The sequence below is a fragment of the Stenotrophomonas sp. STEN022 genome (genome assembly GCF_056760155.1).
Genome location: NZ_JBRREG010000024.1, coordinates 1 through 51,092 on the forward strand (window position 1 = coordinate 1; position 51,092 = coordinate 51,092).

A 51,092-nucleotide genomic window follows, 5' to 3' on the forward strand; every position below is an offset into this window, starting at 1 on the left:
CCCCGCGGGGCGCGCGGGGGGTGGGGGTGTGGCGCCCCCCCCCGCCCCCCCCCTCGCCCCCCCCCCCCCGCCCCGCCGCCGCGCCCCCCCCCCCACTACAGGACGCGCAAAAAAAGCCCGGCATTGCCGGGCTTCTTCTTCAATCCTCGCTCATCCTTATTTGAACAGCGTGTCCGGGTATTCCGGCTTCTGCTCACGGGCCAGCAGCTGCTGCAGGCCTTCGGATGGGCTGAGTTCGCCGTGCAGTACTGACTGCACTGCCTTGGAGATCGGCAGATCAATGCCGTGACGGTCGGCCTGACGCATGACTTCATCGGCAGTCTGCACCGATTCCACCACCTGGCCGATTTCCTTCACCGCATCGGGCAGGCTCTGGCCGCGGCCAAGCGCCAAACCCAGCCGACGGTTACGCGACAGGTCGCCGGTACTGGTCAGCACCAGATCGCCGAGGCCGGCCAGACCCATCAGGGTTTCTGGCTTGCCACCGATGGCAGCCGCCAGCCGCAGCATTTCATTGAGGCCGCGGGTGATCAGGCCAGCGCGGGCGTTCAGGCCCAGCTGCATGCCATCGGCTACGCCGGTAGCTACCGCCAGCACGTTCTTCATCGCCCCGCCCAACTCGGCGCCGACCATGTCGTCGCCGGTATAGGCACGGAATGCCGGGCCATGCATGGCATCGGCCACTTGCTGGGAAAACGCATCGTCATCACCGTGGACGGTGATGGCGGTGGGCAGGCCCAAGGTAACTTCTTTGGCAAAGGACGGGCCGGTGACGACGGCCAACGGCACGTCCGGGCCCAGCACCTCACGCGCTACTTCATGCAGGAAACGGCCTGAGCCGGGCTCGAAGCCCTTGGTCGCCCAAGCCACACCTGCCCCGGCCGGCCGCAACGGCGCCAGCGCGCGCACGGTTTCGGCAAAGGCATGCGAAGGCACCACCACCAGGATCCAGTCTGCCCCGGCAACGGTGGCAGCCAGGTCGGTGCTGGCGCGCAAAGATTCTGGCAAGGGAATCCCCGGCAGATACCGGGGATTCTCATGACGCTGATCAATCGCCTCGATTACAGCTGCATCACGTCCCCACAGCACGGTCGTATGACCGTGCCGGGCCAACAGTGTGGCCAGCGCGGTGCCCCAGGAGCCCGCGCCGACAACGGCGATCTTTTCTGCGTCGTTCGTACTCATACAGAAACGCAGACGCCGATCAGGCGTTGCCAGCCGGCTCGGAGTCGGCCAGCGACGGCTCGCCCTGCTGCTGACGCTGACGCAGGGTTTCGGCGTACAGGCCTTCAAAGTTGATCGGCTGCAGGTAGAACGGCGGGAAGCCGCCAGCCTGGATCAGGTCCGACACCATCGAACGCACGTAGGGGAACAGGATGTTCGGGCACTGGGTGCCGAGCAGCACGTCGATTGCCTGCGGCTCCAGGCCGATCAGGCCAAACACGCCAGCCTGCTCAACTTCGGCCACATAGGCGGTCTTGTCGCCGGCCTTGCAGGTCAGGGTCACGCCCAGCACCACTTCGAAAGCGGTGTCGGACAGGCGCTGCACCTTCTGGTTCAGGTTCAGCTGCAGATCCGGCTGCACGTTTTCGTTGAAGATGACCGGGGAGTTCGGCGACTCGAACGAAACGTCCTTGACGTAGATCTTCTCGATGGTGAAAGCCGGGCCGTTGGCGGATTCGTCGGCCGGGACTACGCCGTTGGTGTTCTCTTCGGACATTGCTCAAGACTCCAGAACAGATTGTTCATTGAATGGGATTAGTACAAGACCAGCGATGGGGGCGGTTGCCCACCTACACAAGCCCTAACTGAAAATTTGCTGACTCAGTTGCGGCCTTTGACCAACAGCAGATCTGCTGCCTGCCATGCCGGCAAACCACCGTCGAGCACATAAACCTGCTCGTAACCGGCCTTTTTCAGCGTTTTGGCTGCTGTTGCCGAGGCATTGCCGGTACGGCACAGCAGTACCACCGGGCTCTGCTTGGCGTTGGCCAGCAGCTTGTGTGCGGGGGTCAACTGCGCCGGCTGCACATTGCGGCTACCGGCAATATGGCCCTTCTCGAAGTCGGCAGCAGCCGACAGATCGATCACGGTCGCGCCGCCGGCATTGATCATATGGGTCAATTCGGACGGCTTGAGCGACTTGTAGCCACGGAACAGGCGGGCGATCTCGGTGGCAATGATGACCACCGTCAGGCCGACCAGGGCCAGCGACAGCATCGGATTTCGGCCGGCGAAGGCCAGCAACTCTTCGTAATTCACTCAGGTCACGGGTCGATAAGCGGGCAGGGATTGTCGCACAGCCGGTGAAAATGCAGCCAATGCCTCATTGGCCCTGCCAGAAGTCCGGCAAACCGGCCGCCTGCCACCAGCGCTTGGCCTCCGGATCCCAGCGCCAGCGCTCGTTCACGATGACCTTGCGCTCGGCTTGGGTATTGCGGTTGATCACGCCCATTTCGACGCGTCGCTCGATGCTGCCATCGGCGCCGGCGCCGCCCGAACGCTCGCGGTAGCTGGACACCTGCACCTGCCGGTAGCGCTCGCGCTGCAGGTCGGTGATCGGATGCTGCTGCAGGTACAGCGGGTCGATGAACTCTTCCGCCTTGTCGAAATCGCCCCAACGCACGGCCGCAACATAGGCATCCTGGGTAGGCAGCAGCTTGCTGCGCTGTGAGCGACTCGGGCCCTCGGCCTGCGCTGTACCAACGACCAGCAACAGGGCGATGACAACGGACTGGAACAGGTTTCGGTACATGCAGACCCCCTCGGTGATGGCCGATATTAGCCTTTGCCGAGGGCAACGAAACGCCCTTCAAACTCGGCCGCTCCACCTTCGATCGCCGCCCGTACCGTCACCCGCGCACGACCGCGCTTACTGAACGTGGTCAGGAATTCATCCCAGTCCTGGTCCGGCGCCAATCGCGCGGTTGCCAGCAGGTCGCCATACACCGGCGCTCGGTAGCGGATGTTGCTGTCGGCCACATAGACCTCGGCCTGCTTGCCGGCCAAGCCCAGGCGCATGCTGACCAGCGCCCAGCCCGACAGGGTCATCACCGACGCCAGACTGCCGCCGAAGGCATTGCCCTTGTCGTTGATGTTGACGTCCAGCGGCGCCTGCATGCGCAGCACGCCATTGTCATAGCCGGCAATGTGGATGCCCATCGCCGCAACCGGCGGCATTGCCGTGAGAGTGCGCTGAAGGTTTTCCAGCAACACGGGGTCATCAAAATGTTCGGACATGGACGCGCACGCAAAACGGAAAGCGCCCGCATAATGCATGGAATGAATCGCCCCGCCTATGTGCCAGCCGACACGGTCTGGCATCTCATCTCGATGCGCCCGCAAGGGCAACACGACACCTTGCGCAGCGCAGCTGCGCGTTTGGGTGCACGTACGCTGGCGTTGTCACCCTGGCGGCTGCAGATGCGCACCGACGAAGAAACACGCGAGCAGCTGAACGCGGCGCGCGAATACGACCGGCTGGTATTCACCAGCCCTGCCGCCGCCGAAGCTGCCGCGCGTTTACTGCCATTGGCCGAGCTTCGCGCAGGCAGCCTGATCGCCGTTGGTGAAGGCACCGCGCGCGCCTTGCGCCGCCGCGGTGCGACCAGCGTGCAGGCGCCGACCCGGATGGACAGCGAGGGCTTGCTGGCCTTGCCCGCCATGCAGCACCTGCACGGCCTGCGTGTAGCCTTGGTCACCGCGCCCGGCGGCCGCGGGGTGATTGCCGCACAGGTGCGCGAACGTGGCGCCAAGCTGCAACGCATCCATGTCTACGAACGGGTGCCGTTGCCGGTCAGCAAGGCCACCATTGCCCGCCTGCAGGCGCTGCCCACACCTTACGTGGTGGCGATCAGCAGCGGCGAAGCGCTGCAGACGGTGCTGCCGTATCTGCCGCCAGACCTGTTGCAGCGCTGGCAGCAGGCCGCAGCGGTCGCCGCCAGCGCGCGGCTGGCTGAGCTTGCCACCGAACTTGGCTTCCACAACATCAGCGTTGCCGCCGGTCCCTTGCCAGGACAGCTCGCCAGCGCCGCCCACGCAGCGCTTTTCCAGGCCGCAGGCTGAGTACAAAACCAAAGGCGACTTGCAGGCATGCAGCGCGCGGGCGATGCTTTGCCTGCACCAACAGCGTGGTCACCCTTGTGTCGTGGCCATGCCCGCCAAGGATGTTGCCCCCCGATGAATGAAGACGTCGCACCCGCTCAACCGCGCCGGCCCCTGCGCTGGCTCCTGCCGCTGATCGCCATCGCCGTGCTGGTCGCTGCCGGCTGGTTTGGCTGGCACAGCTGGCAGAGCCGCCAACAGCAGGCCGACCAGGCTCGCGACAGCGCGACCCAGCAACTGACCGCCATGCAGCAGGGGCTGGAAGCCCTGCGCCGCGACCAGCGCGCCAATGCCCGCAGCATCCAGGACGCAGCCGCCACCAACCGCGTGCTGCGCGATGAAGTGCTGGGGCTGAGCCAGCGCAATGCGCTGCTGGAAGAAAACCTCGCTCAATTGGCCGACAGTTCGCGCCAGGGCGCGCAGGCCGTGCGCCGCGAGGAGGCAGAACTGCTGCTCAACCAGGCCCAGCAACGGCTGACCTTTGCGGGTGACCTGGACGGTGCGCGCCGTCTGTATGCACTGGCCGCCAGCGCGCTGGAAGGCATCGACAGCCCCGACTACCTCAACCTGCGCCAGGCGCTGATCCAGGAGCGCAATGCGCTGGACGCATTGGGCCCGGGCGTGCGCGCCCGCACCGCTGCCCAGCTTGAGCAGTGGTCCGCTGAACTGGAGCGCCTGCCCGAACACCTGCAATTGCCAGCCGACACCCAGCAGCCATGGTGGCAACAGATGCTGTCGCCGCTGGTGCAGATCCGTCCGGCCGACGGCAAGGTGCTGGTTGCCCGCTCTGAGCGGATCGCCGCCAATGACTCGCTGCAGATCGAGCTGAGCCTGGCCCGCGCCGCCCTCGAACGTGGTGATGACAAGGCCTGGCAGCAGGCACTGGATCGCGCTGACGGCTGGCTGCAGCGGTTGTGGCCGGATTCACCGCAACGCCAGCAGCGCCGCAGCGAACTGCGCGAGATGCGCGGCGTGGAACTCCGTCCCAACCTGCCCGAGCTCGGCAGCACCCTGCAGCAACTGCGCAGCACGCGCGCCGCCAAGGACGCACCATGAAGGCTTTCCGCTCCCTGTTGCTGGGCCTGCTGGTCGCTGCCCTGGGTATTTTTGGCGCGCAATGGCTGGGCCAGGATTCGGTGCGCGCCCTGGGCGAAGTGATCGTCCGTGCCGGCAACCACGACTACATCGCTACCTTGCCGCAGGCCGCGTTGGCGGTGCTGATCGCCGCCTTGCTGGTATGGCTGCTGTGGTCGCTGATCAGCACTCCGTTCCGGGCCTGGGCACGGCATCGCCGCAAGCAGGGCCGTGCGCGCCTGATCGATGGCCTGCAGGCACTGGATAACGGCCAATGGCAGCGCGCCGAAAAACTGCTGCAGAGCGCCGCAACGGAGAAGGCCGTACGCCCTATCGCACTGGTTGCGGCCATGCGCGCGGCCGAAGCACGCGAGGACAACAGCAGCGCCGGCCAACACCTGCAGCAGTTGGCGGAAGCCGATCCACACCTGCACGCCCTGCACAGCGCCGAGCGCTGGCTGCAGCTGGACAAGCCACTGGAAGCGATCAACGCGCTGGACATCCCGGCCCTGCAACCCTTGCCGCCACGCGGCCTGTGGCTGCGTACCGAGGCCTTGCAGCGCGCCGGTCGTGCTGAAGAGGCTTACGGCCAACTGGGTGCATTACGCCAGCAACAGGTGCTGCCGCCGAGCGCCGTTGCCGGACTGGAAACCGCGCTCGCGCTGCAGATGCTCGACGAAGCCAGCGACGTCAATACGCTGGCTGCTCGCTGGGAGGTGCTACCCAAGTCGCTCCGCGTCAGCCCGCAGGCGGTGGCGCGCTACGCACAGCGCGCGGTGGCACTGAACTGGACCGACGTCGCCCTGCGCAGCATCGAGCAGACCCTCGACAGCCACTGGGACGAAGCACTGGTCAGCCTGTACACGCAGCTGCCGGTGGAGAAATTCGATTCGCGCCGGGCAAGCGCCCAGCGTTGGCTGCAGTCGCATCCCAACAGCCCTGCCCTGCTGCTGGGCTTGGCGCGCCTGGCCGCTGGCCAAGGCCAATGGGCGCAAGCCGAAGAGTTCCTGCACCGGGCCATTGCCCAGGATGCCGGTGCCGACGCATGGGAAGCCTTGGGCGAGGTGTTTGCCGCACAGGATGAGCAGGCGCTGGCAAACCAATGCCTGCTCAATGCCGTGCGCCAGCGCCGCGGCGAAACGCCGCAGACGATCCAACGCCGCACCCTGCACCAACAGATCCAGGACCAGGCCGTGGCCGAAGAGCGCGATGCGCATGGCTTCCCGCGTTTGCCGGGCTGAGTCTCTAGAATTCAGCCCCCGCATTGCCAATCGACATGATGAAAATACCCCCGGATATCCACGAACGCGTAGCGGGCCTGGCCACAGATATCGTCAATGCCGGGCAGGCCGACGATCGTCGCTTGAGCTGGGCTCTGTACGAGGAGCTCAGCAGCTATTGTGAAGCGGTCGCCGCCGATGGGCGTGACCACCCCTTCCTATGGGAGACGCTGGCCGATTTCACCGCCGATGACCAGGCCGCCATCGCGCTCTACCAACGCGCCCTGCCACTGGCCGTTGCTGCTGGCGCAGACGAATACAGTGCTTCCATCCATCTTGCACTGGCCGAACGCTACTCCAATCTCGACGCAATGGAGGCAGCCCGTGACCACGCCCTGCAGGCGGATGCATGTGCGCGTGTCACTGACGACCTGCCGCTGCGCCAGGCCATCAGTCAGTTCTTGCTGGACCACTCACAGACACCCAGCGAAGACTGACCGATCCACGCCGGCACGCATGTGCAAGCCGGCGTGATTGCGGCAGTCGGCTAGTCGCGGCGATACGGATAGCGCGGAAGGCGCGCCAGGAACGCCGGAGATACCCCGCGATACACAGCCAAGGACACATCGATCTTCTTGGGCTTGAGTATCTGCATGCCGATCAGGCCCCAGAGCACCATCACCAGGAACGTCAGTATCCCCAGGCCGATCACCGCGCCACTGTCGAACAGGAAACAGCCAAACAGCGGCACCAGCGACGCCCACGCCATCAGGATGAAGTTCAACCGTCGCTTGCGATGTGCCGAACACAGGCCGACGTTGTGCACTGCCGTCTTGCGCACCGCCAGTGCGGCAATCAGATAGACCAGGAAGTGCAGCAGGATCAGCAGGTACACCCACGGCGAGTGCCAGTAGAACCTGCGCTGGCGATACTCCAGCGCCGGTTTCCCGCACTTGACGCAGTAACGCGGCAGATCGCTATGCGGCAAGGCCAACAACTGATCTCCATCACGCCAGCAGGTGCCGTTGTCCGGGCTGGTGTTGGCAGGCGGTGGCGGCAATGCCTCCGGCGCGGCATACGGGTTGAACTCATCCATTCGTTACGTCCCCTGTGAGATCCCAGCGGGCCGCCTCCCGAGCGAACCGCAGCTATGCCGCTGGCGTGGCAGCGCGGTGTGCGGCTGCACAATCCATCGGCGAACCGGCGCTCAGAACACAGCCCAACGAACACACCGCCAGCTACGCCGCTCAGCGCTGCCCTTGTTGTGGCTTGGCGTCGCTCGCCTCGTCGCTGGAAGCTGCATCTGCAGCCATTCCCGCCGCATAGGCGGCATCTGCGGCTGCGGCTGCGGCTGCGGCAGCAGCTGCCGCATCGGCGGCATCTGCTGCGACAATGGCTTGGCCTGCTGCGCCCTCGGCCACTGCCTCCGCGGCTATCTGCGCGGCCGATGCCAATGTTTCCGGCGCGATATCCGAGGCATTCGCATCCACCGCCATGGTGTTCATCGGGTTGTTGTCGGCGATCAGTTGCAGCTGCTGTGCGATCTCGGCGACGTATTGGCGACGCGCGCGTTCACGGTCCTGCCCAAGTACCAGACGCTCCGGCAATGGCTGCAAGCGCTCGAAACGCGCGCGCGCGGAATCGAAACGCGACAACCTGCGCTCCCATTCGCCCAGCAGCATCTGGCAGTACAACCAGGACTCGTCCTGATCGGCGACGGCGCGCGCATCCGGGCATTGCGGCGCGATCGCCGCCGATGCGGCTTGCACGTAACGTGGATATTGCTCGGGCGAAGCCTGCCAGGTCGCACTCTGCAACACCCCGGCACGATCCTTCAGCGGCGCATCCACTGCCTCAAACAAGCGTGCCAGCAACCAGTAGCTGGTTTCAGTGCCACGCATACGCTGGTACTCGTCGCTGTCGACCACGGCAGTCAGGCGTTTGATTTCCTCGGCGCTGTAGTCGTTTTTGTAGATGACGAAGCCGTTGCCCGGACAGGACACCAGCGGCCATGGCGATTGGATGGCGCCATGCAGACGCCCATCAAGGAAGTGACCGAACGCCATGCCAGAGCCCATTTCCTGCGCACTGAAGCGCTCGCCGCCGATAGGGCAGACATGCTCGGTTGTCATGAAGGTCATGGCAGCAGCCGGTGCTGCCCATCCTGCCAACAGCACAGCCAAACCAATCGCGATGCGCTTCATGCCCTACCCCCGTCCTTTGGTGAGCAGACAATAGGGGTGCCAGGCAGGGCCCTGCAAGGGCCCCGTAGTGCCGACCCTTTGTCGGCAAGGGGCATTACCAGGAACGCCGCTGCCGTGCTTGGCTCGGCACTACAACAACTGCAGCAGCGCTCAACAATGGCGATCACGCCGTAGTGCCGACCCATGGTCGGCAAGGGGCATTACCGGGAACGCCGCTGCCGAGCATGGCTCGGCACTACAGAACTACATCAACGCTCGACGATGGCGACCACGCCCATGCCACCGGCGGTGCAGATCGACACCAGTGCACGACCGCCTCCGCGAGCAGCGAGCTCCTTGGCCACGGTGCCGATGATGCGGGCGCCAGTGGCGGCGAACGGGTGGCCGGTGGCCAGCGACGAACCCAGCGGGTTGATCTTGGCCGGGTCGATCCGGCCCAGCGCTGCATCCAGGCCCAGGCGGTTGCGGCAGTAGTCCTCGCTTTCCCAGGCGCTCAGCGTGCACAGCACCTGTGCGGCGAAGGCTTCGTGGATTTCATAGATATCGAAATCCTGCAGGGTCAGGCCATTGCGCTTGAGCATTTCCGGCACGGCGGTGGTCGGCGCCATCAGCAGGCCTTCGCCATGCACGAAGTCCACCGCAGAAACCTGCGAATCACGCAGATAAGCCAGCGGCTCGTGGCCATGTGCGCGTGCCCACTCCTCGCTGGCCAGCAGCACCGCAGCGGCACCATCGGTCAGCGGGGTGGAATTGGCGGCGGTCAGCGTGCCGCGACCAGAGACCTTGTCGAAGGCCGGCTTCAAGGTGGCCAGCTTTTCAAGCGAGGTGTCCGGGCGCAGGATGTTGTCGCGCTCAACGCCGCGGAACGGCGCGATCAAGTCACTGAAGAAACCGCGCTCGTAAGCGGCCGCCAGCTTCTTGTGCGAGGACACCGCCCATTCGTCCTGCGCTTCACGCGAGATGTTCCATTCCTTGGCCATGTCCTCGCAGTGGTCGCCCATGCTCTTGCCGGTGCGCGGCTCGGCCACGCCGGGGAACTCAGGCTTGAGCTCGGAGAACTTGAAGCCCTTGAGCAGGGTGCGGATCTTGTCGCCGGTGCTCTTGGCACGGTTTGCGGCCAGCAGGCGCGCACGCAGCTTCTTGCCGTAGACGATCGGCACGTCGGAGGTGGTGTCCGAACCACCGCCGATGCCGGACTCGATCTGCCCCAGGGCGATCTTGTTGGCGACGGTGATGATGCTGTCCAGCGAGGTACCACAAGCACGTTGCAGGGTGATGCCCGGGGTCAGCGGCGACAAGCCGGACGACAGCGCGGCCTCGCGGCCGAGGTTCCAGTCGCTGGGATGCTTGATGACCGCGCCCATTGCTACTTCGCCCAACTGCTGGCCGTGCAGGCCGAACCGTTCAACAAGCGCCCCAAGCGTACGGACCGACATGCCGAGGTTGCCAACGTCCGAATAAGCGGTGTTCTGACGGCAGAACGGAATGCGGACACCACCGAGGATGGCGACGGGTCGAGCGCTGGGCATGCGGGTACCTGACATGGGAATGAGTGTTCAAAGTGGCCTGCACGCGATAGCAGGCATAATGGTGTTGAGTGTAGCTTCGAGGCCGTGATGGGCCAACCGCGAATCATGAGCAATTCAAACCCCGACGTGAACGCCCTTGGCGTAGTGGCATTGGAACTGGCTGGCGGCGAGCAGCCCGGCAAGGCGGCCTTGGGCTCCGAGCAGGCTGGCGAACTGGCGGCGCTGATCGGCCGTGACCTGACCAAACTGGTACCGCAGGTCAGCGAGCTGGACTTGGTTTTCGCCGCTGCGCATTTCGACCCGGCCGAAGTGCTGCGTCCCGGCCTGCCCATTCATCGGCGCCTGGAAGAACTGCAGATGCGTGCCCCCGGCCGCAATCATGGCGCGCGCCTGCTGGCGTTTGGTGCCGATGCCAATGGCGAGATCCCGTTGCCACTGCAGGCCGATCCCGCGCTGACCGGCGGTGCGCTGCGGCTGCTGCCGTTCGTGCTGGCTGGCGGTGAAGCGGCCGTGCGCCATGACGTGCGTGATGCGCTGGAAGAAGTGCTGCTGGCCAATGGCATGGCACAGCCGGACACCGCGCTGCTGGCACAGAACAGCTTCGCTGCACAGATCGAACACGCGCGCTATTTCACCGTCAACGACTTGGCCGCGATGATGGCGATGCAGTATGACAACCAGGGCCTGGCGGATTTGTGGCCAATACTGGAAACGGCGATGTTCGCGCCGAACGAAGAACAATGGCTGGACGCCGCACCCGAACCGCTGCTGCGTTACGTCGGCGGCGAAGTGCGGATGGCCTTGTTCGATCCGGCCGGTTGGTGCGCGCATTACGCGCAGGACAAGAACGACTGCGATCGCCTGCAGCGCGTGTACGAGCAGTACATGATGCGCCAGCGGCAGATGGCCGCGGTGTTGGAAGCGCATGGCATCGATGTGCTGTATGTGCACGTGAATGCCGGGCAGGATGCGAAGGCGCTGCTGGCGCATTGAGTGTGCATTGGTGATTGCTGGAAAGGCCGCGCAAGCGGCCTTTTCTGTTCCCGCAATGCTGCATGCACTGCCCCCTCCCTTTGCCGAAGGCAAGGGGAGGGTTGGGGAGGGGTGCAGTTGCTGTTGCCTGTTGCCTTTTGTCTGGCCTCGTCTTCCGACCGGAAAGCTCAGCAGCTGGTCAATTTGATAACTCTGAGTGGAGAACAGGTGCGAAGGTGAAGGCCAAAGCCACAGCCGAAGCCAAAGCCAAAAGCACCCCTCCCCAACCCTCCCCTTCGCTGCGCGAAAGGGAGGGAGACAAGCCTTGGCGTCGGCTAGGCCAGGAAGACCGTCACTGCACTTTGGCGATCACCGCACACGCCAGGCGTGCACCTGCATTACCGGTCGGCTGGGTCTTGTAGTCGTCCGGGTCGGCGTGGACGATCAGGCCGCGGCCGACGATGTCGAAACCATCGCCAACACCGACATTGACGTTGCTCGCCACCGGGCCGTCGATATGCGCATTGCCCTGCGCGTCGGCCTTGATGTTGGGCATGTCGCCACCGTGATGCATCGCGGTGCTGATGCCGCCGTGCTCGCTGCTGCCCGGGTTGAAGTGGCCGCCTGCGCTGGTGCCATCCGGTGCACTGCAATCGCCCTTCTCGTGGATGTGGAAGCCGTGCTCGCTGTCCGGCTTCAAGCCGGTGATGTCGCCGCTGGCGCGCAGTTGGCCGTCAACCAGGCTGAAGTTGATGGTGCCGGCGACCGTGCTGTCCTTGGTCGGCTGCAACTGTGCGGTGGCGATCGGTTTGGCCATTTCCGGCGGTGCGGCCGGGTCGGCAGCCGGCGTGGTTGCCGCCGGCGGTGCGACGGTATCGGCCGGTGCAGCATCGGGCTCTGCGCCTTTGTTGCAGGCGGTCAGGGCCATGGCGCTGGCGAGGAACAAGCTGGTATGGATCAGTCGCATCTGGGTAACTCCCTTGCTGGTCTGGATCAAATCGTTATCTGCGTGCTTGGGGGCACGCTCAGCGCACCACGCGGATTACCGCGCAGGCGACCCGCGCACCGGCATTGCCGGCCGGTTGGCTGCGGTAATCGTCGGCTGACGCATGTACCACCAGTGCGCGCCCAGCGACGTCGTTTGCAGCACCACCGCCGAGGGTAACGCCGCGAAGATGAACGTCCACGTGCGCCACACCTTTGGCATCGGCCTGCAGATTGTCCATGTCGCCGGCATGGTGCGCACCGGCAGCAGCGCGGCCGTGCTGTTGCATGGCGGGGTTGAAGTGGCCGCCGGCACTGCTGGCATCCACCGCACTGCAGTCGCCCTTTTCGTGCACATGGAAGGCGGCCTGCTGGCCACGCGGCAGGCCACCAATCACGCCGGTGATATGCACGCCGCCGGCTTCCGGCACCAAGGCCAGACGACCGCTGACCAGGCTGGCCGAGGCCGGTGCCAGATTGGCTTCAGCCATCTTGGCCGTGCTGACGGTGGACATCGGCGGCGGTGGCGGTACGGATTTGGTGCCCGGGCTGGTGCCGCAGGCACTGAGCAAGGCGGTTGCAGCCAGGGCGGTAAGAGGAAGCAGGATGCGCATCGATATCTCCTTGCAACAGAACGAACAGGCCGGTGCCGCGCTCAACTCCCGCGACGGCGACCAGGCCCAAGTTTGCGGGTAACGGTGTTACGGCCAAGTCCGAGCCGGGTGGCGGCATCGGCACGGTGGCCTTCGGTGAAATCCAGAGCCACGTCCAGCAGCACGTTGTCCAAACGCTCGCGTGCCTCGGCATGCAGGCCACTGGCGCCTTCGGCCAGGCGTTGCCGTGCCCACGCGGCCAAGGCGCGGTCCCAGTGCTCCGGCGTCACCGCGGCGGCACCGGCTGCAGCGCGGCCACCACGGTTCAACGCGGCCTGCACGTCGTCGGCCGATACGGTGTCGGCAACCGCCAGCGCGGCCAGACGCCAGCAGACATTTTCCAATTCGCGGACATTACCCGGCCAGTTGTGTTCGCGCAGTGCCTTTACCGCTGCAACGGACAGGCGCTTGGCTGGCATGTCGAGCCGGCGCGCGGCGTTCAGCAGGAAATTCTCGGCCAGTTGCGGCACATCGCCCAGACGCTCACGCAGTGGCGGCAGCAACAAGCGCACCATGTCCAGCCGGTGCAGCAGATCGGCACGGAAGCGCCCTTGTTCGACCAGCGTTTCCAGGTCCTGGTGTGTGGCTGCAACCACGCGCACGTCGACACGGATCAGCTCGCGGCCACCAACGCGGAAGAACTCGCCTTCGGCCAGCACGCGCAGCAAGCGCGTCTGCAAGGCCAGCGGCATGTCACCGATTTCATCGAGGAACAATGTGCCGCCATCGGCCTGTTCGAAGCGGCCGATGTGGCGCTTGGTCGCGCCGGTGAAGGCACCGGCTTCGTGGCCGAACAGCTCGCTCTCCAGCAGCTCGGCCGGGATCGCGGCAGTGTTCAACGCAACGAACGGGCCTTTTGCGCGTGGTGACTCGCGATGCAGGGCGTTGGCCACCAACTCCTTGCCGGTGCCGGTCTCGCCGTTGATCAATACTGACAAGGGCGCCTGCGCGAGGCGACCAATGGCTCGGAACAACGCGCGCATGGCGGGTGTGTCGCCGATCAGCTGTGGCGGGCCTTCTTCTTTATTGGCGGGCACAGGCACGGCTACCGGCGCGGGCAGCTCCTCGGCTTCTGGCAGCGCGCGCCGCGCCAGCTCCACCGCATCGTCCAGGTCGAAGGGCTTGGACAGGAATTCATGCGCGCCGCCACGGAATGCGCCGGCGGTGCTGGCCACATCGGTGTACGCCGACATCACGATCACCGGCAGTTGCGGATGCGCGGTCTTGAGCTTGTCCAGCAATACCAGTCCATCGTCACCTGGCATGCGTACATCGGTGAACAGCAGATCCGGTACCGGTTGCCGGGCCATCGCGCCAAGTGCGGCGGCAGCGCTGTCGAAACCTTCAACCGTGTAGCCGGCATCGCGCAAGGCGGTGGTCAGGACGAAACGCACCGAGCGATCGTCATCGACGACCCAGACGGTCGCGGCCTGTGTGGACTTATGCATTGCCCACCTCCGGCGCTTCTTCGGCAGCAGGCAACGGCAGCAGCACGGTGAACACGGTGTGGCCGGGGCGCGAGCGGTAACTCAAGGTGCCGCGGTGTTCGCGTGCGACCTGCTGGGCCAGTGCCAGTCCGAGCCCGGTGCCTTCGGCGCGGCCACTGACCAGCGGCAGGAACAGGTGCTCGGCCAGTTCTTCCGGCACGCCACGGCCGTCATCGGCCACTTCCAGCCGCAGGGCAAGCGCATAGGGCTGCTCGGCGATGCGCAGACCGTGCTCGACGCGGGTGCGCAGGGTGACGCTGGTGGCGCCGGCCTGGATCGCGTTGCGGACCAGGTTCAACAAAGCCTGGGTGAGGCGGTCGCCATCGCCGGGGAACTCGGGAATGCTGGGATCGTAATCACGCAGCAGGCGCACCGACCAGCCAGCTTCGTTCTCGACCAGGCGCAGCACGCGTTCCAGCGCGGCATGGATGTTCAGCGGCGCATGCGGGCGCTGTGGTGCCGGCGACAGCAGTTGCTCCAGCAGGGTATTGAGCCGTTCGATCTCGGCGCCGATCAATTCGATCAGTTCGCGCTCGTCGGCATCGCGCCCGCTCGCACGCCTCGCCAGCAGCTGCGCCGCGCCTTTCAGGCCGGCCAGCGGATTGCGCAGCTCATGGGCCAGGCCCTTCAAGGCCGCACTGAACGCGCCGGGCAAGACCTGCGCCGGGTCCGTGCCCTGGAACTCGTCCACCGGGTGCGCTTCCAGCAGCCAACCGCCCTGCTCCACGCCGCTCAGCCAGCCATCGGCGAAGCGCGGCGTCTCTCCCGGCAGGGCCAGGGTCAGCCGTGGCAGGCGGCTCATGTCAGTGGCTGGATTGGCCAGCCGCTGTGCCAGCACCTCGCCCTGCGCTTCCAGCGACACCAGCGGCTGGCCCAGCAGGCGCCGCACACTGACCCCCAGCCACCGGCAGAAGGCCGGATTGGCACCCTGGATGCGGCCGTCCGCACCACACCAGACCAGTGGCGTGGCCAGCAACTCCGGAGTGGGCGAGAAATCGGCGTCGGTCATTGCACCAATATAGTGCAAAGCGGGCCGATCACTGCTTCTGCTGCAGCAGGGAATACAGGATACGGGCGTCCTCGGCGTCCAGCTCGGCCGGCAGGCTGTCGCTGCCACGGAAACGACGGTGGAAGGCACGCGCAGCGGCAGCGCGGTCGTCCAGCGCGTAACCGAAGGCCTGCATCGCCATCCAGCTGTCAAAACCGGCCGGCGCCGGGCCGTGCTTCGGGTCTGGCCACAGGCCGAAACCGGCTTCGGCCAGCTGCTGCCACGGGAAGTAACGGCTGGGGTCAGCTTTGCGGGTCGGGGCCAGGTCGGCGTGGCCGATGATCTGGCTGCGCGGGATGTTGTAGCGCTTGCAGAGGTCCTCAAGCAGGCGCAGCAGGCTCGCAATCTGCGACTGGGTGAACGGGCTGTCGCCGTTGTTGTCGATCTCGATGCCGATCGAGGTCGAGTTGAGGTCGGTGAAGCCGCCCCAGCGGCCACCGCCGGCATGCCAGGCGCGTTCGCCATCGGCCACCAGCTGGTAGAGCTCACCATCGCTGCCGACCAGGTAGTGCGAGCTGACCTTGCCGCCGCTGTTGGCGCTGCGCAGCGTGTCCAGACTCTCCTGCACCGAGTCCTGCTCGGTGTGGTGCAGCACGATCAACACCGGCTGGCGGTCGTTGTAATTCGGCGACGGCACCCACTGCGCTAGCGGATTGCGCTCCGGTGTGGAGGTACAGGCAGTCAGCGTGGCCAACAGGGCGAGCGGCAGCAGCAGTTTGGTCTTCATGCGGGCCATTGCACGTTGCTGGGCGTGGCTTTGCAAGTGCATACAGGCATGGGACGGATGATGGACCGACAGCGGCGGTGATGGTGATTGCGTGCATTGAAGGGCCTGCTCAGGGAGTTGGGGAGTCCGGTATGACGCCGGTGCGGAACATGCACCGCATGTTCAAAACGCTTTCCGCTGGGGATGGCTGCCCGTTGTGCTTAGGCTATGCAGACTGGTTGTTCGGCGATCTGTTGGAGAGGCAATGCGTGATTCACTGAAACAGAAAATCGTTGCGGTCTGCGATGCAAAGATTGCGGCGAAGGGGCCGACGGTTGGAGTGTCGTTCTATGCGTTTTTTGCGAATCGGAATGATGATCCTGAACTGCTGATGGAAGCGGCTACGTGGTGGATCAAGATCCATCGCCTGGATCATTTTGAGAAAGCCGAGAAGGTGAAGACGTTGGTGTTGGCTGAGGGATGACGCACCTTGGATTTCTTCGGTTTCGTTCCGGTCGTACGGTGATGCTGCTTCGCCGTACCCTCTCCCCCACCCCCTCTCCCGGAGGGTGAGGGGCTCTGATTGTTTGCGGGATGGTGCCCTGTAGTGCCGAGCCATGCTCGGCAGGGGCTTTACAGGTAAAGCTTGAAAGCTGCCCTCACCCCAACCCCTCTCCCGCAGGCGGGAGAGGGGCTTTGGTTCTCTGCAAGATCGGGGTTAACGCGGTCAGGCCTCGTACGCCGATTCGCCGTGGGTGGTGACGTCCAGGCCGGTGCGCTCTGCTTCTTCGCTGACGCGCAGGCCAACCAGGGCACGGACCACCAGCAGGATGACGGCGGTGACGACGGCCGACCACAGCACGGTGAAGCCGACGCTGACCACCTGCACCCACACCTGGTGGGCGATATCCAGGTCAACCTTGGTGCCACCCAGCGACTGTGCGCTGAACACGCCGGTGAGGATGGCACCGACGATACCGCCCACACCATGCACGCCGAAGACGTCGGCGGTGTCGTCGGCCTTCAGCAGGCGCTTCAAGCCGGTCACGCCCCATACGCAGATGATGCCGGTGACAAAACCAATCACGATGGCGCCCATCGGACCGACGGTGCCGCAGGCCGGCGTTACACCAACCAGACCAGCCACCGCACCCGAAGCTGCACCAAGCGCAGACGGATGGCCCTTGGTGATGGCTTCCACCAGCGTCCAACCCAGCACCGCTGCAGCAGTCGCCAACACGGTGTTGATGAAGGCCAGCGAGGCGACAGTGTCAGCAGCGGCAGCGGAGCCGGCGTTGAAGCCGAACCAGCCCACCCACAGCAGCATCGCGCCGATCCAGGTCAGCGGCAGGTTGTGCGGCTTCAAGGCGGTCTGGCCGTAGCCCAGGCGCTTGCCGACGAACCATGCAGCGACCAGGCCGGCAACACCGGCATTGATGTGCACCACGGTGCCACCGGCAAAATCGATTGCGCCCATCTCACCGAGGTAGCCGCCGCCCCAGACGATGTGCGCCATCGGGATGTAGCTCAGGGTGAACCACAGCGCCGAGAACAGCAGCACCGCGCGGAACTTGATGCGCTCGGCGAAGGCGCCGACGATCAGCGCGGTGGTGATGCCGGCAAAGGTCGACTGGAAGGCAACGAACAGGAAGTCCGGCAGCCCGGCGATCGGCGTATTGCCGACCGAGTCCGGGGTGAAGCCCTTGAGGAAGGCGAACTCGGTGAAGGAACCGAAGAACTGGTTGCCCGCACTGAACACCGCGCTGTAGCCATAGGCCACCCACAGGATCAGCACCAGCGAGAACACCACCAGCACCTGGCTGAGCACCGACAACACGTTCTTGGCACGCACCAGGCCGCCGTAGAACAGCGCAAGGCCGGGCACCACCATCATCAGCACCAGCAAGGTGGCGGTGAGCATCCACGCCACGTCGCCCTTGTCGAAGCTGGGTGTGGCAGCGGCTTCTGCAACAGGTGCCGCAGCAGCTTCAGTCGCGGCAGTGGGCTGTGCCGGTGTTTCCTGGGCCCAGGCAGTACTGGAAAACATGCCCAACAGCATCGCGGTGAGCATGAAAGACAGACACAGGCCTCCGAGCCGGGCTTTCAACCCGGTGAAAAATTCCGTTCGCATTGTCGACTCCGGTTGTGGGGGTGGAACCTGCCAGCGACCCGTTGTCACCTGGCGGTCGCTGCCGCCGGAGGACGGGGCGGTAGCGGGTTCTTAAAGCGCGTCGGCGCCTGTTTCGCCGGTGCGGATACGCACCACTTGTTCAAGCGCGGTAACGAAGATCTTGCCGTCACCGATCTTGCCGGTGCCAGCTGCGCCCTGCAGGGCTTCGATCACGGCATCGACGTTGTCGTCGGTGACGGCGGTTTCAATGCGGATCTTGGGGAGGAAATCGACGACGTATTCGGCGCCACGGTACAGCTCGGTGTGGCCTTTCTGCCGCCCAAAGCCCTTGACCTCGGTGACGGTGATGCCGGAAACGCCTGCGGCGCCCAAGGCTTCACGCACTTCGTCGAGCTTGAATGGACGGATGATCGCGGAGATTAATTTCATGCGCATGTCCCGATGTGGAGGAGACCGGCCTGCGGCTGCGGGCCGGCATCGTGTCTTCCACCGGCCGTTGTGCGGCCGCTGGCTGTTGCGCCGAACGCATCATGGGCCTGGCTGTTGCCACCAGCATTGCTGCCGGCGACCGCAACCACGCGGGAGGGAGGAGTGGCCCATGCCGCGCGCTCGGATTCTCTTGCCCCTGCAGGCGTGTTGCTGGCTGTTGCATGACCTTTGTGCTCCCCAGCAACAAAGGCGGCGGCGATGACGCAGATGGGAGGGGGAGGGTCCACGCCACCGCCGCCTAATAACAGCCAGCAACTACACCTGGTGTTGCCGGCGGCCAGCGCAGTGCGATGGCCGCCGTTGCATCAGCTGGTGAACTCAGCTTGCGTAGTACAGCTGGTATTCGAGCGGATGGGTCGCTGCGCGGAACGCGGTGACTTCCTTCATCTTCAACGCGATGTAAGCGTCGATGAAGTCGTCGCTCATCACGCCACCGGCCTTGAGGAACTCGCGGTCCTTGTCCAGCGCTTCCAGTGCCTGGTCCAGCGAGGAACAGACCTGCGGGATCAGCTTCTCTTCTTCCGGCGGCAGGTCGTACAGATCCTTGTCGCTCGGTGCGCCCGGGTCGATCTGGTTCTTGATGCCGTCCAGGCCGGCCATCATCAGCGCGGTGAAGGTCAGGTAGCCGGACTGGATCGGATCCGGGAAACGCATTTCGATGCGGCGTGCCTTCGGGTTGGACACCCACGGAATGCGGCACGATGCCGAACGGTTGCGAGCCGAATAGGCCAGCATCACCGGTGCCTCGAAGCCCGGGACCAGGCGCTTGTAGCTGTTGGTGCCGGAGTTGGCGAAGGCATTGATGGCACGGGCGTGCTTGAAGATGCCGCCGATGTACCACAGCGCCATTTGGCTCAGGCCGCCGTAGCCATCACCGGAGAACAGGTTGTTGCCACCCTTGGCCAGCGACTGGTGCACGTGCATGCCGCTGCCGTTGTCGCCGACCAGCGGCTTGGGCATGAAGGTCACGGTCTTGCCGTTGCGGTGGGCGACGTTCTTGATGACGTGCTTCATGCGCTGCAGTTCGTCAGCCTTGGTCACCAGCGTGTTGAACTTGGCGCCGATCTCGCACTGGCCGGCATTGGCCACTTCGTGGTGGTGCACTTCGACTTCGATGCCGACCTTTTCCAGCACCTTGCACATCTCGGCGCGGATATCGTGCAGCGAATCGGTCGGCGGCACCGGGAAGTAACCACCCTTCACGGTCGGACGGTAGCCGGTGTTGGTGCCGTCGTAGCTCTTGCCGGTGTTCCAGGCGCCTTCTTCAGAATTGATCTTGTAGAAGGTGTTGCCCATGTCGTTGGCGAACTGCACCGAATCGAAGATGAAGAATTCCGGTTCCGGGCCGAAGAAGGCCAGGTCGGCGATGCCGGAGGACTTCAGGTAGGACTCGGCACGCTTGGCGATGCCGCGCGGGCAGCGGCCGTAGCCCTGCATGGTGGCCGGATCGAGCACGTCGCAGATCAGCACCAGGGTCGGGTCGGCGTAGAACGGGTCGACGTAGGCGCTATCAGCGTCCGGCAGCAGCACCATGTCGGACTCGGCGATGCCCTTCCAGCCGGCGATCGAGCTGCCGTCGAACATCTTGCCTTCTTCGAACAGGGTCGGCTCGATGATCGAAACCGGGAAGGTCACGTGCTGTTCGATGCCACGCATGTCGACGAAACGCAGGTCGATGAACTCGATCTGGTTGTCCTTGATCAGCTTCTCAACGTTTTCCAGCGACATCGGGTGCAACCTCGGATGGATGATGTGTATGTAACAAAGCAAATGACGTGCCAACTTTCAAAGTCACGTAAGGCATTGTTTTTATTGATTGTATGCAGACAGTGTTAACAGTTATAAGCACCATTTTGGTGCTATTTCAGCGTGATGCACCATTCAGGTGCGTAACACTTAATGCTCTATGCTGTGCCCGCCTTTCCCATACCAGCCCTCATGTCCGACCTGCTCTCCGCCCTGTTACTTGGCATCCTCGAAGGCCTCACCGAATTCCTCCCGATTTCCAGCACCGGCCACCTGCTGATCGCCCAGCATTGGCTGGGTGCACGCTCGGACTTCTTCAACATCGTCATCCAGGCCGGTGCCATCCTGGCCGTGGTGTTGGCGTTCCGACAACGGCTGTGGTCGCTGGCCACCGGCCTGAACCAGCGCGAAAACCGCGACTACGTGATGAAGCTGGGCGTGGCCTTCCTGGTCACCGCCGTGGTCGGCCTGCCGGTACGCCTGGCCGGCTGGGAACTGCCTGAAACCGTCACTCCGGTGGCCTGGGCGCTGGTCATCGGCGGCGTCTGGATGTTGATTGCCGAACGCTTTGCCGGGCGCCTGCCCGACAACGACAGCGTGACCTGGAAGGTTGCCGTGGCGGTCGGCCTGGCGCAGGTGGTGGCCGGCGTCTTCCCCGGCACTTCGCGTTCGGCCGCGGCCATCTTCATGGCCCTGCTGCTGGGCCTGACCCGTCGTTCCGCGGCCGCCGAGTTCGTTTTCCTGGTTGGCGTCCCCACCATGTTCGCGGCCAGCGGCTATGCCCTGCTTGAGATGTTCAAGAAAGGCCAGCTCGGCAACGAAAACTGGACCGACGTAGGCGTAGCCTTCGTGGCAGCAGCGGTCACCGGCTTCATCGTGGTGAAGTGGCTGCTGAGCTACATCAAACGCCGTCCCTTCACCGGCTTCGCGCTATACCGCATTGCCCTGGGCTTCGGCCTGCTGTTGTTTTTGCCTGCTGGTAACTGAACGTGCAGTAGCAAGTGCAACCCCGCCATCCGGCCATGGCCGTTTGACGTCCTGACTTTTCCAACGCACCACAAGGAGTTCACCATGAAGCGCATTCTTCTGTTGGCACTGCCCATCGCCCTCATGACCGCCTGCAGCAACCCGCCGGCCACCACCAAGAGCGAAACCGCAGCCACCCCCGACACCAGCACCGCCGCTCCTGCCGCGAACCTCGACACCACCCAGCTGGCTGCAAACCACTGGCTGCTGGACAACGCCGTGGACGCCAGCGGCAAGCGCATCGACGGCCTGTTCGTACAAGCCGACAAGCCGCTGACCCTGGACTTCAAGGACAACCGCCTGTCGGTGAGCAACGCCTGCAACAACATCGGCGGCGGCTACACGCTGGAAGCCGGTGCATTGACCGTCGGCAACCTGATGTCCACCAACAAGGCCTGCCAGGGTCCGCTGATGGCGGTTGACGGCCTGATCAGCGAGCGCCTGCAGGGCAAGCTGACCGTGCGTGCACTCGACGCCTCGGCAATGACCCTGGTCACCGCCAAGGGCGACGTGCTCAGCTTCCGCGCCGAGCCGACCGCCGAAACCCGCTACGGCGGCCCGGGCGAGATCGTGTTCATGGAAGTGGAGCCGCAGACCAAGCCCTGCCCGCACCCGCTGATGAAGGACGCCACCTGCCTGCAGGTGCGTGAGGTGAAGTACAACGAGCAGGGTCTGGAACAGGGCAAGCGCGGTGAGTTCACCAACTTCTACGGCAACATCGAGGGTTACACCCACGAGCCGGGCGTGCGCAACGTGCTGCGCCTGAAGCGCTACCAGATCAAGAACCCGCCGGCCGATGCGCCGTCGCAGGCCTATGTGCTGGACATGGTGGTGATGTCGGAAATGGCCAAGTAAGCCCGAAGGGCTTACGCAAACAGCAAGGGCGCCGTCAGGCGCCCTTGCTGTTTTGTAGAGCCGAGCCATGCTCGGCTGGGGCATTACCGATAAAGCTTCACCTGTAGAGCCGAACCATGTTCGGCTGGGGCAATACCGGGAAAGCCTCTGCCGAGCATGGCTCGGCACTACCGATTTAGGCCAGCGCTTTGTTCAATGTATACGTGCCATGCACCAACGCTTCGGCCAACACATGGCCTTGCATGGCGCGGTACACATCGGCAGCGGTGAATGCACCGTCTACCGGCAGACGCTCCACATCCAGCGCGAACAGCCGGAAGAAATAGCGGTGCAGGCGCTCGTCGTTGAACGGCGGGTACGGGCCGTCGTAGCCGTAGTAGGTGCCGCTCATCTGCGCGTTGCCGGCGAACCAGCCGGTGTAATCGTTGATGCCCTGGCGCGCACCCACCGGACCGGTCGGCTGGGTCTTGCCATGTGCGCTGAAGCCATCACTGCAGCTGCCTGCAGCGATCTCGCGCAACTCGGCAGGTACATCCACCATCACCCAATGCACGAAGTCGGTGCGCGGCTGGTCCAGCGGGATGCTGACGTCGTCACGGCCAACCAGCTCGGCCACGGTCGGCACATCCGGGTCCACGCAGATCAGCGCGAACGAGCGCGTGCCGGCCGGCACATCGCTCCATGCAAGCTGCGGGTTGCGGTTACCGGCAAAGCCGTTGGCATCGCCTGCAGCAAACTCGGCCGCAATCGGCTGCCCGTTCTGAAAACTCTGACTGTCCAGTTTCATCATTGTTCCTTGATCAGGCTTCGGGATAGCCCAGACGCACCGCGACCGGGGTCAGCACTGCAAACTCCGACGCCAATACCTGTGTGTAATTGCGCCAATGGCCAGCCGAAATGGTGCCCGGGCCAATAGTGCGCACCGGCGGGAACCGCACGCCAAAGGCCTGTTCCAACAGCGCGCCCATCGCCGCCGGATCATTCACCGCGTCGTCGGTATGAATAAGCATATGGGTATACAGATCCTGCTCATGCAGCAACGCGACCTGGGCCAACGCCCGCGCAAGCCACTGTGCAGCCTCGCTGGCCGAGGTCACTGCCAGCGGTGCCGGCGCGCCGAGCGCCAGCCATTCCACCAGCATGTCGCGCGGGTCGCGCAGGGCGATGATCAGGCGACCTTCCGGCAGCTGCGGGCGCAGCGCCCACAGCAGGGCGTTGTCCCACCACAGCAGCCAGTCGATCACGTTGCCGTCTTCAATGCCGCGTGCCGGCAGCGCTTCGCGCCACTGCTGCACCAGCTGTTCCGGAGTCAGTGCATCGGTGGCCAGACGTTGCAGGGTCAGGAAATTCTGAAAACCATCATTGGGAGGCGTTGGCCCGAAGCGGTCATCGCGCAGCACGCGGCTGCCGGCGGACATCACCGTTGCCACCCGCTCCACGCCCGAACCCGGGGCGCCCCACAGGAAAATCGGCCGCACCGGGTTGTCGTCAGCCACTTCACCCATCGCCGGCCATTCGGCCGGTGCACGCGCCTGCTGCGGTAGCGGCAGACGGTTGGGCGCCATTTCTTCGTGCACGCGCATCCAGGTAGCCAGCGCGCCGGCGCGGTCGCCAGCGCGGTCCTGGGTAGCGCCCAGCCAGCCACGCACACCCATGCGCGTCTGCTCCGGCGCACGATCCACCAGCCCCTGCACATGCGCGATAGCCGCGCTTGGCTCGCGCTGCAACAACGCTTCAACAATGCGCTGCTCGCCACTGATCCGGCCCGGCTCCAGTGCGATGATGTGATGGGCCACGGCTTCGGCCTCTTCGGCCTGGTCGTTCATGTCATGCAGGCTCATGCGCGCTTCCAGCGCCGGCAGGTGCTCAGGCATCGCTGTCAGCCAGCGGTCGACGACATCAATGGCTTCTTCGCTGCCCACCTGAGCCACGGCCAGGCGCGCCATCCACAGATCATGCAGCTGCGGGTGCGCCTGCACGGCGGCTTCCAGTTCGCTGCGGGCTTCTTCCTCGCGGCCCAGACGCTGCCACGCCATCAACAGCATCTGCAGCGTGGGACGGTCACCCGGCACCTGCAGCAGCAGCGGGCGCAGGTGTTCCAGTGCCTGCAGTGGCTGACCCGAGACCAGTTCCAACTCGCCGGCCAGGCGGCGCATGCCCGGGGTATCACCCTGTGGCGTAGCCAGTACCTCGCGCATCATTTCCGCTGCACGGTCCAGGTGCCCCTGACGCAGGAGCAGCTGCACTACCAGGCCACGCAGCGCGTGGTTATCGGGGTTCAACTCGATCACGCGGCGGAACGCCTGTTCGGCAAAGGCCAACATGTCCTTGCCCAGATAGGCGAAGCCCAACGCGTACAGCACGCGGACATCACCTGGCAGCTTGGCAGCAGCGGCCGACAGAATCGCCAACGCGCGGTCAGCATCACCACGACGCAGCGCAACCATGCCTTCAATGGCGCCCAGCTCGGGGCTGTCCGGATCGACACGCGCTGCCATGCGACCCAGACGGTCGGCCTCGTCGATGTCATCGCGGCCCAGCGCCAGGTGCGCCTGCATCAGGTAGGCGGAGAACTCGTTGGGGTTCAGCGCGGTGCTGCGATCCAGCGCCTGCCCGGCGGCCTCGATCTGACGCTGTGCCAGCAACAGGCCTGCGTGCTGCAGATGCAGTGCTGCGTCATCCGGGGCCAAGCCCAGCGCCTGTTCCAGACTGACCTGGGCCTGCTCCAACTGGCCTTGCTGCTGCAGGGCCAACGCCAGCCAGCGGTGTGCCTGGGCTTGTTGCGGTTCTGCGCCAACCCATGCACGGGCCAGGGTCACGGCCTCATCGGTGGCATTACGGCGCAGGGCTTCAATGATCTTGTCTTGCATGGCGGTCCAGCGTTAGCGCAAACCCGCATTGTAGCGGCCCCGGCCGCTGCTGCTGGGTTCAGCTGATGGCAGCGTGCAGTCGCTGCGCCACCCAGCGCTCGGAGAAGCCATCGCCACGCAGGTTCTCGATGAAACCGCAGTGCCCCCCCCAACGCGCGATTTCCAGATGGGCATCTGCCGGCAGTTGCCAGTGGTCGAAGGTGGTGAAGGGAATCACCGGGTCATCGGCAGCCATCAGGATGTCGGCCGGCACCCGCAGCCCGGCCAGCTTGGCGCCAGCGATGGAATAACCGTCGAAGTACTCCTGCAGGGAACCGAAATCGGTATGCCGGTCCACCAGCCAACCGGTCAGCGCGCGGATGTCCAGCTTCAACACGCTGTCGTCGCAATCCGCCAGCTCCGGGAACAGGGCGCGCTTGCGGCGCAGCGAACCGGTCCATTTACGGCGGAAGTACCAGTCGTACATCGCCGGGCCGCGCTCGATGCTGTCCATGGTGACCGCAGGGTCCAATACCGGGCATACCGACGCCACATGCCGCAACGGCACACCGGCAGCAGGTGCGTGCAGGGCCAGCCGCAGCACGAAGTTGCCGCCCAGCGAATACCCCGCCGCCACCATTGGCAGGCCGGCAAAGCGCTGCGCCACATCGGCAGCGGCATTCACCACTTCGTCGATACGGCAGGAATGGAAGATGCCGGGATTGAGATGATGGGTGTTGCCATGGTCACGGAAATTCAGCCGCACCACATCAAAGCCTTGTTCCAGCAGGCGCGCGGTGGTCATGCGCATGTAGCTGGATTCGGCACTGCCTTCCCAGCCATGCAACAGCAACGCAAGCGCCTTTGGCGGCGCGCCCAGCCGGCGGCAGTTCCCCCCCAGCCCGCCCCAGCCAAAGCCACCCTCGCGCAGCACCTCCGGGGTAAACGCACCCCAGGCCGCCCCCACCACGGGGCCACCTCGCAAGCGCAGCCGGCTGGATGCCAGCATCGACTGCAGATGCGGATTGCGCAGCCAGCGCGGCGGCTGGTAGTTGCAGGCGCTCAACATGACCGACCCGGTGAGCGTTGGCTGCCCAACTCAGCGTTGGCCGCGATCTGCACCTTACGGCCCTTCCATCACCGCCACGATGCGCGCGCGCGAGGTTTCGGCGATGCGCCGGCGCCCTTCCAGATCCTGGATGGCGATGGGCTCGAGGAAATGCACCTCGCCACGCCGTGCCGGTTCACCGAGCAGGCGCAGGAAATTGCCGAAGAAGCTTTCGCCCGGTGCGAATGCCACCGTGGTCTGCGCATCTCCACGCTCGCCATAGCGCAGCGCGATCGGCTGCACCGGTACAGCGGCTTCCACCGCTGCCTGGAAAATGCGCGCATGGAACGGCCCCACGTCCGTGCCACCGCGGGTACGACCCTCCGGGAATACCGCCACCGGCCGCTGTTCCTGCAGACGCTTGACCATCTCTTCCATCACCCCACCCAGCGACTCGGTGTTGCCGCGCTGGTGGAAGATGGTGTGGCCACGGCTGGCGACCCAGCCGACCACCGGCCAGCCGGCAATCTCGCGCTTGGCGACAAAGCCAACCATCTTCTGGCTGTGGATGACGCAGATATCAACCCAACCCACATGGTTGGCGACAAACAGCACCGCACCCGGCAAGGGCTGGCCATGGCGCTGCAGGCGGAAGCCGAAGATCCACATCAAACCGCCCGACCACCAGCGCACCACCCGCTCTTCCAGCGGGTTGCTGGCGGGGCCGATACGCCCCAACGGCTGCGTCATCAGCAGCAGGATCAGCGGCAGGAACAGGACAATGTGAACCAGTAGCAGCGGGGCGCGGTACAAGTAACGGAACACGCGGGCCACACCGCCCTGGCGGGCGGGACGGGGGGAAGTCATCCACGCACGATACCGGATGCAGTCCAGCTTCCGCCAGCATGGGGACCATGCCCCCTTGGCATTCCCACGGGCGCCGCCAAAGGGTGCGCCGTGCCACACTATCGACAGGAAGTACCGGTCGGCTCGGGTTTTCGGGGTACGCCGGCAACATTCCCGGCATGAAGTGTGTACAACAACACTATCGTTCAGGGGGACGGCATGATGGACCGGCAGCTGCTGTCATCGACAGAAGACATGCTGCAACTGTTCTCGGCGGCATTGGAACAGATCGGCAATGGCGTGATTCTGTTCGACGACGCCAATACCATTCTGTACGTCAACCAAGCCATGGAAGATATTTCCGGCTGGACCCGCGCCGAATTGCAGGGCAAGAACCTGGGCACGCTGGCACCGGCGAGCATGCGCGAGCGCTACAACACCCGCCTGTATCCGGGCGCCAGCAACCGCGTGCAGGAGCTGGCCGCCGATCCGCACGACATCCAGATGATCCGCAAGGACCAGAGCACCTGCTGGATCAGCGTCACCCTGTCGCAGATTGCCGACGGTGAACGCAACATCCGCATGGTGCTGGTCAGCGACGTCACCGCCCGTCGCCAAGCACAGGCGCGTGAACGCTTGTTGTCGCTGGGCTTCGATGAAACCCAGAGTGCGGTGCTGATCACCGATGCCGAAGGCCGCATCGTGCATCTGAACAAGGGCTTCCGGCGCCTGTTCGGCTTCCTCGACGCCGAGGCGATGGGCCAGTACGTGCCGGCGTTGCTGGCTCCAGGCAGTTTTTCGCCCGAGCAGTTGAGCGCCTATACCGCACGCCTGCTGGCCGGGCAGCCGATCCGCGCCGACGAGCGGCTCTATCGCAAGAACGGACAACCCCTGTGGTGCTCGGTCAGCACCAATCCCATCTTCGATGACTACGGCACCTTGGTGAACCTGGTCATCGTGCTGATGGACATCACCCGCACCAAGGTGCACGAAGTCCTGCAACACAAGATGCTCGACGCGATGGTGCGCGAAGTGCCCACCGCCGAGGTGATGCAGATGATGTGCCTGGAGGTGGAGAAGATCGCCCCAGAGGTGCTGTGCTCGGTATTGCGGGTTGAAGACGGACGGCTGCGGAATCTGGCCGCGCCGAGCCTGCCTGAGGCCTATACGCGACTGGTGGACGGTGTGCCGGTGGCACCGAAAACCGGCGCCTGCGGTACCGCCGCACATAGCGGCCAGACCGTGGTCAGCCGCGACATCGCCACCGACCCGAACTGGGAAGGCATCAGCCACCTGGCCCTGCAACACGGCCTGGCGGCCTGCTGGTCCACCCCGATCAAGGCCAACGATGGCCGCGTGCTCGGCACCTTCGCCTTCTACTACCGGCAGCCCTACGACCCGGACAGCTTCCACCACCGCCTGGTCGAGGTGATCGTGCACCTGTGCGCGCTGGCACTGGAGCGCGAGGAGGCGCGCAACCGGATCCGCCGGTTAGCGTTCTACGACGACCTCACCGGCCTGCCCAACCGCAGCCTGCTGCACGCCCAGGCCGACCAGGCCATAACCGCTGCCAATCACCACGGGCAGACAATGGCGGTGATGTTCATCGATCTGGATCGCTTCAAGCAGATCAACGACTCCTTCGGCCACCCCGGCGGCGACGAACTGCTGCGCACGGTGGCACGTCGCCTGCAGGAAGAAACCGGGCCGATGGACATCGTCGGCCGGCTCTCCGGTGACGAGTTCGTGGTGATCCTCAACCGCTGCGACATACCCACGGCCAGTGAGCGCAGCGAGCGCATCCTGCGCATCCTGGGCCTGCCGCTGGCGCTGGGTGACCTGGAGATACGCCCCTCGGCCAGTATCGGCATCAGCATCTTTCCACATGACGGCAACAACATGGATTCGCTGCTGCACCATGCCGATGTCGCCATGTACCAGGCCAAACACAATGGCCGCAACCGGGTGCGCTTCTATAGCAGCGAGATGGACGAATGCGCACAGGAGCGTATGGCGCTGGAAGCAGCCCTGCGTGAAGCGCTTGAACAAGGCCAACTGCAGCTGCACTACCAGCCGCAGATCGAAATCCACAGCGGCCGTCTGCACAGCGTCGAAGCGCTGGCACGCTGGCAGCATCCGCGCCTGGGCAGTGTGCCACCGATACGTTTCATCCCCTTGGCCGAAGAGGCCGGGCTGATCGGTGATCTCGGCCAATGGGCATTGCGCGAGGCCTGCCGGCAGCTGGGGCGCTGGCGTCAGGAAGGCCTGGAGGTGCCGTCGGTGTCGGTGAACCTGTCACCAACCAACTTCCACAGCGTGGCGCTGACGGACTGCATCAGCCAGATCCTGCAGCAGGAATCCTTGAGCGCCGAGGACCTGATCCTGGAAATCACCGAAGACGTATTGCTGGATGGTGACCCGATCACCCTGCAGACGCTGCGCCAGGTGCATGCACTGGGTGTGCGGCTGTCGATGGACGACTTCGGCACCGGCTATTCCAGCCTCAGTTACCTGCGCCAGCTGCCGATCAGCGAACTCAAGCTGGATCGTAGCTTCGTACGCGGCATTGAGGCCGACAAGGTTGCCAGCGCACTGACCCAGGCCATCGCCCACATCGGCCAGAGCCTGCAGTTGAAGGTGGTTGCCGAAGGCGTTGAGAGTCTGGAGCAACTGCGCCTGCTCGGCGCGCAGGGCTACCAGATCGCGCAGGGCTTTCATTTCACCCCGGCCCTCCCGGCGCCAGCCTTGGCCGACTGGGTGCGCGAGCATCTGCCGGTGGCGGTGTTGGCTTAGCCGAAGGTTGCTGTGGTGCGGGTGCGGGTACGGAAGCAACAGTTACCCCTCCCCGGCCCTCCCCTTCGCTGCGCGAAAGGGAGGGGGCGCAGCGTTACCCCCTCCCTTTGCCGCAGGCAAGCGGAGGGTTGGGGAGGTGGGCTTTCAAGCTCTTAGCTTGAAGCCCCAACCACCAACCACTCACCCACTCACCCAACCGCCACAACCGCCACAACCGCCAAGGTCAGCCGCGAGATACACACCGGCTTGCCGGCCTCGTCCTCGATGCGGATCTCCCACACCTGGGTGGTGCGCCCCACATGCAGCGCGCGTGCGGTACCGGTAACCACCCCGCTACGCGCCGCACGCAGATGGTTGGCATTGATCTCCAGGCCGACACACACCTGCTGGCTCGGGTCCACGCACAGATTGCCGGCGCTGCTGCCCAGGGTCTCGGCCAGCACTACCGATGCACCGCCATGCAGCAGACCGTAAGGCTGCTTGGTACGCGCATCCACCGGCATCGTCGCCTGCAGCCAATCATCGCCGGCAGCGGTGAAGACAATTCCGAGATGGTCGATCAGCGTGTTGCGGCTCAGCTCGTTGACCAACTGCAGGTCAACCGGCGCGCGGAATACTTGGCTCATTGCAGCTACCTGTCAGGGAAATGGAACGGTCAGAGGATGGGGACCAGCCCCGCGCCGAACGCGGTCAGCATGCGTACCAGCACCCACTTGGGACCGACGTCGACTTCCGGGAAGTCACCAACCGCGGTGTAGCAGTTGTGGAAGTTCGGGTCCTGTCGGCGCAGCGGCTGTGGGCAATCCGGGCCCGGCTTGAAGGCGTAGTCGGTGGCATAGCGCCAGGGCCAGAAATCCAGAATCGGCAGGGCTTCGGAGGCCTTGCCAAGACTGTAGTTCAGGCCGGACAGCACCGGCGGCTTCTCGCGCGGCGCAACCACCCAGGAGTTGTCCGGATGCACGTCACGCAGGATGCTCTGCGCCAGCTGCTCGGCAAAAGCCGGATCTTCGATGATCACCGCGCCTTCGGTGTTGTAGTTCTCGCTGCGCGGATCGAAGTTGTGGGTGCCGATCACGCCGATGCGGCGGTCCACCACCAACGACTTGGCATGCAGGCCCATGCGCGCACCACGGCGGGTCACCGGCAATGGTCGGTTGACCGCTCGGGTGCCCAGGAACGACGGCCGGGTTTCGGTACGCAGCACCTCGCGCTCGACCTCGCTGCCATCGGCGCTGAGCCGGCGCCCGGAACCGCTGCCGCGCACATTGCTGCCAGCCGCACTTCCACCAATCACCCGGTTGCGGGTGGGGGCCACGGCCGGTTCGCCGTCCAAGGGTGCTGGCAACAGCTGCGCGTAGTCGATCGGCGCGTCCAGCGGAAACGGCTTGTATTCGTAGATGTTGAAGCCCAGCACGCGCAGGTTGCGGCGTTTGTACTTGTACGACAGCGCATAGACGATGGGGTTGTCGGTGGCCGCCAGACTGTTGGTCGATACCACCACCCGCGGTGGATTCTCTCGCTTGCGCAGCCCCTCGAACAACGCCTGCGCGGGCTTGGACAGCACCAGATACGGCGTCTGCAGCAGCACTTCGGTCTGTGCCTGCGAGATCAGCGCATCCAACTTCGGTTCGGTCACATGCTGGCCATTGAGCGGCTGCGCCTCCCGTTCACGGCGGTGCTTGCGCGGCAGGTCGGCAACATAGCTGACCGCACCTACCGGCAAGGCGGTGTCGACAAATGCCTGCTCGATGAAGCCCGGGTCGGACGCTTCCGCATCCACCCGCGCGATGCGGTCTGGACGGCGGAATGCCGCCTGCGGCAGTGCCGGCACACCCTCGTTCAACAAGGTCTTGCCAACGTCATTCAGCCGCTCGGCCGGCACACTGCGGCGTGCCTCCCAGAAGGCCTGGAAGTTGGCCGCCATCTCACGCGCTTCCGGCCCGGCCACCACCACGTCACGGTCGCGGAAGTTGTACTCGCTGTCCCAGTCGTAATAGTCGTCCTGGTAGTTGCGGCCACCTACCATGCCGATCACATCGTCGATCACCAGCAGCTTGTTGTGCATGCGCTGGTTGAAACGGCGGAAGCAGCACAGCACGCTGCCGGCATAATCGAAGTAATTGAGCTTGGCCTTGCCGAACGCCGGGTTATACACACGCAACTCGAAGTTGGCATGCGCGCCGGACAAGGCGCCAAGCATCTGCAGGTCGGAGATGGCCGAGAGCTGGTCGATCAGCAGCCGTACCTTGACCCCGCGCCGGGCCGCGGCCAACAGTTCGTCGATCACCATCCGCGCGCTATCGTCGGTGTCGAAGATATAGGTCTGCAGGTCCACGCTTCGGGTGGCGCTGCGGATCAGGTTCAGCCGCGCGATCAGCGACAGCTCACCCTCGTCGACAATGGTGGCGTAGTGCCTCGGCGCCTGTGCGGTGGACTCGGCGATGGCCTTGCCGCCGAGCGCACGCAGAGGCGAATCCAGCGCACAGCGATCGGGCTGGTCGCAGTCAACGACGGCGGAACGCGCGGCAACGGCAATGCCTACTGCACGCTCACGCTGCTGATTGGACAGCGAAGCACAACCGCTGGCCAGCAGCAGCACCAGCACCGGCAGGATACGAAGGACAGCTTTCACTTTTTGGGGGCGCCAACCAGGCGTGTACGCAGTACGAATATCACTCGATCACTCAGGGCCATCTGCCAGCTATCCATGCCATACCGGCCGCGCAGGATGGTGCCGCGGCTGACGAGGTCGCAATCATAGCCGGGCCGTGCGCATTCAGGTTTTGCCAGGCGCATTACTTCGGGCCGGCTGATGCCACGGATCGACAAGCGCCCCTGTACATCGCCACCGATTTCGGTCAACCGCGGGTCATAAGGGTCGGAATCGAACTCCACCACCGGATAACGCGCAGCATCGAAGAAGTCCTCGCCGCGTATCCAGCCGGTGTAGCGCGGCCTGTCGGGGATCTCCACATATTCGCTGTACATGCGCAGCCGCACCTGGTGGCGGCCATCGGGCAGCACCGTGATCCAGCCCTCAAAGCGCGGAAAGACGCCCTCCACCTTTTGCCCAAAACGGGTACGTATCTCAAAACCAAACCGGGAATGCGCCGTGTCGAAATGCAGTGGCTCGGCTGCAACAGCCGAGCCAACCAGCATCAACAGAATCAGCAGCAGCCCATACCGCGCCGCCGCCATGGGCTCAGGGCCACCAGAATTCGGTCAGCCGGGCAATGCCAGGCTCTATCGCCGCCTCCATCGGCAGTGACAGCACCGCCACCGATGCCGGCGGCATGCCACGGTAATCGCCGGACTGGCCGCTGTGCATCAATGCCACCAGCTGCTCCAGCCCGGGGTTGTGACCAACCACCAGCAGGCGCTCGACTTCCTTATGCTCGTCCAGCAGCGCAGCCAGGGTGCCGGGTGCGGCATCGTAGATCCGCTCTTCCAGGCGCTGCTCGACGTAGCCGGTGCGCTCCAGCACCGCCTCCAGGGTCTCGCGGGTGCGACGCGCCGGCGAGCACAGCACCCGGTCCGGTACCAATTTGTGTTCCTGTAACCAACGGCCGGCCGCCTCGGCCTCGGCCAAGCCATGCGGTGAGAGGGGCCGGTCGAGATCGGCTTGGCCATCGGCCGCCGGTTCGGCATGGGCATGTCGCAGCAGGATCAATTCACGCATGGTCGGTTAGTACTCCTGATCAGACCTTGTTCAACCACTTGAGCAGCGGCTCCCAGTCCTGCTGGTGCTCGCGTACCTGTGCAGAGTGATAATCGAACAGGCTGCGCCCAAGCCCGACCATCACCACATAACTCTGGCTGTCACGCAGCTGCGTGACAACCTCATACGGCCATTCGGCCAGCATCTGCCTGGCCTGTTGCGAGGTCTGCGTCCACGGCTTGGTGCGGTTGAGCACCAGCCCTACCGGCACCGCCCGCGAATGGATGCGCTTGATCCTGGACAGGCTGTTGAGGAAGCCGACGATGGCCTCGATATCCAGCGCCGAGGGCAACACCGGCACCACCACCGCGTCGGCGATGTCGATGAAGCGTTCCAGGTCCTCGCCATAGGCACCGGCCGGGGCATCGATGATGACCTGTTCGGCGCCGTCGGGAATGAGCTTTTCCCAGTTCTTCTTGCGATGCACATCCACCGGCAGCACCGCGCTGTCCAGAATGGAACGGCGTTGCGCCCAACGGGTGCTGGAGCCTTGCGGGTCGGCGTCGGCGATCACCGTTGCCTGGCCGGACAAGGCCGAGTGTGCGGCCAGATGGGTAGCGATGGTGGTCTTGCCGACACCGCCTTTGGAGCCGGCTACCAGAATCGTCTTCATGCACGCCTCGTTTTCGCGGGACTTGCCCGCAGCGTACACCGGCCTGCGTTACCAAAGGTAGTCATCCGGTGAGGACGCCACCCCGGCAAGGCCTGCGGCTTTGTTATCGTGTCGCCCCCGGCATTGGAACCACCATGAGCGAGCTGCAGGACCTGACCGCATTGATCCGCGCCAACACGCCGCTGATCGTCATCGAAACGCAGGACGAGACCCGCATCGTGGGCCTGTTCCGCGAAGCCTTGATGCATGTGTGGCGGTCCCTGTACCGGTGGTCGATCACCGAGGGCCTGCGCCGCATCGACATGGACCGCGAGGACGAGGCGGTTGGCCCGCCTGATGCCAGCGCGGCCCTGCGCATGATCCAGGAGGCCGACCAGCGCGGCATCTACCTGCTGCTCGATTTCCACCCCTACCTGGGCTACGCCAGCCACCAACGGCTGCTGCGCGACATCATCCAGCGCCGCCACAGCCAGCCCCACGTGGTGGTACTGGTCGGCGCCAAGGTCGAGCTGCCAGCCGAGCTGGAAGCGCTGGCGACCCGCTTCAACCCACGCCTGCCCGATGCCAACGCACTGCTGAAGATGCTGCGCGAGGAAGCGGCCAGCTATGCCCAGGAGAACGGCGGGCGACGGGTCGAGGTGGACCAGGAGGCCGTGCAGCAGATCCTGCGCAACCTGCGCGGTCTGAGCATGACCGACGCCCGCCGCATCGCCCGCCAACTGATCTTCGCCGATGGCGCGCTGAAAGCCGATGACCTGCCGCAGCTGGCCAAGCTCAAGTTCGAGCTGCTCAACCGCAGCGGCCACCTGCATTACGAATACGACTCGGCCCGTTTCAGCGACGTGGCCGGTGCGCGCCGGCTCAAGCGCTGGATCGAGCAACGGCGTACGGTCTTCGTCTCCGGCAACGCCCCGCCCGGGCTGGACCCGCCCAAGGGCATGCTGCTGCTCGGCGTGCAGGGCTGCGGCAAGTCGATGCTGGCCAAGGCCACCGCTGCCGGCTTCGGCGTGCCGCTGCTGCGGCTGGACTTTGGCACGCTGTACAACAAGTACCACGGCGAGACCGAGAAGAACCTGCGCGACGCGCTTGCCTCGGCCGAGCAGTTGGCGCCCTGCGTGCTGTGGATAGACGAAGTCGAGAAGGGTCTGGCCAGCAGCGGCGAAGACGGCGGCGTCTCACGCCGCGTGCTTGGCTACCTGCTGACCTGGATGGCCGAGCGCAAGGCGCCGGTGTTCATAGTCGCCACCGCCAACCAGGTGCAGGAGCTGCCAGCCGAACTGCTGCGCAAGGGCCGCTTCGACGAGATCTTCTTCGTCGACCTGCCCTCACCCGACACCCGCGTCGAGCTGCTGCACCTGCACCTGCAGCGCCGCCAACTGCAGCCGGACCTGTTCGCCCTGCCCGCCTTGGCGGCAGCCAGCGACGGCTTCTCCGGTGCCGAGATCGAGCAGGCGGTGGTCGCCGGACTGTACGCCGCCCATGCCGAGCAGAAGCCGCTGGATACCGAGCTGTTGATGGCCGAGATCCGCAATACACGGCCACTGTCAGTACTGATGGCCGAGCAGGTGCAATCGCTGCGCGACTGGGCACGCGAACGCACCGTGCCGGCGGATTGAAGTAGCCTGAAAGCTCAGCTGCTGTTGTAGCAGGGTAAGCGCAGTACGCCCGGCCACATCAACTACGCGTGGAAACCCAGTTTGTAGGAGCGGCGCAGGCCCGCGAAGCACGCACTGCATCAGATCGCATTGCTGCGAAGAACTGCAGCAAAGTCAGCTTCGCGGCTTACGCCGCTCCTGCAACCAGCGCCGTAGCCACGGCACGCTGCGCTTACCCGGACTACGAGATTGCATGCAATTAGCATGGACTACCTGTTTCTAGTTCGATGACAACATGGTCGGCTGCCAATCGGCCGGCGGCTTGGCTTGAATGTGGTTTGCTGCCAACAGCTGGCGCATTGCACCCAGTTCACCTGATTCCACGCTTTGGCGTAGGTATGCTTGCATGTCCGGTGCCGGTCCGCGTTCAGTTCCACCGCTCAGAAGTGCGCTCGCTTTCTCTAGAACCCACGCCACTTCACGCCTACGCTGCTGCCAATGCTCGCGCTCCGCTGCATCAAGCGCGTACACCTGCATCCTCGCGCTTCCGTAGCTACTGGCAAGCACTTCCCTGCTGTTTGCCATCAGTGTCAGCAGATGCCGGCATCCAGCGCTGCGCGACGCATCCGCCGGTGCCGGGCATTGCCGCTGCAGATCAACCAGCGCCGACGTCGAGAACGCTGCGGTCAACGCGTACACCAGCGTCAGGCGCGCCTCATCAGGGTTACTCTGCACCGCGTCGTCGGGCAGCGGCAGAAGCAAGCCACGGGTCATCCGATCGAGCACATCAAGACCTTCGGCGTACTCATCGACATAACGGGTGGCCTGTGTGACGCGTGCCCACGCCAGTGCCGCTTCGTCGTCGCTGCCTCGCACGACCGCCAACCGCCACAGCAGCAGCTGCGCCACTGCATCGTCAGCCTCCCGCGTTCGTAATGTCTGTATCGCCGCAGCGATATCACAGCGCTTGGTATGGATGCAGCGACTCACCGCTGCGCGTGCAATCAACGGCTGCTCACTCCCCTCCCGGATAGCCTGGTCCAACCAGACATCGCTCTGGCACGGCTGTCCAGATGCACGCGGACAGCTCCCCAATTCCTGCGAGTACGCCAATCGAGACGCCACCAGCAACTCCAGCGGCCTTCCACTGGCTGCCAGTTCCCGCGCCCGCTGCAGCAACGCCGCGTGGAAATCAGGCGCTTCCGGCTGGGAAGCAGGCACCGCCGAGGGAGCGCCACTGGCCAAGCTGGGAGCGCCAAACAACACAACAAACAGGAGAACGAATGCTGTACATCCCTTCATGAGCCAACTCCTTCCTGGAAATATTTGTCGCGGTGGACATCACCGTCACCAGCTTTTATCAGGAAATCCGGTCCAACACCCACACCCAAGCCGGCAGCGAGATCAACGACAACACAATGCCATAACCCACCATCGCCGCTGCCAAGCGTGGCGCCAGCCGGTGTGAAATGGCCAGCGCGGCGGCAGTGATCATGGTCGGCATTGCGCTCTCCAGTACATTGACCCGCAGCATTTCGCCCTGCAGGCCAAACGCCCACGACAGTGGCAGTGCTGCTGCCGGTAGCACCAGCAGCTTGAGCACCAAGCCCACGCCCAAGGGCGCCAGTTCAGCGCGCGACAGCCGCAGCTGGATCGTAAGACCGACCGCCAGCATCACCAGCGGCAGCATCGCGTCGGACACATTCTTCAGCGCCCCGGCGATCCATGCAGGCGGTGATGCCGGCATCACCAGCACGGCGAAGATCAGCGCCCACAACGGTGGGAACCTGGCGATACGCAGCAGGATCTGCCCGGTGCTGGGCGGGGTATCGCCGCTGTAACGCGCCAGCACATACAGGCCGAAGGTGGACAGCATCACGAAGGTGCCGAACTGGTCGTAGACCACCGCATACGGCAGAGCATGGTCACCCAACAGCGCGCGCACCATCGGGTAGCCGATGAAGCTGGAATTGCACAACGCCACGCATAACAGCAGCACTGCATGCACCTGCCGCTCGAAACCGAACAGGCGCGTGGCCAGGCTTACCAAGGCCAGGGTGAGCAGCATCAGCAGCCACGGCGTCAGCATGATGCCAACCAACGAGGCATCCAACTGCAGGCGCGGCACATAGGTGAGCACCGCTGCCGGCAGACAGATGTACAGCACCAGCTTGTTGAGCACGTCGGCGGCGTTGTCCGGGAATACCCGGAAGCGCGCGAAGACCATGCCCAGCACGAGCATGGTCAGGATCAGTGCGAAAGCGTCGAATGCCATGATGCGAGCATGCGCCGGGCTGCCCCGCAGGGGGAATCAGCGCCGGCTCAAAACCTCCTGTTGCAGCATCAACACGAGGGCGGATGCCACTTACGGGTACCGCGTTACGACTTCAGCCTTACGGCCACGCCGGCGGATTGGCCGCCCACGCCTGCTGTACCTGGGCCAGCTGCGTACGCTCGGCATCATTCCAGGCCGGCAACAGCTGTGGATAGGCCGTGGTTTCGGTCCATTGCCCCGGCTCGGTGCGCACGGCTGCCGCATACCAGGCCACGGCTTCGTCCTTACGGTCCAGGCGCCACAACACCAGCGCCAGCGTTTGCGGCAGCCACGACGGATTGCCGCGGGTGCCCTCGGCCGCTTTGGTCCAGTAGTCCAGCGCTTCCTGCGCAGCGCCCCGACGGTACAGATCCCAGCCGTGGTTCCAACGCAGGCCCCGGGCTTGCACGGAGGTGTCCGCTACAGAGGCCATGGCTTCCTGGTAAAGCTTGGCTCCCAGCTCGTCGCGGCCATCGCGGTAGGCGATGCTGGCCAACTGGGCAGTGGCTTCCACACCCTTGCGGCCGCGCTCGCGCAGCTTCATCAGCTGATCCACCGCATCTGCCTGTTCAGGCGGCACGGCGTGGAACGGCTTGGCCGCGACATCGTCGTCGAAATAGAACTCGTTGATCTTCGGCAGGCTTTGCGCCTGAACGTTTGCCACCAGCAAGCCCGCCAGCAGCAGTGCGCCAGCGAACACGCGCTTTGTAACCCCCATGACTGCAACCCCCATAAAACAGTTATCCCCCACCCGGCCCCGATCCTAACCGCTCCGGGCGCTACGCGCGACATGGTTACAGGGTGATGAAAGCCCCGCTGCTACAATCCGCGGCTGCCGCCGGCCCCGCCGGTCGGCATCTGCCAGCCGTTTCCGCAATGGGCCAGCCATGACCAGTACCGCCGAACTTACCTCGCCTGCCTCCGCCAACGATCCGCTGATCGGCGTGCGTGATTCCGATTACACCCTGGAACACAAATACACGCGCACCGATGGCCGCATCTACCTGAGCGGCGTGCAGGCACTGGTACGCCTGCCCTTGATGCAGCAGCAGCGCGATGCAGCGGCTGGGCTGAATACTGGTGGCTTCGTCAGCGGCTACCGCGGCTCGCCGCTGGGCGGCTTCGACCTGGAGCTGTGGCGCGCGCGCAAGCATCTGGAAGCGGCCAAGGTGAAGTTCGTGCCCGGCCTCAACGAAGACCTGGGCGCGACCATGGTCTGGGGCACGCAACAGACCAATCTGTTCCCCGGTGCCAAGGTCGATGGCGTGTTCGGCATGTGGTACGGCAAGGGCCCGGGCGTGGACCGCTGCGGTGACGTGTTCAAGCACGCCAATGCCGCCGGTGCCTCCAAGCATGGCGGCGTGCTGGCGCTGGCTGCCGACGACCATGCCTGCCGCAGCTCCACCCTGCCCCACGGCAGCGAGGAAGAGTTCGTCAGCGCGATGATGCCGGTGCTGAACCCGGCCGGCGTGCAGGACATCCTCGACATGGGCCTGGTCGGCTGGGCGATGAGCCGCTACACCGGGCGCTGGATCGGCTTCAAGACGATTGCCGAGACGGTGGAGTCCTCGGCCTCGGTGGACGTCAACCCGTTCGCCCGCCAGATCATCCTGCCGGAAGATTTCGACATGCCGGCCGCCGGCCTCAACATCCGTTGGCCGGACCCGCCGATGGAGCAGGAAATGCGCCTGCACCGTTATGCGGTGAAGGCGGCACAGGCCTTTGCCCGCGCCAACGGCATCGACAAGATGGTGATGGATTCGCCGCAGGCGCGGCTGGGCATCGTCACCACCGGCAAGAGCTACCTGGACGTGCTGCAGGCGCTGGAATACCTGGGTCTGGACGAAAAGGCCTGCGCCGACATCGGCATCCGCGTCTACAAGGTGGGCATGACCTGGCCGCTGGAGCCACAGGGCATCGGTGAGTTCTCCCGCGGCCTGCAAGACATCGTCGTGGTAGAGGAGAAGAAGGCCTTCATCGAACGACAGATGAAGGAATACTTCTACAACTGGCCGGCCAACTGGGGCGCGCGCCCGTCCATCGTCGGCAAGTACGACGAGCAGGGCGAGTGGATCCTGCCGTCCACCGGCGAGCTGACCCCGGCCACGATTGCCGGCGTGATCGGTCGTCGCATCCAGCGTTTCTTCAACACCGAATCCATCGAAGAACGCCTGCGCTGGATGGACGTCAAGGAAGCCGAGATGGCGCTGCCGCGCGCACAGTTCCCGCGCGTGCCGCATTACTGCTCCGGCTGTCCGCACAACACCTCGACCAAGGTGCCGGAAGGCTCGCGTGCGCTGGCCGGCATCGGCTGCCACTACATGGTGACGTGGATGGACCGCGACACCGACACCTTCACCCACATGGGCGGCGAAGGCGTCACCTGGGCCGGCCAAGCCGCGTTCACCGACACCGAGCACGTGTTCCAGAACCTCGGCGACGGCACCTATTTCCACAGCGGCTCGCTGGCCATCCGCCAGGCCATCGCCGCTGGCGTCAACATCACCTACAAGATCCTCTACAACGATGCGGTGGCGATGACCGGCGGCCAGCCGGTGGACGGCACCCTGACCGTGCCGCAGATCGCCCACCAGATGCGTTCGGAAGGCGTGCACACCATCGTGCTGCTGTCCGATGACATCCAGAAGTGGAAGTCGCGTCGCCACGAGTTCCCCAGCGATGTGGAATTCCACGACCGCGCCGAGCTCGACGCCGTGCAGCAGCAGCTGCGCACGGTGAAGGGCACCAGCATCCTGATCTACGAACAGACCTGCGCCACCGAGAAGCGCCGCCGTCGCAAACGCGGCAAGATCGTCGACCCGGCCAAGCGCACCATGATCAACTCGCTGGTCTGCGAAGGCTGCGGTGACTGCGGCGAGAAGAGCTTCTGCGTCTCCGTGCTGCCGAAGGAAACCGAATTCGGGCGCAAGCGCGATATCGACCAGTCCAACTGCAACAAGGATTTCACCTGCACCACGGGCTTCTGCCCGAGCTTCGTCACCGTGCACGGTGGCCAGCTGCGCAAGGGCAGCAAGAGCAGTTCGGCCAGCCTGCTCGACAACCTGCCGGTACCAACCTTCCGCACCGATTTCGCGCAGCCCTGGAACATCCTGATCACCGGCGTCGGCGGCACCGGCGTGGTGACCATCGGCGCGCTGCTCGGCATGGCCGGCCATCTCGAAGGCAAGGGCGCCAGCGTGCTCGACCAGACCGGTCTGGCGCAGAAGGGCGGCGCAGTCACCACCCATATCCGCATCGCCAACCGCCCGGCCGACATCCACGCGGTGCGCATCGCCGCCGGTGAGGCCGACCTGGTGCTGGGCTGCGACATGGTGGTGGTCAACGACTACTGGGCGCTGTCCAAGGTGCGCGGCGAGCGCTCGCAGGTGGTGTTGAACACCTACGAAGCGATGCCCGGCACCTTCACCACGCACCCGGACATGCAGTTCCCGGCCGCCGACATCATTGCCGGGGTGAAGCTGGCACTGGGCGGCCGCGACCCGATCCTGCTCGATGCCACCCAGCTGGCCACCGCCCTGCTCGGCGATGCGATTGCCTCCAACCTGTTCATCCTCGGCTTCGCCTGGCAGCAGGGCTTGGTGCCGCTGTCGCTGGAATCGCTGATGCGCGCGGTGGAGCTCAATGGCGCCGCTGTCACCATGAACCAGACCGCGTTCGCCTGGGGCCGCCTGGCCGCGATCGATCCGCAGGCCGTGCAGCAGGCCGCCGGCCTGGTGCGCAACGCGCCGACCGATGCCGAGCGCAAGCCGGCCGCGCTGCGCGAACTGCCGCCGGGCGAATGGGAAGGCAACGAAGCCGGCGCACCATCAGCACCGCGCAACCCGGGCAACGAACCGGATGTGCGTGGCCTGCCCGCCGCGAGCCGGACCAGCGGCGAAGCCGCGTTCGCATCGCTGGACGATGCGCACCTGTCGCGTTCGCTGGACGAACTGATCGCACGCCGCAGCAGCTTCCTCACCGACTACCAGGACGCTGCTTACGCCAATCGTTATCGCACGCTGATCGATGCCGTGCGCAAGGCCGAGCAACAAGCGATCCCGGGCAGCACCGCATTGAGCGAAGCCGCCGCGCGCTACTTCTTCAAGCTGATGGCCTACAAGGACGAATACGAAGTGGCCCGCCTGTACACCAGCGGCGACTTCGCCAAGCGTGTGGCAGAGAAGTTCGAAGGCGACTACCAGGTGCGTTTCCACCTTGCCCCGCCGCTGTTCGCCAAGCGCGACGAACACGGCCGGCTGCAGAAGAAGGAATACGGTCCGTGGATGTTCAAGGCCTTCGGCCTGCTGGCCAAGTTCAAGGGCCTGCGCGGCGGCCGCTTCGACGTGTTCGGTTACACCGAGGAACGCCGCGGCGAGCGTCAGCTGGTCAGTGACTACGAGAAGACCCTGCAGGAGCTGATCAGTGGGCTGGATGCACGCCGGCTGGCACTGGCAGTGGATATCGCCAGCATCCCCGAGCACATCCGCGGCTATGGCCACGTCAAGGAAGCGCACCTGCACGAAGCCAAGGCCCGCGAGGCGACCTTGCTGGCAACGTGGCGTAATCCGAAGGCGCTGCATATCGTGCAGGCGGTCTGAGCGGGCAACGGATAAGTTGCCCATGCGCAATGCAACCTATGGGTTGCATTGCGCGGCCTGAGCTTCAACGTCCACGTTGAAACTGTGGGTCGTTACCGACTGAACTCGCGTCAGCGGACCTCGAAATCGATGGACACCAGCGAGGGCCGCGCTTGCCCGCCAAGCTGTGCCGGCGTCCATTGAACAGAAAGAATCATCTGCTTCTCCTGATCGGTCAGCTCCAATCGGGAGGGATAGGAAACGATGGCGTCCTGCGGCTTGCCCGTCTCGTCCAGGACAACCACGACGCAGGTCAGGTACTGCAAGAACGCATCAACCCCGTCGATCCGCGCCAATCAGCATCTGCCCGATCCGGCACCCAACTAGCACTATGCATACTACTCTTCGCCCAATCGATCCAGCGTACTTCGAAACGGCTGAAAAATGAGATCAAGAAATGTCCTGCGCTCCAACGTAACGTCCGCAGTAAGGCGCATGCCCGGCATGAGATCCGCTCCTGTTGGAGTCTTATCTGAATCAGGTCGCACAACAAGGCGATACAGCGCCTCGTCACGCTGAAACTGAGCCGGCAGATCAAAAATATCTGTCGGTGAGCTATCGACACTTATAATCTTACCGTATGAGAGCCCGTGCTTCTGAAACGGATATGCATCGTACATTAGAGCTACCGGGCTACCTATCCTAATTCCACCTATGGCTTTTGACGGAGCCCAGAGCTCGATAAGCGGCTCGCTATCAATAGGGACGATATAGCCTATAGTTTGCTCGGAAGAAACGCGGTCACCGCTTCTAAGTTTGAAGGCAGTAAGCCTTCCTTGGATCGGGGAGGTAATCGCGGAGGCACCGTCCGAGATAAGGGAGATTTTTCGAGACTCCAGCTCCGCCAAGGACGTATCTCGTTGCCTTGCTGCAAGCTTCTGTTCCGCCATCATTGAACGGATCTGAGAATTGAGCTGATCAATGCTTGAAAGCGAAGAAACGCGCTGTCGCCGTAGAGAAAGCAGGTCTTGACTAAGGCGTAACACATTCTCTTCTAGCTGCCTAAGCTCATATGTAGATATCAATTTCTGTGATTCCAATATCTGACCACTCTCCAACGTTTCTCGGGCCAGCGAGATCCTCCGCTCTTGCAAATCGAGGCTCTCCTTAAGTCCATTGGCTTCAATTCTGGTGGCATCCAGCGCCTGCCTTGCCTGATCGATGCGAGATTCTATCATCGCAATCCGGGCATCTGACTCGCCGGTTGCTAGTACGCTCAGACCCTTGTTAATCGAAACGAGCGATTGAGTGCTGGATTCGCCGGGAACCGCAATCCTGTCGGAGGAAATAGAAAGCAATAAGTCTCCTGGCTTTACAAGGTTCCCGTTATAGACAGAGACACCTGAAACTATCCCAGGGCGATCAGCCGTAACTCGATGTGTGCCATTCTTCGGGATCACGGTTCCTTGCATGCTTGCCTTCTTGGAAACGCTAGCGAATCCAAGAAAGAAAATCGACAGGATTGCAATTAAAAGCAGCGTGACCGTTAAATGCCAGGTGCGCGCCACAGGGAAGTGTGTTATATCACCGATCGGCTGAGTGACAGCGCGCTCAGCCTCCTGGCGAAATAAAGAGCCTGGACCATCCCGCATCTTTCTTGATTCGTTATTCAAACGATCTACCATAAAAGGGAATATATGCGATTACTTACACAGGATGAAGTCAAGAATGTTTGGGGCGGCACCACAAACCTCCCGAGAATCACGGTAACAGCGCCTAAAAGCTCTGATACGTCAGGAAGCTCCATGGCATTGTATGCGATGTTCTCGGATATCGGGGGCGGCCAAAAGGGCGGTGAAGAGCATACATCACAGCCCCCCCCTCGGTCCCGACGATGGCGGCGTGATTACGCTGGATCCAGTTGTGGTGCTTGTACTCAGTACTGAGTTCCAGAAGCTGCCGGATACGGTGAAAGCCTTGGTGTATGCGTCACCCACCGCGACAGAGCAGATGGCAGCACTCATGCAGGCGGGATACTCTATCGATGTAACGCAAAATCTGAACGTTGCCGCTCGATTTGATCCCAATGAAAAGGTCATACAAATCAATGCGGCAACGATGTCCTATTTTAGCAGCGGGGACGCCAGTGATATTGAATATCAGGCCCGAATGCTGATCTCTAGCATTTCCCATGAGATGGGTCATGCGATCTCACACCTCAACTTGTTCGCCTCTGTTGCATACACCGTGAATCAGTACGTTGATCTGCTAGCCGCGGGAGAGGCTCGGAGTATGATGAACCAGATGCTTATCTCTAGTCAGCTAGAGGCCGGAGGGGTTAGGGATATAATAAACTCCGGCTATGGAAGTGACGGAGAGCTAACATCGGCATGGAACTCCTTCACTTCCCACAAAAACGTGGACACGCTCCTGCAGCAATACAAGGATATGGTTCTAAATTATTCATGGAGCGGACCCGGCGCCGTCGATCTCAATGGTGATGGGAAGGTGAATATGACCGATAAGTACATCCAATCGTGGGATGGAAGCCCTAGGAGTATTTGGTGATCTTCATTGCGCCCAGACTCAGCATTATTATGCTTATGATGGCTCCCGTTTTCAGTAGCTGCGGCTCATCAGTTGCGAGGCAGTCTGCGGCTGGAAAATCGCTTGAACAAGCCATTGACTTAGCTGGGAAATCACCAGACTTGACTGCAGTTAGTGATTATATGATTAGATCTGGCTCGCTCCAGAATAACATCATGGTAAATCTTGAAGGTACAGAAGCTCCCTCCAAGGTGGTGAGCGAGCTTTCGCCCAACGGATCAGTGAAAGTCATTCATGTTCTGATTGATGAGAACGCATGCATCAATCATCCTCGTTTGGTGGAGAAGGTGGGAGCTGTTCGGTCCTTAACGCCAAGTCATGGCGATGAAATTTTCAAATACGTTTTCTATGGAGACGTCGTTGTGAGTATAGTCGCACGGCCTGATCGAAGGGATTGCACGCAATCAGTAAACTTTAGGGTGGTTTCTAGGTAGCATCTTTTTGGAAGCGTGGGTACTCCGTTGATTCGGGGTACCCATGCTTTTCTGACGGAGAGTCTTTCCCACCAGACGGCTGGCTGTCCTCAATATAATACCTGGAGCTACATGATTTCCTTAATGCAGACATCTTGGCGATGGGCATAGCAACATCTGCGTGTGCAGCTTAATCGTTGAAGTGAAGTGGATTTCTTGAAACGACTTCTCGCGCAGACCCGATTGGTCAGAACATAAGGAAGTGATAATTGGCAATGCTTTCGCGTCTGATAATTGATCCAAGCCATGTTGCATCTGAGCACAACGAATGCGGGATGAGTTGCATTGCAATGATCCTCTCCGAGCTTGGTAGAGCTTCATCACTCGCTGAGCTTCGATCGAAGCACCGCTGTTCGGATCGAGGCATGGCCGTTGAAGATCTGATGGCGGTGCTTTTTGAAGAAGGCGTTTCTAGTTCGGCTTATAGATTAGAAGTGGGCGAGATGGCCTGCTTGCAGCTTCCCGCAATTCTGCACTGGGAGATGGACCACTACGTTGTTGCTAAGGCTGTACGTAAAGGGGCCGTCTTAATTGCGGATCCCGGGGGAACAATTAAATGGTATTCACCGAGCGAGATTGAAAGGAAATTCACCGGTATCGCACTCTGTGTTTCAGCAATGCCCAGCTTCAAGAAACGCCGAAAACGCGGGGAAATTAGCATACTGAAGACCTTGAGCCCTCATGATGCTTCAGCGAGTGCTGTCATACAGACACTAATACTTTCGGTCGTGATTCAAGTTTGCCTTATTCTGGCGCCATACTATTCACAACTCGCTGTTGATGAGGCAATCGGCCCGGATGGCGCCAAGTTATTGCTAGTACTTTCCATGGGCTTTGTGCTAGTTGCGGGTTTCAACTGCATATGTGAGATACTTCGAGGGACAGTGTCTCAGATCATCTCCTATAATGTTGGCTGGAATCTTACTCGACGGCTTTTTGATCACATGCTGCGCCTTCCATTGCCTTGGTTTGACAGGCGAAGGGCTGCAGACACTCTGCTTCGTTTTGACTCAATAATACCCATTCGCGACCTTGTAAGTGCGTCATGCATTAATGTCGCAGTTGACGGAGCGATGTCTGTTGCGATGATCGCATTCGTATTCTATTACTCAGTCGACATTGGCGTTGTGACAATTGCTGCTGCTTTGGCAATCTCAATATTCAAGGTGATTGTGGTTCCAAAGAATCTATTGCTAGCCATGGGCAAGCTCCAGGCCGAGGTTGATGAGAGCTCCTTCAAACTTGAGGTGATATCGAGAATTCAATCTATCAAATCATCCAGCGCCGAATCATTTCTTCAGGAACGGTGGGCGCGAAAACTGAAATCTTTGCTTGATAACACGTACAGATCCGCTACTTTTAACATCCACGTCAATGCTGTTGAGGCGTTTGGAGTTTCATTTACTGGCATTGCAGTGATGTACTTAGCCATTGATTCCGTGATGGAAAACAAGCTATCTATAGGTGCAATTTTTGCGCTTAGCGCCTACTCTACCCAGTTCATTAGAAGGTCTGGGCTCGTAATTGATCAGCTTATCAGCTGGAGATTAACTGAACTCCATTCTGGACGCATTTCGGAGATTGCATTAGAGACTCCCGAAACTGGTGAGGGTGGGGCGCTTCTCGAGCCATTGCAAAGCATAGCGGCTAGAGGACTGGGCTTTAGATTTTCACCAAAGGATCCGATTCTACTCAATAATGCGACATTCTCTGTCGGGGCCAGAGACTTTGTTGTTGTACGCGGAAAGTCGGGGGCCGGAAAATCTACGCTTATGAAAGTTGTGGCGGGCCTACTTCCCCAGCTCACCGGCGTTATTGAGTACAACGGGGTCCCGAGCTCCCAAGTCAATTTGCGCCAAATCAGAGAACAGTTGGGCATCGTCCTTCAAGATGATCAACTAGTGGCGGGCACGATACTGGAGAACGTTACCATGTATAGTCCAAAGCCAAATTTGGATAGGGCCTGGTTATCACTTTCAATCGCGTGCATGGATTCCGATGTGCGCTCGATGCCAATGGGCATAAGGACTGCAGTATCAGAGAGCGGCAAAAATCTATCTGCGGGGCAACGCCAGCGCATCCTGCTGGCCAGAGCTTTCTACAAGGGTGCGCGTATATATACTCGACGAGGCGACAGCCAACGTCGACATTGATACGGAAAGGCAGATTTTCGCGAACTTAAGAGAGATCGGCGTCGGAGTTCTGCTCGTGACACATCGAGAGCAGACAATCGACGTCGCCACTAGTGTTCTTGACCTTCGATAAATACTTTAGTCTTGCATTGCCTATGTTGCACTCATCGATTGATTGACGAGTAGAATTGATTGGCCATGGCCAGCAAGTAGTTATTTTTATCGGCCATAACTGAGGCACCCAAATTGGCCAGACGCAACCACTGGGAGCACGGAGGCCAAGCCGAGCCGCGAAGCGGTTTCCGCTTGGCGGCTTAGTTTGACAGCGACTAGGCCCAAGCGTCTCCTACCCAACGTCATTTTAGCTGCGAGAGCGTATCTGGCGAAGCAAAGGTCAGACTGCATTAAACCTAAGTGCAATAGACCCCCAGCCGTCCGCTCTCGGCCGGCAACGTACTGGCATGTTTGTCCCCAACTAGCCGCCGATGCAGCAAGGGATATACGATGCCTCCATCCCGGCAGATCCCGGGCGCCAGACGCACTTTTCCGTGAAAGCTCTTATCACCGGTAGTTCAGGCCGAATTGGCCGCGCAATCTACAACGTGATTGCAGCAAACCATGAGGCTGTTGGCCTCGATCGCTCCCCTTTCTCCTGCTCGTCGCTTATTGGTGATTTCACCGATAGCCGATTGCTGCGCTCGGCGTTGCAGGGCGTGGATGTGGTTTTCCACACCGCTTCGTACCATGCGCCGCATGTCGGCCTGGTATCTGATCGCGAATTCGAGCGGGTCAATGTGGCGGGTGTGCAGCAGTTGCTGGAGGCTGCACAGCAGGCGGGGGTGAAGCAGGTGGTCTATACCAGTACCACCGCACTGTATGGCGATGCTGTCGCCGAGCAGGGTTGCACGTGGATCGACGAATCCGTGATGCCGCAGCCCAAGACGGTGTATCACCGCACCAAGTTGGAAGCAGAGCAGATTCTGGCCGACTGGTCCGGTGCAGGGCTGACACGTAGCGTCATCCGCATGTCGCGCTGTTTCCCGCAGCCTGCGGATCAGATGTCGGTGCTGCGCCTGCATCGCGGTATTGATGTCCGCGATGTTGCTGATGCTCATGTGGCGGCGTTGGCGTTGCCGGCTGGTTCTTTCAGTAAATTCGTCGTCAGCGGATCTACGCCGTTTCAGCGCGAAGACCTTGAGCAGTTGGGGTGTGATGCAGTTGAAGTGCTGCGTCTGCGTTGCCCGGAGTTGGTTGCCGAGCATGAGCGGCGTGGTTGGCCGCTGCCTTCGGTCATTGATCGGGTTTACGACAATGCCGCTATGCGGCGGGCCTTGGGTTGGGAGCCTGCGTTTGGTTTCAACGAGGTTTTGGCGCAGGTGGATCGTCGTAGTCTTGAAGTGTTGCCTTATACGCGCGGTTTCGTTGATAGGACTGTGGATTGATTCTGTTGCATTGGTAGGTCGGTAGGCGGTGCTTGCTTCGCGGCTTACGCCGCTCCTGCAAAAGAAGGAGCCTCTCGCTGCTGATGCGGATACGCAGGCAGGGCACCTTCTTCAGCGCCCTGCGTGTTTGTCTTCGCTGTCTTTCCCGGCGGCGCGACTCTTTGCGAACTCCGGGAAGGTCGCTTCCAGGCTGTCCTTGTCCGGCAGGATGTAGAACAGGCCGCCGCGCTCGAATGTCGGGCTGACGATCTGCTCGTAGAAGTCCGGCGCGATGTTGATGCAGCCGTGGGTGACACGGTTGTCGTCCGGCGTTGCCGATGCGAGGCGCTCTGCGCGTCGCTCGGCCGGTACGCCGGTAGCGGTGGGATGGATGGAGACCGCGGAATCGTAATCCACCCACAGCACGCGCCCCGCATCGAGCGAGGGGCCGAAGCCGCCGATGAAACGACCTGCAGGTGTGGTGCGGTCGCGGCCCGGAATCTCGCGCAGTGCGAGGCCAGCGACGCCGGGGGCTACGTGATCGCCGGTTGCCGAGCCAAACAGTCCAGGCGTGGCGCCGCGCAGTCGGCCGTCGCCACTGAACACCAGGATCTGTGCAGCGGCCTTGTCCATGATCGCGAAGGGATAGCCCTGGTTGTCCTTGCTTGCGACAACCCAGCCGGCAAGTTCGATCACCGTGTCCGACACCTTTTGATCTGGCGGAAGTTGATCGACGGCGCTTGCCGTTTGTTGCACGGTCGCATCCTTGGCGCTGGCCGCGTCGATGCTCGCGAACGCCAGCACGCTAAGGGCAGCGAGGATTGCAGGGTAGGTGTGCGTACGGATGGGACGGTTCCTTGCAATGAAGACTGACTGAGAGGAGGAAACCAGTGGCCGGTAAAGGCCACCGGATCCTGAATTCAGATATTCATCATGAATCGAGCGGAGCGGTCAACCGCGCGGTGTGCGGCGTGGTGCCCTTTCGAGTTGCTGGACGCGACCTTCAATTTGATCCAGCCGTTGGTTGGCCTGCTGTGCGGACTGATTGGCGGACTCGGCGCTCTGTGCTGCGCCCTGCACCCTCGTGTCGAGTTGGTCGAGGCGTGAGTTGATCCCTGCGAACTCTTCTTTATAGGTTGCACAGGACGCCAGGCTCATGACGACGACTGCCACGCCGAGCGTACGCGCCATCACCATTTTCTGCTTTGTCATGAACATTCCACTTCCTCCTACGTTTGGGGGATCTCGAATATAGCTACGTTTTTGCAGAGCAGCGTGATGCACTTTCAGCTGACGTTTGCACAGATAAATGAACTGTGAAGGTGCTTGAATGAGCAGCGTTGCGGCTTGAATTCAGCAAGCTCAAGGAATGCCGTTGAATTTGATGGGCCAATGCGTGATGTGCGCAGTCATCTATGCAGATACGAGGTGAAAATATGCGGGTGAACAGGTGTGCGCTTCCGCACTGATTGGCATGCAGTGATGTCTTCGACTTGCCAATTCATCGGTATGAATTGGCATCGTGGTCGGCTGCGAGGCGAGCACGAAGTTGGTGTGATCTCTGCATGCAACATGCAACTGCTTCGTCGCGCGGTGTGGTGGCTTCATGCCACGAGCTGTCTATCGGAACGTTCGGCGCAATGATCACGTTCTGCGCGTTTGTTGATCAGTTCGTTCGCTGCCAGCTGGCATCGCTGGATGCATGCACCGATTAGGCGTTTCAGTTTGGTGGCTTCGCGGCTTACGCCGCTTGTGTCTGCCAGCCGGGTAGATTGTGGTTGAGAGCGGAGTGCGGCAGCCCGTTACGTCGCGGTGCCCAGAAGCACGTGTAGGAGTTGGGGCGCCGCACTCCAAACTCCCCTTCAACCCGAACAGTTG

46 protein-coding genes are annotated in these 51,092 nt (G+C 62.9%); 14 read left to right on the plus strand and 32 right to left on the minus strand.

Features of this window, described 5'->3' with window-relative positions:
- Positions 1–156: 156 nt before the first annotated feature.
- The 5 genes from ACVOMF_RS07185 to ACVOMF_RS07205 form a co-directional block, all read right to left on the minus strand.
- Entirely contained in the window at positions 157–1,185 is a 1,029-nt protein-coding gene (locus ACVOMF_RS07185; RefSeq protein ID WP_481508654.1) for an NAD(P)H-dependent glycerol-3-phosphate dehydrogenase, read from the minus strand.
- Between the two features lie 19 nt (positions 1,186–1,204).
- Positions 1,205–1,720 (minus strand): protein-export chaperone SecB, encoded by a 516-nt coding sequence (secB, locus tag ACVOMF_RS07190; protein WP_481508655.1) that lies wholly within the window; start codon positions 1,718–1,720, stop codon positions 1,205–1,207.
- Between the two features lie 104 nt (positions 1,721–1,824).
- Positions 1,825–2,262 (minus strand): rhodanese-like domain-containing protein, encoded by a 438-nt coding sequence (locus tag ACVOMF_RS07195; protein ID WP_481508656.1) that lies wholly within the window; start codon positions 2,260–2,262, stop codon positions 1,825–1,827.
- Positions 2,263–2,326: 64 nt separating this feature from the next.
- Positions 2,327–2,755, minus strand: coding sequence for a hypothetical protein (locus ACVOMF_RS07200; RefSeq protein WP_481508657.1), 429 nt, complete (start codon positions 2,753–2,755; stop codon positions 2,327–2,329).
- Positions 2,756–2,781: 26 nt separating this feature from the next.
- A complete protein-coding gene (locus tag ACVOMF_RS07205; protein WP_481508658.1) occupies positions 2,782–3,240 on the minus strand; it encodes a YiiD C-terminal domain-containing protein in 459 nt (152 codons plus the stop codon).
- A gap of 42 nt (positions 3,241–3,282) precedes the next feature.
- Here ACVOMF_RS07205 and ACVOMF_RS07210 point away from each other — a divergent pair, with 42 nt between their 5' ends.
- The 4 genes from ACVOMF_RS07210 to ACVOMF_RS07225 all read left to right on the plus strand — a co-directional run bounded on the left by ACVOMF_RS07210 (position 3,283) and on the right by ACVOMF_RS07225 (position 6,895).
- On the plus strand, positions 3,283–4,065 hold the full coding sequence (locus tag ACVOMF_RS07210; RefSeq protein ID WP_481508659.1) for a uroporphyrinogen-III synthase: 783 nt from the start codon (positions 3,283–3,285) through the stop codon (positions 4,063–4,065).
- Between the two features lie 114 nt (positions 4,066–4,179).
- Entirely contained in the window at positions 4,180–5,160 is a 981-nt protein-coding gene (locus tag ACVOMF_RS07215) for a uroporphyrinogen-III C-methyltransferase (protein WP_481508660.1), read from the plus strand.
- Complete coding sequence (locus tag ACVOMF_RS07220; protein ID WP_481508661.1) at positions 5,157–6,419, plus strand: heme biosynthesis HemY N-terminal domain-containing protein; 1,263 nt, start codon at positions 5,157–5,159, stop codon at positions 6,417–6,419. Before ACVOMF_RS07215 ends, ACVOMF_RS07220 begins: the two co-directional genes overlap by 4 nt.
- A 35-nt stretch (positions 6,420–6,454) precedes the next feature.
- Positions 6,455–6,895 (plus strand): hypothetical protein, encoded by a 441-nt coding sequence (locus ACVOMF_RS07225; RefSeq protein WP_481508662.1) that lies wholly within the window; start codon positions 6,455–6,457, stop codon positions 6,893–6,895.
- 50 nt (positions 6,896–6,945) lie between these two features.
- Here ACVOMF_RS07225 and ACVOMF_RS07230 read toward each other — a convergent pair whose 3' ends face one another.
- The 3 genes from ACVOMF_RS07230 to ACVOMF_RS07240 all read right to left on the minus strand — a co-directional run bounded on the left by ACVOMF_RS07230 (position 6,946) and on the right by ACVOMF_RS07240 (position 10,146).
- Positions 6,946–7,494, minus strand: coding sequence for a hypothetical protein (locus ACVOMF_RS07230; protein ID WP_481508663.1), 549 nt, complete (start codon positions 7,492–7,494; stop codon positions 6,946–6,948).
- Positions 7,495–7,645: 151 nt separating this feature from the next.
- Positions 7,646–8,602, minus strand: a complete 957-nt coding sequence (locus ACVOMF_RS07235; protein WP_481508664.1) for a hypothetical protein — start codon at positions 8,600–8,602, stop codon at positions 7,646–7,648.
- 248 nt (positions 8,603–8,850) lie between these two features.
- The gene (locus tag ACVOMF_RS07240; protein ID WP_481508665.1) at positions 8,851–10,146 is read right to left on the minus strand and encodes an acetyl-CoA C-acetyltransferase; all 1,296 of its coding nucleotides are present in this window, start codon (positions 10,144–10,146) and stop codon (positions 8,851–8,853) included.
- A gap of 90 nt (positions 10,147–10,236) precedes the next feature.
- On the opposite strand from ACVOMF_RS07240, the gene ACVOMF_RS07245 reads away from it, so the two are divergent.
- A complete protein-coding gene (locus ACVOMF_RS07245) occupies positions 10,237–11,124 on the plus strand; it encodes a hypothetical protein (RefSeq protein ID WP_481508666.1) in 888 nt (295 codons plus the stop codon).
- 331 nt (positions 11,125–11,455) lie between these two features.
- Here ACVOMF_RS07245 and ACVOMF_RS07250 read toward each other — a convergent pair whose 3' ends face one another.
- From ACVOMF_RS07250 to ACVOMF_RS07270, 5 genes are read right to left on the minus strand one after another with little or no spacing between them, the layout of a single operon-like run.
- Entirely contained in the window at positions 11,456–12,070 is a 615-nt protein-coding gene (locus ACVOMF_RS07250; protein ID WP_481508667.1) for a superoxide dismutase family protein, read from the minus strand.
- Positions 12,071–12,128: 58 nt separating this feature from the next.
- Positions 12,129–12,701, minus strand: a complete 573-nt coding sequence (locus ACVOMF_RS07255; RefSeq protein WP_481508668.1) for a superoxide dismutase family protein — start codon at positions 12,699–12,701, stop codon at positions 12,129–12,131.
- A 41-nt stretch (positions 12,702–12,742) separates the two neighbouring features.
- The gene (gene ntrC, locus ACVOMF_RS07260; protein ID WP_481508669.1) at positions 12,743–14,188 is read right to left on the minus strand and encodes a nitrogen regulation protein NR(I); all 1,446 of its coding nucleotides are present in this window, start codon (positions 14,186–14,188) and stop codon (positions 12,743–12,745) included.
- Positions 14,181–15,236: a two-component system sensor histidine kinase NtrB gene (locus tag ACVOMF_RS07265; RefSeq protein ID WP_481508670.1), complete on the minus strand. Its 1,056-nt coding sequence runs from the start codon at positions 15,234–15,236 to the stop codon at positions 14,181–14,183. The genes ntrC and ACVOMF_RS07265 overlap by 8 nt, the downstream gene beginning before the upstream one ends.
- 28 nt (positions 15,237–15,264) lie before the next feature.
- Entirely contained in the window at positions 15,265–16,002 is a 738-nt protein-coding gene (locus ACVOMF_RS07270; RefSeq protein ID WP_481508671.1) for an N-acetylmuramoyl-L-alanine amidase, read from the minus strand.
- A gap of 244 nt (positions 16,003–16,246) precedes the next feature.
- Between ACVOMF_RS07270 and ACVOMF_RS07275 the strand changes: the two genes are divergently transcribed.
- On the plus strand, positions 16,247–16,465 hold the full coding sequence (locus ACVOMF_RS07275; protein WP_481508672.1) for a DUF6500 family protein: 219 nt from the start codon (positions 16,247–16,249) through the stop codon (positions 16,463–16,465).
- A gap of 243 nt (positions 16,466–16,708) precedes the next feature.
- Here ACVOMF_RS07275 and ACVOMF_RS07280 read toward each other — a convergent pair whose 3' ends face one another.
- The 3 genes from ACVOMF_RS07280 to glnA form a co-directional block, all read right to left on the minus strand.
- A complete protein-coding gene (locus ACVOMF_RS07280; RefSeq protein ID WP_481508673.1) occupies positions 16,709–18,112 on the minus strand; it encodes an ammonium transporter in 1,404 nt (467 codons plus the stop codon).
- 90 nt (positions 18,113–18,202) lie between these two features.
- Positions 18,203–18,541 (minus strand): P-II family nitrogen regulator, encoded by a 339-nt coding sequence (locus tag ACVOMF_RS07285; RefSeq protein WP_481508674.1) that lies wholly within the window; start codon positions 18,539–18,541, stop codon positions 18,203–18,205.
- Between the two features lie 378 nt (positions 18,542–18,919).
- Entirely contained in the window at positions 18,920–20,329 is a 1,410-nt protein-coding gene (glnA, locus tag ACVOMF_RS07290) for a type I glutamate--ammonia ligase (protein WP_481508675.1), read from the minus strand.
- Between the two features lie 210 nt (positions 20,330–20,539).
- Here glnA and ACVOMF_RS07295 point away from each other — a divergent pair, with 210 nt between their 5' ends.
- A complete protein-coding gene (locus tag ACVOMF_RS07295) occupies positions 20,540–21,334 on the plus strand; it encodes an undecaprenyl-diphosphate phosphatase (RefSeq protein ID WP_481508676.1) in 795 nt (264 codons plus the stop codon).
- Positions 21,335–21,418: 84 nt separating this feature from the next.
- Positions 21,419–22,228, plus strand: a complete 810-nt coding sequence (locus ACVOMF_RS07300) for a DUF4377 domain-containing protein (protein WP_481508677.1) — start codon at positions 21,419–21,421, stop codon at positions 22,226–22,228.
- 175 nt (positions 22,229–22,403) lie between these two features.
- On the opposite strand, the gene ACVOMF_RS07305 is transcribed toward ACVOMF_RS07300, so the two are convergent.
- Genes ACVOMF_RS07305 through ACVOMF_RS07320 form a run of 4 tightly spaced genes read right to left on the minus strand, consistent with a single transcriptional unit; the run spans position 22,404 to position 26,992 of the window.
- Positions 22,404–23,015 carry a YbhB/YbcL family Raf kinase inhibitor-like protein gene (locus ACVOMF_RS07305; RefSeq protein WP_481508678.1) on the minus strand — a complete coding sequence of 204 codons (612 nt, stop codon included), beginning with the start codon at positions 23,013–23,015 and terminating at the stop codon, positions 22,404–22,406.
- A 13-nt stretch (positions 23,016–23,028) separates the two neighbouring features.
- On the minus strand, positions 23,029–25,098 hold the full coding sequence (locus ACVOMF_RS07310) for a tetratricopeptide repeat protein (protein ID WP_481508679.1): 2,070 nt from the start codon (positions 25,096–25,098) through the stop codon (positions 23,029–23,031).
- Positions 25,099–25,156: 58 nt separating this feature from the next.
- Positions 25,157–26,143: a YheT family hydrolase gene (locus ACVOMF_RS07315; RefSeq protein WP_481508696.1), complete on the minus strand. Its 987-nt coding sequence runs from the start codon at positions 26,141–26,143 to the stop codon at positions 25,157–25,159.
- 57 nt (positions 26,144–26,200) lie between these two features.
- Positions 26,201–26,992 carry a lysophospholipid acyltransferase family protein gene (locus tag ACVOMF_RS07320; RefSeq protein ID WP_481508680.1) on the minus strand — a complete coding sequence of 264 codons (792 nt, stop codon included), beginning with the start codon at positions 26,990–26,992 and terminating at the stop codon, positions 26,201–26,203.
- A 198-nt stretch (positions 26,993–27,190) separates the two neighbouring features.
- On the opposite strand from ACVOMF_RS07320, the gene ACVOMF_RS07325 reads away from it, so the two are divergent.
- Positions 27,191–29,764, plus strand: a complete 2,574-nt coding sequence (locus ACVOMF_RS07325) for an EAL domain-containing protein (protein ID WP_481508681.1) — start codon at positions 27,191–27,193, stop codon at positions 29,762–29,764.
- Between the two features lie 188 nt (positions 29,765–29,952).
- On the opposite strand, the gene ACVOMF_RS07330 is transcribed toward ACVOMF_RS07325, so the two are convergent.
- Genes ACVOMF_RS07330 through ACVOMF_RS07350 form a run of 5 tightly spaced genes read right to left on the minus strand, consistent with a single transcriptional unit; the run spans position 29,953 to position 34,095 of the window.
- Complete coding sequence (locus tag ACVOMF_RS07330) at positions 29,953–30,390, minus strand: hotdog fold thioesterase (protein WP_481508682.1); 438 nt, start codon at positions 30,388–30,390, stop codon at positions 29,953–29,955.
- A 29-nt stretch (positions 30,391–30,419) separates the two neighbouring features.
- A complete protein-coding gene (locus ACVOMF_RS07335) occupies positions 30,420–32,396 on the minus strand; it encodes a phospholipase D family protein (protein WP_481508683.1) in 1,977 nt (658 codons plus the stop codon).
- Positions 32,393–32,923, minus strand: a complete 531-nt coding sequence (locus ACVOMF_RS07340) for a YceI family protein (protein WP_481508697.1) — start codon at positions 32,921–32,923, stop codon at positions 32,393–32,395. Before ACVOMF_RS07340 ends, ACVOMF_RS07335 begins: the two co-directional genes overlap by 4 nt.
- A 43-nt stretch (positions 32,924–32,966) precedes the next feature.
- A complete protein-coding gene (locus tag ACVOMF_RS07345; protein WP_481508684.1) occupies positions 32,967–33,443 on the minus strand; it encodes a SixA phosphatase family protein in 477 nt (158 codons plus the stop codon).
- Positions 33,444–33,462: 19 nt separating this feature from the next.
- Positions 33,463–34,095, minus strand: coding sequence for a nucleotide-binding protein (locus ACVOMF_RS07350; RefSeq protein ID WP_481508685.1), 633 nt, complete (start codon positions 34,093–34,095; stop codon positions 33,463–33,465).
- 134 nt (positions 34,096–34,229) lie between these two features.
- On the opposite strand from ACVOMF_RS07350, the gene ACVOMF_RS07355 reads away from it, so the two are divergent.
- A complete protein-coding gene (locus ACVOMF_RS07355) occupies positions 34,230–35,711 on the plus strand; it encodes an AAA family ATPase (RefSeq protein ID WP_481508686.1) in 1,482 nt (493 codons plus the stop codon).
- A gap of 258 nt (positions 35,712–35,969) precedes the next feature.
- Here the strand turns inward: ACVOMF_RS07355 and ACVOMF_RS07360 are convergent, their stop codons facing one another.
- The 3 genes from ACVOMF_RS07360 to ACVOMF_RS07370 all read right to left on the minus strand — a co-directional run bounded on the left by ACVOMF_RS07360 (position 35,970) and on the right by ACVOMF_RS07370 (position 38,722).
- Entirely contained in the window at positions 35,970–36,992 is a 1,023-nt protein-coding gene (locus ACVOMF_RS07360) for a hypothetical protein (protein WP_481508687.1), read from the minus strand.
- 58 nt (positions 36,993–37,050) lie between these two features.
- A complete protein-coding gene (locus tag ACVOMF_RS07365) occupies positions 37,051–37,965 on the minus strand; it encodes an AEC family transporter (RefSeq protein ID WP_481508688.1) in 915 nt (304 codons plus the stop codon).
- Positions 37,966–38,083: 118 nt separating this feature from the next.
- Positions 38,084–38,722 (minus strand): tetratricopeptide repeat protein, encoded by a 639-nt coding sequence (locus tag ACVOMF_RS07370; RefSeq protein WP_481508689.1) that lies wholly within the window; start codon positions 38,720–38,722, stop codon positions 38,084–38,086.
- Between the two features lie 169 nt (positions 38,723–38,891).
- Between ACVOMF_RS07370 and ACVOMF_RS07375 the strand changes: the two genes are divergently transcribed.
- Positions 38,892–42,602 (plus strand): indolepyruvate ferredoxin oxidoreductase family protein, encoded by a 3,711-nt coding sequence (locus ACVOMF_RS07375; RefSeq protein ID WP_481508690.1) that lies wholly within the window; start codon positions 38,892–38,894, stop codon positions 42,600–42,602.
- A gap of 110 nt (positions 42,603–42,712) precedes the next feature.
- Here ACVOMF_RS07375 and ACVOMF_RS07380 read toward each other — a convergent pair whose 3' ends face one another.
- Both ACVOMF_RS07380 and ACVOMF_RS07385 read right to left on the minus strand, forming a co-directional pair.
- Entirely contained in the window at positions 42,713–42,937 is a 225-nt protein-coding gene (locus ACVOMF_RS07380; protein ID WP_481508691.1) for a hypothetical protein, read from the minus strand.
- A gap of 42 nt (positions 42,938–42,979) precedes the next feature.
- Positions 42,980–44,254 (minus strand): HlyD family secretion protein, encoded by a 1,275-nt coding sequence (locus ACVOMF_RS07385; RefSeq protein WP_481508692.1) that lies wholly within the window; start codon positions 44,252–44,254, stop codon positions 42,980–42,982.
- A 229-nt stretch (positions 44,255–44,483) separates the two neighbouring features.
- On the opposite strand from ACVOMF_RS07385, the gene ACVOMF_RS07390 reads away from it, so the two are divergent.
- From ACVOMF_RS07390 to ACVOMF_RS07400, 3 genes are all read left to right on the plus strand, one after another.
- Positions 44,484–45,149 carry a hypothetical protein gene (locus ACVOMF_RS07390; protein WP_481508693.1) on the plus strand — a complete coding sequence of 222 codons (666 nt, stop codon included), beginning with the start codon at positions 44,484–44,486 and terminating at the stop codon, positions 45,147–45,149.
- Positions 45,150–45,876: 727 nt separating this feature from the next.
- Positions 45,877–47,814, plus strand: coding sequence for a peptidase domain-containing ABC transporter (locus ACVOMF_RS07395; RefSeq protein ID WP_481508694.1), 1,938 nt, complete (start codon positions 45,877–45,879; stop codon positions 47,812–47,814).
- 527 nt (positions 47,815–48,341) lie between these two features.
- Entirely contained in the window at positions 48,342–49,235 is an 894-nt protein-coding gene (locus tag ACVOMF_RS07400; protein WP_481508695.1) for an NAD-dependent epimerase/dehydratase family protein, read from the plus strand.
- Positions 49,236–49,346: 111 nt separating this feature from the next.
- Here ACVOMF_RS07400 and ACVOMF_RS07405 read toward each other — a convergent pair whose 3' ends face one another.
- Entirely contained in the window at positions 49,347–50,036 is a 690-nt protein-coding gene (locus tag ACVOMF_RS07405; RefSeq protein ID WP_481508698.1) for a hypothetical protein, read from the minus strand.
- Positions 50,037–50,165: 129 nt separating this feature from the next.
- Entirely contained in the window at positions 50,166–50,432 is a 267-nt protein-coding gene (locus ACVOMF_RS07410) for a hypothetical protein (protein ID WP_296249044.1), read from the minus strand.
- Between the last annotated feature and the right edge of the window lie 660 nt (positions 50,433–51,092).

Bases quoted from the DNA above. Each gene is read 5' to 3' on its own strand.
- ACVOMF_RS07285 (WP_481508674.1), bottom strand. From the start codon at position 18,541: ATGAAATTAATCTCCGCGATCATCCGTCCATTCAAGCTCGACGAAGTG.
- ACVOMF_RS07320 (WP_481508680.1), bottom strand. From the start codon at position 26,992: ATGACTTCCCCCCGTCCCGCCCGCCAGGGCGGTGTGGCCCGCGTGTTC.
- ACVOMF_RS07295 (WP_481508676.1), top strand. From the start codon at position 20,540: ATGTCCGACCTGCTCTCCGCCCTGTTACTTGGCATCCTCGAAGGCCTC.
- ACVOMF_RS07275 (WP_481508672.1), top strand. From the start codon at position 16,247: ATGCGTGATTCACTGAAACAGAAAATCGTTGCGGTCTGCGATGCAAAG.
- ACVOMF_RS07205 (WP_481508658.1), bottom strand. From the start codon at position 3,240: ATGTCCGAACATTTTGATGACCCCGTGTTGCTGGAAAACCTTCAGCGC.
- ACVOMF_RS07220 (WP_481508661.1), top strand. From the start codon at position 5,157: ATGAAGGCTTTCCGCTCCCTGTTGCTGGGCCTGCTGGTCGCTGCCCTG.
- ACVOMF_RS07265 (WP_481508670.1), bottom strand. From the start codon at position 15,236: ATGACCGACGCCGATTTCTCGCCCACTCCGGAGTTGCTGGCCACGCCA.
- ACVOMF_RS07255 (WP_481508668.1), bottom strand. From the start codon at position 12,701: ATGCGCATCCTGCTTCCTCTTACCGCCCTGGCTGCAACCGCCTTGCTC.
- ACVOMF_RS07200 (WP_481508657.1), bottom strand. From the start codon at position 2,755: ATGTACCGAAACCTGTTCCAGTCCGTTGTCATCGCCCTGTTGCTGGTC.
- ACVOMF_RS07370 (WP_481508689.1), bottom strand. From the start codon at position 38,722: ATGGGGGTTACAAAGCGCGTGTTCGCTGGCGCACTGCTGCTGGCGGGC.
- ACVOMF_RS07230 (WP_481508663.1), bottom strand. From the start codon at position 7,494: ATGGATGAGTTCAACCCGTATGCCGCGCCGGAGGCATTGCCGCCACCG.
- ACVOMF_RS07210 (WP_481508659.1), top strand. From the start codon at position 3,283: ATGAATCGCCCCGCCTATGTGCCAGCCGACACGGTCTGGCATCTCATC.
- ACVOMF_RS07270 (WP_481508671.1), bottom strand. From the start codon at position 16,002: ATGAAGACCAAACTGCTGCTGCCGCTCGCCCTGTTGGCCACGCTGACT.
- ACVOMF_RS07280 (WP_481508673.1), bottom strand. From the start codon at position 18,112: ATGCGAACGGAATTTTTCACCGGGTTGAAAGCCCGGCTCGGAGGCCTG.
- ACVOMF_RS07355 (WP_481508686.1), top strand. From the start codon at position 34,230: ATGAGCGAGCTGCAGGACCTGACCGCATTGATCCGCGCCAACACGCCG.
- ACVOMF_RS07360 (WP_481508687.1), bottom strand. From the start codon at position 36,992: ATGAAGGGATGTACAGCATTCGTTCTCCTGTTTGTTGTGTTGTTTGGC.
- ACVOMF_RS07395 (WP_481508694.1), top strand. From the start codon at position 45,877: ATGCTTTCGCGTCTGATAATTGATCCAAGCCATGTTGCATCTGAGCAC.
- ACVOMF_RS07305 (WP_481508678.1), bottom strand. From the start codon at position 23,015: ATGAAACTGGACAGTCAGAGTTTTCAGAACGGGCAGCCGATTGCGGCC.
- ACVOMF_RS07410 (WP_296249044.1), bottom strand. From the start codon at position 50,432: ATGTTCATGACAAAGCAGAAAATGGTGATGGCGCGTACGCTCGGCGTG.
- ACVOMF_RS07235 (WP_481508664.1), bottom strand. From the start codon at position 8,602: ATGAAGCGCATCGCGATTGGTTTGGCTGTGCTGTTGGCAGGATGGGCA.
- ACVOMF_RS07245 (WP_481508666.1), top strand. From the start codon at position 10,237: ATGAGCAATTCAAACCCCGACGTGAACGCCCTTGGCGTAGTGGCATTG.
- ACVOMF_RS07350 (WP_481508685.1), bottom strand. From the start codon at position 34,095: ATGAAGACGATTCTGGTAGCCGGCTCCAAAGGCGGTGTCGGCAAGACC.
- ACVOMF_RS07215 (WP_481508660.1), top strand. From the start codon at position 4,180: ATGAATGAAGACGTCGCACCCGCTCAACCGCGCCGGCCCCTGCGCTGG.
- ACVOMF_RS07340 (WP_481508697.1), bottom strand. From the start codon at position 32,923: ATGCTGGTTGGCTCGGCTGTTGCAGCCGAGCCACTGCATTTCGACACG.
- ntrC (WP_481508669.1), bottom strand. From the start codon at position 14,188: ATGCATAAGTCCACACAGGCCGCGACCGTCTGGGTCGTCGATGACGAT.
- ACVOMF_RS07240 (WP_481508665.1), bottom strand. From the start codon at position 10,146: ATGTCAGGTACCCGCATGCCCAGCGCTCGACCCGTCGCCATCCTCGGT.
- glnA (WP_481508675.1), bottom strand. From the start codon at position 20,329: ATGTCGCTGGAAAACGTTGAGAAGCTGATCAAGGACAACCAGATCGAG.
- secB (WP_481508655.1), bottom strand. From the start codon at position 1,720: ATGTCCGAAGAGAACACCAACGGCGTAGTCCCGGCCGACGAATCCGCC.
- ACVOMF_RS07345 (WP_481508684.1), bottom strand. From the start codon at position 33,443: ATGCGTGAATTGATCCTGCTGCGACATGCCCATGCCGAACCGGCGGCC.
- ACVOMF_RS07330 (WP_481508682.1), bottom strand. From the start codon at position 30,390: ATGAGCCAAGTATTCCGCGCGCCGGTTGACCTGCAGTTGGTCAACGAG.
- ACVOMF_RS07250 (WP_481508667.1), bottom strand. From the start codon at position 12,070: ATGCGACTGATCCATACCAGCTTGTTCCTCGCCAGCGCCATGGCCCTG.
- ACVOMF_RS07300 (WP_481508677.1), top strand. From the start codon at position 21,419: ATGAAGCGCATTCTTCTGTTGGCACTGCCCATCGCCCTCATGACCGCC.
- ACVOMF_RS07185 (WP_481508654.1), bottom strand. From the start codon at position 1,185: ATGAGTACGAACGACGCAGAAAAGATCGCCGTTGTCGGCGCGGGCTCC.
- ACVOMF_RS07310 (WP_481508679.1), bottom strand. From the start codon at position 25,098: ATGCAAGACAAGATCATTGAAGCCCTGCGCCGTAATGCCACCGATGAG.
- ACVOMF_RS07375 (WP_481508690.1), top strand. From the start codon at position 38,892: ATGACCAGTACCGCCGAACTTACCTCGCCTGCCTCCGCCAACGATCCG.
- ACVOMF_RS07325 (WP_481508681.1), top strand. From the start codon at position 27,191: ATGATGGACCGGCAGCTGCTGTCATCGACAGAAGACATGCTGCAACTG.
- ACVOMF_RS07365 (WP_481508688.1), bottom strand. From the start codon at position 37,965: ATGGCATTCGACGCTTTCGCACTGATCCTGACCATGCTCGTGCTGGGC.
- ACVOMF_RS07225 (WP_481508662.1), top strand. From the start codon at position 6,455: ATGATGAAAATACCCCCGGATATCCACGAACGCGTAGCGGGCCTGGCC.